Source organism: Kitasatospora sp. NPDC058965 (genome assembly GCF_042741245.1).
Lineage (GTDB): Bacteria > Actinomycetota > Actinomycetes > Streptomycetales > Streptomycetaceae > Kitasatospora.
The window spans coordinates 1-56918 of sequence record NZ_JBHYKG010000013.1; the positions used below are offsets into that span (position 1 = coordinate 1).

Here is a 56918-nt window from a genome sequence, read left to right on the forward strand (position 1 = left end):
GCCGGGTCACCGGGTGTCCGGTGACCCGGCCGACGTCCGTCTCCGGCCCCGCGGGCAGCTGCGGCACTCCCCTCCGGTGTCGGGGCTGCGCGGGGCGGGGCGGTTCAGGGGGTGGGCGGGAGGGCCTTGGCGAGGGTCTTGGCGTAGGTGACGGCGGCGGCGCCCGTGGTGGTCTGGGAGCTGTCGTAGGTGGCCGCCAGGAAGGAGCCGGTGCGGGTGGCGACCATGGTGGTGCCGCCCGTGAAGGAGGGGGAGGTGAGGGTGGCCTGGAGGGCCTCGTCGCCCAGGCCCGGGAGGGGCTTGACGGTGATGGTGGCCGTGTAGTGCTGGCCGTTCTGGGTGACGGTGAAGGTGTGGCAGCCGGTGAGCGCCTTGGTGAGCGCGGCCATGGCGGCCTTGGCGTCGTCGCCGCGGAAGGCGTCGAGCTCCTGGGCGATCATGTTCTGCGAGGCGTCCTGGTAGTCGTTCTGCGCGAACGCCGCGGGGCTGACGCCGGAGGCGGTGATCCAGGCGGAGGTGTTCAGCAGGTCGCAGGACTGCGGGGACGGGACGGCCGAGGGGGCCTCGGACGGGTTGTAGCCGTCGCCGGTGCTGCGGGCGCCGTCGGGGTCGAGCTTGAAGCCGGCCGGGAGCGCGGTGGCGGGCAGCAGCAGCGAGTTGAGCTTGGTGCCGGTGGGCAGGGCGGGCGCGGACGGCGCGGCCGAGGGGCTCGGCGCCGTGGTGGCGGCGGCGGAGCCCGGGGTGGAGACCGGAGCGGCGGCGGCCGGGGCGGCGGCGGTGCCGGACGAGCAGGCGGTGAGACCGAGGAGCGCGGTGGCACCGCAGGCGAGCAGGGCGGTCCGGCGGAGCGGCTGGGGCATGACGGTGCGTGCGCCTTTCGAAACGGGGAACGGGTGAGCGGCGCGATAATCAGACCATGGCGTGTGAACCGCGTCAACACGTGATCATGGCGTGAGGTGGGTTGTAAGATCGGACAGGGAGTCGTTGTCAGCGTGGAGGGGTCCGCACCAGTGCCGGAGCAGGAGAACAGGACGGAGGTCACGGCCGCCGGGATCGCCCGGCTGGCCGGGGTCGGCCGTGCGGCTGTGAGCAACTGGCGGCGGCGGCACGCCGACTTCCCCAAGCCGGTGGGCGGCACCGACACGAGTCCGGCCTTCGATCTGGCCGAGGTCGAGCAGTGGCTGCGCGGGCAGGGGAAGTTGGGCCAGGTGCCGCTGCGCGAGCGGGTCTGGCAGCAGGTGGAGGGGGACCGGGACGGCGCGGCCGCCGCGCTGCGGGCGGTCGGCACGGTGCTGCTGCGGGGTGGCGACGGGGGGCCCGACCGGCAGGAGTTGGCGGCCGGCGCGCGGGAGTTGGCGGCGGAGCTGGGGGTCCGGCAGGCGTTCGAGTTCCTGATGGGGCGTCACCTTGAGGCGGGATCACGCCAGTACACCCTCACGCCGGCTCCGCTCGCCGAGCTGATGGCCGAACTCGGCGGACCGGCCGAGCTGGTGCTGGACCCGGCCTGCGGGTTCGGCGCCCTGCTCGGCGCGGCCGGACCGGCCGCCGTGGCCGGCCAGGAGTTGGATCCGGACCTGGCGGCGCTGACCGCACTGCGGCTCGCGCTGCACGGCGACGGGCCGGTGGACATCCGGGCGGGCGACAGCCTGCGGGCCGACGCGCACCCGCAGCTGCGCGCGGATGTCGTGCTCTGCCACCCCCCGTTCAACGAACGCTCCTGGGGCAACGAGGAGTTGGCCTACGACACCCGGTGGGAGTACGGGCTGCCGCCGCGCACCGAGTCCGAACTGGCCTGGGTGCAGCACACGTTGGCGCACCTCAAGGAGAACGGCTGTGCGGTGCTGCTGATGCCGCCCGCCGCCGCCTCGCGCCGGTCCGGCCGGCGGATCCGGGCCGACCTGTTGCGCCGCGGCGCGCTGCGGGCGGTGGTCGCGCTGCCGGCCGGCAGCGCCCCGCCGTACGGGATCCCGCTCCACCTGTGGGTGCTGCGCCGGCCGGCCGCCACTGCCGCGCAGCCGCAGCCGCAGCGGCTGTTGGTGGTGGACGTCGCGGACCGCGAGCAGATCGGCTGGCAGGAGCTGCGCAGCACGGTGCTGGCGGACTGGCAGGCCTTCGACCGGGACGGCGAGTCCCCCGACCGGCCGGGCGTCAGCAGCACCGTCCCGCTGGTGGACCTGCTGGACGACGACGTGGACGTCACTCCGGCCCGCCACCTGCCGCCGCGCCCGGCCGCCGACGGGGCCGGCCTGGCCGAGGTCCGCGAGCAGCTGACCGGCGCGCTGCGCCGCACGGTGGAACTGGCCCCGCTGACCGGGGCGGCGGGCGGTCCGGCTCGCTGGCCGATGACCAGTGTGGGCGAACTGGCCCGGGCCGGTGCCCTGGTGATGCGCACCGGCGGGAGCGGCGCGGGCCCGGCGGGCGGTCCGCCGGTGCTGACCGAGCACGACCTGGTGGCCGGCACCGCCCCCTCCGGCGTGTTGCCCGAGGGCGAGGACGAGGAGCCGGTGCTGCTGCGGACCGGGGACGTGGTGCTCCCGGTGCTCGGCCGGGGCACCGTGACCAGGGTGGTCGACGCGGCCACGGCCGGCGCCGCGCTGGGCCGCAACGTGTACCTGCTGCGCCCGGACCCGGCCACGCTGGACCCGTGGTTCCTGGCCGGCTTCCTGCGCGGCAGCGCCAACAGCCGGCAGGCCAGCAGCTTCACCACCACCGCGACCCGGATCGACGTGCGCCGGCTGCAGGTGCCGCGACTGCCGCTGGCCGAGCAGCACCGGTACGGCGAGCGGTTCCGCGCCGTGGCCGCGTTCGAGGAGGCGTCACGGCTGGCGGCCCGGCTGGGCGAGCTGCTGGTGCAGGGGCTGTACGACGGGTTGACCGACGGGACGGTCGGACCGGGCTGAGGGCATGACCGCCGCGCCCGGTCCGGGATCGGCCGGGACCGGGTCGGGCCGATGGTCGGAAGAGCCGTCGGTAGGCTGAACCGCGCATTCCGTCGACAGGAGCAGGCCCATGGATCCGACCGCGCCGCCGCAGCGGTCCGGCGTCAGCATGTGGCGGGTGCTGCTGCGGATCGTGCTGACCCTGGTGCCGCTGCTGAGCCTGGGGATGCTGGCCTGGGTGGCGTTGCTGTGGCTCGCGGTCGAACGACGCCGACTGCGGGACTGGCTGCTGTTCGCCGCCGCCGGTGCGGCGGGCGTGGGCGGGATGGCGCTGGTCGGACCGGACGGCGGTACGCGCACCACGGAGGGGATGGTGCTGCTGCTCGGGACGGCGCTGGCCGTGCCGGCGTACTACCTGGCGGTCGAGGTGGGCCCGCGACCGGCGGCGACCCCGGCGCACCCGTACTCCGACCGGTACCCCCAGCCGTACCAGCACCAGCACCAGCACCAGCACCACCAGCAGCCACACCCGTATGCGTACGCCCCACCGCCGGTGCCCGGCTACCCGCCGCCCGCTCCGCAGCCCGCTCCGTTCCCGTCGACCCGGCCCCCGGCCCCGACCCGGCCCCCGACTCCGCCCGACCGGATCGGCCAGGTCCGGGCCGGCCTGGACGAGCTGACCGCCTACCTGGAGCAGGAGGACCGCCGGTGACCGGCCGACTGGTCGCCGGCCGCTACGAGTTGGCCACCCTGATCGGCCGCGGCGGGATGGGCCAGGTCTGGACGGCGCACGACCGGAACCTGGACCGCCAGGTGGCCGTCAAGCTGCTGCGCCCGGACCGGGCCGCCGAGGCGGCCGAGTTCCACGAGGTCCGCCGCCGGTTCGTCCGCGAGTGCCGGGTCACCGCCCAGGTCGACCACCCGGGCCTGGTGACCGTGCACGACGCCGGGAGCGACGGCGAGGACCTGTACCTGGTCATGCAGTACGTCCGGGGCGCCGACCTGGCCGACCACCTGGCCGAGCACGACCCCTACCCGTGGCCGTGGGCGGTCGCCGTGGCCGCCCAGCTCTGCCCGGTGCTGGCCGCCGTGCACGCGATGCCCGCGGTGCACCGGGACCTGAAGCCGCGCAACCTCATGGTCCGTCCGGACGGCACCCTGGTGGTGCTCGACCTCGGGGTGGCCGCCGTGCTGGACGCGGACACCACCCGGCTCACCCTGACCGGCTCGCCGATCGGCAGCCCCGCCTACATGGCGCCGGAGCAGGCGGTCGGCGGCGAGGTCGGGCCGGGCGCCGACCTGTACGCGCTCGGCGTGATCCTGCACGAACTGCTCAGCGGCAACGTGCCGTTCCCGGCCGCGACACCGCTGGGGATGCTGCACCGGCACGTGTACGAGCCCCCGGTGCCGCTGCGTCAGGTGCGCCCCGAGGTGCCCGAGCCGCTGGAGCAGTTGGTGCTGCGGCTGCTCGCCAAGGACCCCGGGGACCGCCCGGCCGACGCGGCCGAGGTGCACCGGGCGCTGGTGCCGCTGCTGCCCGCACCGGACGGGAAGCGAGCGGAGGGCCCGGGGGCGCCGATGGACCCGACCCGCCCGTTCCGCCGCCCGTACGCGCCGTGGCAGCTGGAGCGTCCCCGGCCGGCGGTCCGGCAGGGCACGGCGGACCGGGCCGAGGTGGCGGCGGCGGACCGGGCCGAGGTCGCCGCGGCGGTCCGGGAGGCCAAGGAGCTGCTGGACCAGGGGCGGATCACCCAGGCGGTGCCGGTGCTGGGCCGCGGGCTGGCCGTGGCCGCCGAGCTGCACGGCAGCGGTGCGCCCGTGGTGCACATGCTGCGCAAGCAGTACGCGGCGACCCTGCTGGAGGACCGTCAGTTCGGCGCCGCGCTGGCGCAGCTGCGGCTGCTGATCGAGCAGGCCGCCCCGGGGGACCCGCAGCTGCCGCGCTGGCGCGGCGAGGCGGGGCTCTGCCTGGAGGAGCTCGGCGAGCGGGCGCAGGCACTGGCCGAGTACCAGTACCTGCTGGCCCAGCTCGCCGACCGGGACCAGGGGTTCGCGCTGGAGGTCCGCGGCCGGGTGGCCGGGCTGCTGCACGCGACCGGCGACCCGGCGGGTGCCCGGGCGATGCGGCACCGGGTGCTGGCCGACACCGAGCGGCTCTACGGTCCGCACCACCCGGTGACCGCGCAGGCCCGGCAGGCCCTCTGACGAGGCCGGACCGCCGAGCCGCTACTCCGTCCGCAGCGCCGCCGCCGTCGGTGTCCGCGCCGTCCACAGCGCCGGCGGCAGCGCCGCCAGCGTGGCCAGCACCAGCGGGACCACCAGCAGCGGCAGCACCAGCGCGGGGTGGTAGACCGTCAGGTCGACCGACGGCATCCGGGTCCCGGCCGCCCGCCCCATCGCCGGCAGGATCGCGTGGTGCAGCGCGATGCCCAGCGGCGTGCCCAGGACCGCCGCGAGCGCCCCGATCCCGGTGACCGAGGTCAGCACCATCACCACCGTCTGCCGCGGCGACATCCCCAGCGCCTTGTGGACGCCCAGGTCGTGCACCCGTTCCCGGGTGTCCAGCAGCACCGTGTTCAGCACCCCGAGGGAGGCGACCGCGACCAGCAGGCCGGTCAGCATCGCGGCCAGCGCGTCCATCGACAGGACGGTCGGGTTGAACGGCGGGTGGATCGAGTTGGGGCCGAAGCCGTACGGCGCGAGGGCGGCGTCCAGCGACCGCATCGTCTGGTCCAGGTCGTGGCCGGGCTTGGCGTCGACCTCGTAGTCGAGGCTCATCGGGTCGACCGGCAGGCCCAGCCGGGCCAGTGAGGCGGTGGGGGTGCGGACCAGCATGCCGGACTCGGCCACGTCGAAGGACTCGCCGACGATCGTCACCGGTGCGGTGCGCCCGTTGCCGGTCAGCGTGAGGGTGTCGCCGATCCGGGTGCCGGTGGCCTGCAGGAAGGCGGACGGCACCACGGCCTCGCCCGGCCGCTCGAACCAGCGCCCCGCGACCATCTGGTAGGCCGCCCAGGAGGCGTCGCCGTCGTAGCCGACCACGGTGGTGGGCCCGGCCAGCGCCGCGACCGACACGGTGGTGCGGCTGATCGCCACGAACCGGCCGGTGTCCGGGTCGGCGGCGATCCGCGCCGCCACCTGCGGCAGGTCGGCGGCGGTCGGCAGGCGGCCGCCCGGCGTCGGCAGCACCTGGATCTGGGCCGGGCGCTCCCGCTCCATCCCGCTGGTGATGCCGTTCAGCGAGACCGCCAGGCCCACCCCGAAGGTGACCCCGACGGCGCCGAGCAGCACCGCCGCGACCATCACCGCCGAGCGGCCCGGCTTGGCGAACGGGGTGGCCAGGCCCAGGCTGACCGGTCGTGGCAGCGGCAGCCGGCCGAGCAGCCGGCGCACGGTCCGCCCGCGCCCGCTGCCGGGCGTGCGCGCGGTGCCGAGCGCCGCCACGGTGCTCAGCCGGCCGGCCCGCAGCGCCGGGACCAGCGCGCTGCCGGCCACCGCGACCAGCGCGCCGAGCCCGACCACCAGGTCCAGCCAGGGCGCCACCGGCTGCGGCCCGGCGTCGAAGGCCTCGCCGGCCTTGGCCAGCACCGGCAGCGCGGCCAGGTTGCCCAGCAGCAGGCCGAGCAGCACGCCGGTGCCGCCGGGGAGCAGTGCCTGGCCGACGTAGCCGCGCACCACCTGGGCGGGGGTGAAACCGACCGCCTTCAGGATGCCGATCCGCCGGGTGGCCGCCCCGATCGTGCCGCTGACCACGATGCCGATGATCAGCACCGACATCACCAGCCCGATCAGCGCGAACGCGACCACGAACGGGACGAAGGTGGCGGTGCTCTTGTCGGTGGCCAGTTCGATCTTGAGGTAGGAGGCGGCGCCGGTGATCGCGCCGGGCGGCACGGCGGCGGCCAGCTCGGTGCGGTCGGCGGTGAGTTCGGCGTCGGTGCCGGCCCGGGCGAACCGGTACAGCAGCTGCCGCCCGGTCGCGGTGCCGGCCGGGGCCAGGGCGGCGAGCTGCCCGGTCGTCACCCAGGCGTCCGCGCTCTGCCCGGCCGAGCGGGCCAGGCCCACCACGGTGAGCGCGGGCCGACCGGGCAGCTCCAAGGTGTCGCCGACCTGCAGCGGCGAGTCGTGGGCGCTGAGCACCACTTGCCCGGGGCCGGTCAGCCAGTGACCCGCCGTCAGGTCCAGCCGGTCCACCGCGCCGCCGGACTCGTCCCGGCCGACCAGCAGCAGGGGCGCCAGCGCGGCGCCGACCGGCAGCTGCTCCTGGTTGGTGCCGATCGCGGGCTGCAACTGGACGGTCGGGAACGGCCCGGCCGTGGCGGTGACCCCGGGCAGCCGCTCGGTGGCCGCGAGCTGGTCGTCCGTCACCTCGGCCGGGTCGAAGGCGACGGTCAGGTGGGCGCCGTGCTGGCGGGCGAAGCCCTGCTCGAACGGCGCGTGCGCGCCCACCAGCAGGCCGGCGCCGAGCAGGGCGGCGGTCACCGACATCATCGTGGTCAGCAGCATCACCAGGCCCTGGAGCCGGCGCCGGCCGACCCCCGCCCGGACCACCGGGCCGAGCGCCGTCATGCCGCGACCGCCACGTCGCGCAGCAGCCGCCCGTCGGCCAGCTCGACCAGCCGGCCCGCGCAGGACTCGGCCAGCGCGGTGTCGTGGGTGACCAGCAGGATCGTCTGGCCCGCCGCGTTCAGCTCGGTGAGCAGCCGGCGGACGTCGGCGGCCGAGGCGCTGTCCAGCGCACCGGTCGGCTCGTCGGCCAGCAGCAGGGGCGGACGGTTCATCAGCGCCCGTGCCACCGCGACCCGTTGCCGCTCGCCGCCGGACAGCCGTCCGGGGAAGGCGCTCCGGTGGCCGGCGACGCCGAGCCGGTCGAGCAGTTCGGCGGCCCTGGTCCGGGCGGCGCCCGCCGGCATGCCGGCGAGTTGGGCGGGCAGCAGCACGTTGTCCAGCACGGTCAGGTCGTCCAGCAGGTGGAAGAACTGGAACACCATGCCGATCCGCTCGCGGCGGTAGCGCGCCGCGCCGGCCTCGGTCAGCCGGTCCACCCGCTGCCCGGCCACGGTGACCGTGCCCTCGCTCGGCCGGTCCAGGCCGGCGATCAGGTTGAGCAGGGTGGACTTGCCGCTGCCGGAGCGGCCGAGCACGGCCACCGCCTCGCCCTCCGCGACCTGCAGGGTCAGCTCGGCCAGGGCCGGGCGGTCGGTGTCGTACGTCTTCGTCACATCGCGGATCTCGATGATCGGCGCGGTCATCCGGGGCCTCCGTGGAACCGGTTCGTGGAGCGGAACGGAACGGCCCTCACGCTAGGAAGCGGGCGGGGGCCGGTGACATACGGCTGGGCGGTGTCCGGGGGTGTACCCAGGTACACCCCCGGATCGGGGGGCCAGCGACCCTGCGGGCCGGCGGCCGCACCCGGCAGACTGCTGCCGGACGGACCGGCCGGCGAGCGGACCGGTGGGCGAACGGGAGGACCGGCAGTGCGCGGGAGCGGGGCGGTGGGCTGGATCGGCCGGGGCGTGGTGGCCGGCGCCAGGGGAGTGGTGCTCGGCGCGGTCGGCCTGGTCGCCGGGGTGCCGCTGTTCGCGGCGGCCATGGTGCTGAGCATGCTGGTGCACGACGGTACGTCCGGGAGCACCACGCACGGCCCTTACCACACCTGGGCGTTGGTGCTGGCGGCGGTGGTGGCCGGCACCGGTCTGGGGTGGCTGCGGCGGCTGACCGACGGGACCAGGTGGCTGCTCAACCGCTGGTGCGGGACGCAGATCCGCTCGCCGTACCGGCCGCTGCCCGTGGCGCACGGGACCGGGCAGCGGATGCGGCGGCTGGGGCTGCTGCTGGCCGATCCGGCGACCTGGCGGGACCTGCTGTGGACCGGGATCAACGCCTGCGGCGGGATCCTGCTGGTCCTGGGCCCGGTGCTCGTGGTGTTCTACGGGCTGGGCGTGCTGGCGGGGCTGCGCGGCGGTTCGCGGCCGGACGGGGTGCCGGGCCTGCCGCCGATGCCCGAGGTGGCGCCGATCGCGCCCGGTCCGGCACCCCGGTTCGGCCTCGCCGACCTGCTCTCGCACCCCCTGCGGCACGGTGCCCTGGCCGTCTGGGTGGCCGTTCCGCTGGCCCTGGTGCTGGTCGCGGTGGCGCTGCAGGCGGCCCCGCGGCTGCTGGCCGGCTACGGCCTGCTCGCCGCCGCGCTGCTCGGGCCCACCCGCGGGGCCCAACTCGCCCGGCGGGTCGAGCACCTGGCGATCACCCGGTCGGACACCATCGACTCGGGCGCGGCCGAACTGCGCCGGATCGAGCGGGACCTGCACGACGGGGCCCAGGCCAGGCTGGTGGCGATGGGCATGACGCTGAGCGCGGCGGAGCAGCTCTTCGAGTCCAGCCCGGAGGCGGCCCGGGCGCTGCTGGCGGAGGCCAAGCAGTCCTCGGCCCGGGCGCTGGCCGAACTGCGCGACCTGGTGCGCGGCATCCACCCGCCGGTGCTGGCCGACCGCGGCCTGTCCGACGCGGTGCACGCGCTGGCACTGGACCTGCCGCTGCGGGTGCACTTCAGCGGTGAACTGCCGGGCCGGGCGCCCGCACCGGTGGAGTCGGCCGGCTACTTCGCGGTGAGCGAGCTGCTGGCCAACGTCTCCAAGCACGCCGCGGCCCACCAGGTGTGGATCGAGGTCGGCCATACTGGGGGCGCGCTGAGGATCGTGGTCACCGACGACGGACGCGGCGGTGCCGATCCCGCCCGCGGTACCGGACTGCGGGGGTTGGAACGGCGGTTGGCCGCGTTCGACGGCGTGCTCGCCGTCAGCAGTCCGCTCGGCGGCCCGACCATCGCGACCCTGGAGATCCCGTGCGCGTTGTCATCGCCGAAGACCTCGTCCTGCTGAGGGACGGCCTGACCTGGCTGCTCCAGGCGCACGGCATGACGGTGGTGCGGGGCGTGGAGACGGGTGAGGAACTGCTGGCCGCGGCGGCCGAGGAGCGGCCGGACGTGCTGATCGTGGACGTGCGGCTGCCGCCCACCTTCACCGACGAGGGGTTGCGGGCCGCGCTGGCGGCCCGGCGGGCCGTCCCCGGACTGCCGGTGCTGGTGCTGTCCCAGTACGTGGAGCAGCTCTACGCACGGGAGTTGCTGGCGGGCGGCAGCGGCGGCATCGGCTACCTGCTGAAGGACCGGGTGCTGGACAGCGCCGAGTTCGTCGAGGCGGTGCGCCGGGTGGCGGGCGGCGGCACGGTGATGGACCCGGAGGTGATCGCCCGGCTGCTCACCCACAACGCGGGCAACGGCGCGGTGGCCTCGCTCAGTCCGCGTGAGCGCGAGGTGCTGTCGCTGATGGCGGAGGGCCGCTCCAACGCGGCGGTGGCGCAGCAGATGGTGATCACCGAGCGCGCGGTGGCCAAGCACACCGCCTCGATCTTCACCCGGCTCGGCCTGCAGCCCTCGGACGACGACAACCGCCGGGTGCTGGCGGTGCTCGCCTACCTCAACCGGTAGGGCCGGGCCGGCCGGCCCCGGCCGGTCAGCTGGGGCCGTCGGGCCGTCCGAAGAAGCCGGTCAGCAGCTCCGGCAGCAACTGGGCCGCGTATGCGGCGGTGGCCCGGAAGTGCTCGGTGTCGCCCTCGTAGAGCGCGGCGGTCGGGCGGTGGCCGCCCGGCTCGGCCGTGAAGGCGACCTCGAACACCGCCGAGCCGGTCCAACTGCGGTGCAGGTGGAGGCGGCGGTCCACCAGGTGGGCCAGCCACTTCTCCTCCATCGCGTGCGCGCGCACGCCGTGCCGCATCCGCTGCCACTGGCCCGGGGTGACCAGCAGGTCCGGCACCGGCAGCGGCAGTGGTCGCCGCAGCGGCTGCAGCGCCGCGCCGAAGTCCGCCGGGGTGAGGTCGTGCCCGAGCTCCTCGGTGGCCGCCCACTGCGGCAGCGGTTCCACGGCGCCCAGCCAGTCGGCGGGCAGGGCCGCGGCCCCGACGTGCGCGGCCACGATGCCGCCGACGATGGCGCAGGTGGTGTCCACGTCGCCGCCCGCCGAGGCGGTGGCCCACATCGCCTCCCGGTAGTCGGTCAGGTACCGGGCCGCGCACCACAGGGTGAACGGGACGGTGTCCACCGCGCTCACCTGCCGGCCGTTGCCCAACCGGTGCGCGGCGTACCCGGGATCGGGCTGGGCCAGCAGCCCGCGCGCCTCGGCGACGCCGTCCCGCACCCGGCCCGGCGGGGTCAGCTCCAGCACCGCGGTGAGCAGCTCGACCGGGGCGAGCCGGTCGGTCCGGGCCCGCACCGCCCAGGCGGCGGCCACGGCCACGGCGACCGCGCCGGCCACCGCCTCCGGGTGGGTGTGGGTGGTCTCGGCCGAGCGGGCGGCCTGCCAGGCGGCCTCGGCCGGGTCGACGGCGAACCAGGCGCCCAGCGGCGCCACCCGCATCGCCGCGCCGTTGCCGAAGGAGCCCTGGCCGTCGAACTGGTCCCGGGCCAACTGGCGCCAGCTGCCCTGCCGTTCGCGCAGCAGGCGGAGCATCCGGTTGGTCGCGGCGCCGTAGCCGCGGTCGAAGTCGTGGTGCCGGGCGAAGGAGTCGGCCAGCTCCCACTGGTCCACCGTGCCCCGGTCGCGCAGCACGGCGAAGACCGAGCAGGCCATCTCGGTGTCGTCGGTCCACGGCCAGACGGGCGGGGCCGGGCGCCGCTCGCGCAGCAGCGGGGCGTTGTCGGGGACGAAGAACTGGGCGCCGAAGGCGTCGCCGAGGGCGAGGCCGGTCAGGGCGTCGTGCGCGGCGCGGCGGTGGTCGGGGGTCGGGTTCTCGGGTGTGGTCGGGGTGGTCATATGCGCACCATCCTGCCGTCGGGTGCGCCCGCTGACCAGCCCGCTGATCGGCCGAGTGCCCGGTGCCGGTGTCCGGTGGGGAAATCCGGTTGCCCCGGGTGCTCGGCTCGGTGAGACTTGGCGGTCTTTGCCGGGCGAGGTTCGGGCGGGCGGGAGCGGCAGTGGTGATGCGCGGATGGGGCCCGGGCCGGGCGATGCGGTACCTGCCGCAAGCCGTGGCGGAGCCCGAACTCGGGTCGCCGGGGCGGTTCCTGTGGTGGATGGCCGGCCGGTTCGCGGTGCAGACGGTGTGGGGCGTAGGGCTGGGCGTGCTGACCCTGCTCGCCCAGGCGCTGGTGCCCGGGGCGATCGGCCTGGCCGTCGACCGCGGGATCGCCGGCCGGGACCAGGGGCAACTGCTGCTCTGGGGCGGCGCGGTGCTGGTGCTGGGCCTGGTGGTCAACACGGCGGCGATCCTGCGCGACCGGTGCAGCATGATCGCCAACTACGGGGCGGTCTTCCTCGGCACCGAGCTGATCACCCGCCAGTCGGCCCGGTTGGGCGCCGCGCTGACCCGGCGGGTGTCCACCGGTGAGGTGGTCGGCGTCGGGGTGGCCGACCTGCGGGCGGTCGGCCGCCTGCTGGAGGTGGTCACCCGGGCCTCGGGCGCGGCGGTCTCCTCGGCCGTGGTGGCGTTGATCATGCTGGTCACCGCGCCCTGGCTGGGCCTGCTGGTGCTGGCGGGGGTGCCGCTGATGGCCTGGGCGGTGGCGCTGCTGATCCGGCCGCTGCACCGGCGCCAGGAGGGGCTGCGGGCGCAGCAGGGCGGACTGACCGAGCTGGCGGTGGACATCGCCGGCGGGCTGCGGGTGCTGCGCGGGATCGGCGGCGAACCGCTCTTCCTGGCCCGCTACCGGCGCGACTCGCAGGCCGTGCGCGCGGCCGGGGTCCGGCTGGCCCGGATCGAGGCGCTGCTGGACGGCACCAAGGTGCTGCTGCCGGGGATCCTGGTCGCCCTGGTGGTCTGGCTCGGCGCGGCCGAGGTGCTGGACCACCGGCTGACCATGGGTCAGCTGATCGCCTTCTACGGGTACGCGGTCTTCCTCGCCCCGCAGCTGCAGCGGCTGACCGAGGCGGTGGACAAGCTGACCCGGGCCCGGGTGGCGGCGCGCCGGGTGGTGCGGCTGCTCGCGCTCGCGCCCGACCTGGCCGCGGGCGACGCGGTGGCCCCGGAGGGCGGCCTGCTGGCCGACCCCGATTCCGGGCTGCGGCTGCGCCCCGGCGGGCTGACCGCGGTGGCCTGCGCCGATCCGGTGGCGGCCGGGGCGCTGGCCGACCGACTGGGCCGGTACACCGACGGCGGTACGACGCTCGGCGGGGTGCCGCTGGCGGAGCTGCCGTTGGACGAGGTGCGGCGCCGGATCCTGGTGCTGCCGGGCGACGCCCGGCTGTTCAGCGGCCCGCTGCGCGGTGAACTGGACCCGCGCGGGCGCGGCGACGCGGCCCTGACCGCCGCGTTGACCGCCGCCGCCGCGCTGGACGTGGTGGAGGCGCTGCCGGGCGGGCTGGACGGCGAGATCGTCGACGGCGGCCGGGAGTTCTCCGGCGGCCAGCAGCAGCGCCTGCGGCTGGCCCGGGCGCTGCTGGCCGACCCCGAGGTACTGGTGCTGGTCGAGCCGACCAGCGCGGTGGACGCGCACACCGAGGCCCGGATCGCCGACCGGCTGCGCACCGCCCGGACCGGACGCACCACCCTGGTGCTGGCCACCAGCCCGGTGCTGCTGGCCCGGGCCGACCACGTGGTGCTGCTGGTGGACGGCAAGGCGGTGGCCGAGGGCAGCCACCGCGAGCTGCTCGCGGACCCGGGCTACCGGGCCGTGGTCACCCGAGGAGGGGACGACGCGTGAGTACCGTGGCGCTGCCGGTCGCCGGACCGGCCGAGGTGCGGGCCTACGCCCGCCGGTTGACGCTGCGCCACCCCGGCGAGCTGGCCGTGGCGCTGCTGCTGCACGCCTTGGCGGCGGTCTGCGGGCTGGCCGCGCCCCGGCTGCTCGGGGAACTGGTCGACCAGGCCGGGCACGGGGTGGACCACGCGCTGCGCACCGGGCTGCTGATCTGCGGCTCGATCGCGCTGCAGGCGGCGCTGCTGCAGTTCGCCGTGCTCGCCTCGGCCCGCCTGGGCGAGCAGGTGCTGGCCGAGCTGCGGGAGGAGTTCGTGGCCGGGGTGCTGGAGCTGCCGCCGGCCACCGTGGAGCGGGCCGGCACGGGGGACCTGGTGACCCGCTCCACCCGTGACGTCGACGCGCTCTCCGACGCCGTCCGCACCGCGGTGCCGGACACCCTGGTCGCCTGCTCGACCATCGTGCTGACGCTGGGCGCGGTGGTGCTGCTCGGCCCGCTGCTGGCGCTGCCCTGCCTGGTCGCGGTGCCGGTGCTCTGGTTCTCGGTGCGCTGGTACACCGCCCGGGCCCGGGCCGGCTACCTGGCCGCGAGCGCCGCCTACGCCCGGCTCACCGAGGGGCTGGCCGAGTCGGTGGCGGGCGCGCGGACCGTGGAGGCGATGCGGACCGGCGACCTGCGGGCCGCCCGGGCCCGGGCGGACATCGACCGCTCGTACGCCGCCGAGCGGTACACGCTCTGGCTGCGCACCGTCTTCCTGCCGATCTCGGACACCGCCTACGTGCTGCCGGTGGTGGCCACCCTGGTGATCGGCGGCCTCTACCACCTGCACGGGCTGGCCTCGCTGGGCGCCGTCACGGCGGCGGTGCTGTACGTGCAGCAACTGGTGGGCCCGGTGGACACGCTGGTCTTCCAGCTGGCCACCCTGCAGTCGGGCGGCGCCTCGCTGGCCCGGGTGCTCGGGGTGGCGCAGCAGGCGGTGCCGCCCGCCGCGGGCGGACCGGTGCAGCGCCGGCCGGCGGACGGCCTGCGGGTGGCGGGCGTCGAGTACGCCTACCGGGCCGGCCGCCCCGTGCTGCACGGGGTGGACCTGGTGGTCCGCCCGGGGGAGCGGCTGGCGGTCGTCGGTGCCTCCGGGGCCGGGAAGTCCACCCTGGGGCGGCTGCTGGCCGGGATCCACGCGCCGGACGCGGGCCGGATCACCCTGGACGGGATCCCGCTCGACGCGTTCGGGGCGGACCGGCTGCGCCGCGAGGTCGCCCTGGTGACCCAGGAGCACCACGTCTTCCACGGCACCCTGCGGGAGAACCTCGCACTGGCCCGCGCGGAGGCGGACGATCCGGCGATGGTGGCGGCGCTGCGCGCGGTGGACGCCTGGGACTGGGCCGAGGAGCTCGGCCTGGACGCGGTGCTGGGCGGCGGGGCCACCGAGCTCTCGCCGTCCCGGGCGCAGCAGCTGGCGCTGGCCCGGCTGGTGCTGGCCGACCCGGGCGTGCTCGTCCTGGACGAGGCCACCTCGCTGGTCGACCCCCGGGCCGCCCGCCACCTGGAGCGCTCGCTGGCCGCCGTACTGGCCGGCCGCACCGTGATCGCCATCGCCCACCGCCTGCACACCGCCCGCGACGCCGACCGGGTGGCGGTGATGGAGGCCGGCCGGATCGTCGAACTCGGCAGCCACGACGAGCTGTTGGCCGCGGGCGGCGTGTACGCGGACCTGTGGGCGGTGGGGGCGGCGGCGGAGCGCGGCTGACGGTGGGTCAGAGGCCGAACAGCGGCAGGCAGGGTGCCAGCCCGCCGACCGTCACCGGCAGCCGCTCCCGCGCCGCCCAGTCGGCCCGGGACAGCCGCAGCCGCCGGGTGGTCACCGGGGCGCCGTCCACCAGGTCGCGCTGCAGGCCGTCCTCCCGGTAGCCGAGCTTGCGGGAGACGGCCAGCGAGCCCGGGTTGTCCACCCGGGCCCCGCTGAGCGCCTCGGTGGCGCCCAGGCCGTCGAACGCGAGGTGCAGCACTGCCGCCCGCATCTCGGTGCCGATGCCCTTGCCCTGGTGCGCCAGGCCCAGCCAGGAGGTGCTCTGCACGGCCCGCAGCACGCCGAAGTCCTGGGCGTAGAGGGCCTGCTGGCCCACCACCTCGCCGTCCGCGAGCACCGCGAGGGTGAGCGACCAGTCGGCGGGGTGCCAGTTGCCGCGCCGCAGCCAGTGGTACTGCACCACGCTGCGGGCCCGCGCCGCCGGCTCGGTGGCCCACGGGCGCAGGAACGGCTGCCTGTCCGGCGGGTGGATCCCGGCCGCCGCCAGCCGGGCCAGCGCCGCGAGCTGCCCCTCGTCGGGCAGCCGCAGCTCCAGCCGGGGCGTGGTCAGGCGCAGGTCGAGCAGGGGCCAGAGATCGGTCAGCATCCGCCCATCCTGGGCGGCGGGCCGCGCGGTCACCAGTCGATTTCGCCCGCCCGCGCCGCGTTGACGCTCCGGCGCGGGGGGCCGTACGTTCCAGGGATGCGCGAGTCAACCCCGGTCGAGTTCCTGGTCGTCGGCGAGTGCGTCGTGGACGTCGTCCGCACCCCGGGCGAGCCCGACCGGCCGTACCCCGGCGGCAGCCCGGCCAACGTGGCCCTCGGGCTGGCGCGGCTGGGCCGGAGCACGGCGCTGCTGACGCAACTGGGGGCGGACGAGGGCGGCGCGCTGGTGCGGCGGCACCTGGAGGCGGCGGGCGTGCTGCTGCACACCGACGGGGCCGCGGAGCCGACGCCCAGGGCCGTGGTCACCCTGGACGGACACGGCCGTGCCGACTACGAGTTCGCGATCGGCTGGACCCTGCGGCCGACGCCGGTGCCGGCCGCGCGCCGGGTGCACGTGGGGTCGGTCGGGGCGGTGCTGGAGCCGGGCGCGGCGACCGTGCGCGCGCTGCTGCGCGAGCAGCGCGCGGCGGGGGCCCGGGTCTCCTTCGACCCCAACGTGCGCCCCGCGCTGTTCGGCGAGCGGGCGGCGGGGCTGGCGGCGGTCGAGGAGTGCGTGGCGCTCAGCCACCTGGTGAAGGCCAGCGACGAGGACCTGGAGTGGCTCTACCCGGGCGTGCCCGCCGCCGAGACGGCCGCCCGCTGGCTCGCGCTCGGGCCGCGGACCGTGGTGGTCACCCGCGGCGCGGCCGGCGCCTTCGCGCTCACCGACGGGGGCGGCTGCGCGGTGGACGCGGTGCCCGCCGAGGTGGTGGACACGGTCGGGGCGGGCGATTCCTTCATGTCCGCGCTGCTCACCGCCCTGCCCGAGCAGCCGCTGCCCGACGCTCTGCGCACCGCGGCCACCGCCGCCGCGCTGACCGTCGGCCGGGCCGGTGCCAATCCGCCCTCGGCCGCCGAACTCGCGGCCGCCCTGCGCTAGTCGGGTCCGCGGCGACGCGCCGGGAGGGTCCGGGGCGACGCGCCGCAGATCCGTCAGGAATGGAGAAGCCCCGCGGCGCCGCCGGGGCTAGCGTGGCGACCATGGACATCACCATTCACACCACGGTCCTGCCGCACGACGACCCGGACGCCTCGCTGGCCTTCTACCGCGACGTCCTCGGCTTCGAGGTGCGCAGCGACGTCGGCCAGGGCCGGATGCGGTGGATCACCGTCGGACCGGTCAACCAGCCCGGCACCTCGATCCTGCTGGCCCCGCCGGCCGCCGACCCCGGGATCACCGACGCGGAGCGCCGCACGATCCAGGAGATGATGGCCAAGGGCACCTACGGCTGGATCCTGCTGGCCACCAAGGACCTGAACGGGGTCTTCGACCAGGTGCAGGCCGCCGACGCCGAGGTGGTCCAGGAGCCGACCGAGCAGCCCTACGGCATCCGCGACTGCGCCTTCCGCGACCCGGCCGGCAACCTGGTCCGCTTCCAGGAACTCCGCTGACCCGCACCGAGGGGGGAACCGCGATGTGCCTCACCGCCTGGGCCGCCGCCCGGATCGAGTCGCAACACCTGGCCGACCTGGCCCGCCTGCGCCGGGTCCGGGACCGGATCGACCGCGAGTACGCCCAGCCGCTGAACGTCGAGGCGCTGGCCCGCGGCGCCCACCTGTCGGCCGGCCACCTGAGCCGCCAGTTCAAGATCGCCTACGGCGAGTCGCCCTACCAGTACCTGATGACCCGTCGGATCGAGCGCGCCACCGCCCTGCTGCGCCGCGGCGACCTCAGCGTCACCGACGTCTGCTTCGCGGTCGGCTGCTCCTCGCTGGGCACCTTCAGCACCCGCTTCACCGAGCTGATCGGCATGTCCCCCACCGCCTACCGCCGCGCCGCCCGCGAGGCGGCGGTCCGCACGGCCGGGGTGCCGCAGTGCCTGGTCAAGCAGGTCACCCGGCCGCTCCGCCACCAGGACACGGTGCCGGCCCAGGTGGCCTGACGGGCAGTCAACGATTCTGGGGCGGGCGCCCGTGCGCCCGCCCCAGAACCGTCCACGGTCACTGGTCGGCGCTGCCGGGCGGGACCACCCAGGCGGTGGGCCGGCCGGCCGGCGAGGCGATCACGTCGAAGCCGCTGTCGTAGTGGAGGACGGTCCGCCGGTGCCGCTCCGTGCCCGCGCCCTGGAGGTCCAGCGCCACGCCCTCGACGCCGGCTTCCACCGCGCCCTCTCGCTGCCCGACCTGCTGATCGCCGCAGGGAACACCTCGTCGTCCGTGCCGAGGCATCAGGCGGCGTGGCCGGCCGGGTGAGTCTGCCGCTCGCCATCGCCCACGCCGAGATCGCCCGGCGGCCGGAGCAGCCGACGTCGACCGTCACCCGTGAGGTGTGCGCAAGGGCGGGCCGACCTGCTGTCGCGCCGACCGCCGAGGACCCGGCCCGAGCGGGGTGCGCGGACCGGTCAGTTTTCGAGAAGCACGGCTTCCGGGGCCCAACTACCTTCTTCTACATGACCTTCATCGAGAACGTGACCCTGGACGTGGCGGACGAGAAGACCGCCGAGGAGTTCTACCGGGCGGCCTTCGGGCTGTCCGCGGAGCAGCTGCGGGTGCGGGCGGCGGCGGAGCCGACCGAGGGCTTCCGCGGCTACACCCTGTCGCTCACGGTGGCCCAGCCCGGCACCGTGGACAGCTTCGTGGCGTCGGCGGTGGCGGCCGGCGCGACCGTGATCAAGCCGGCGACCAAGTCGCTGTGGGGCTACGGCGCCACGCTGCAGGCCCCGGACGGGGCGATCTGGAAGCTGGCCACCTCGGCCAAGAAGGACACCGGCCCGGTGACCCGCGAGATCGAGTCGATGGTGCTGCTGCTCGGGGTCGAGGACATCGGCGCCAGCAAGAAGTTCTACGTCGCGCAGGGCCTGACGGTCGGCAAGAGCTTCGCGATGACCTACGTCGAGTTCGCCGCCGGCGACTCGCCGGTGAAGCTCGGCCTGTACCGGCGCAAGGCGCTGGCGAAGGACGCGGGTGTGCCCGCGGCCGGCAGCGGCTCGCACCGGATCACCATCGGCGGCGGCGCCGCGGCCTTCACCGACCCGGACGGCTTCGCCTGGCAGGCCGCGGCGTAGTGCGGGCGGGCGAAGGCGGTCCCCCTGTGTCGCGCCGGCACCTGCAGCACACAACCGCAGGTGCCGGCGGGCCGGGGATCGGTCGCCCTGCAGCCCCGCCTGTCCCTCGCAGCGCGCCAACCTCACTGGAAACAGCTCGATTTGGGGGCTGTGCGAAAAGCGGTGAAGGATTGGAGTTGACGCGGTGGAGCGGCGAGGAGGAGGGTGCGGGGTGGCCTCCGCCGCAGTGGTGGTGGCCCGGTCCGATTTGGGGGGACTTCTTTGTCCATCACGGGTACGAACGTCGTCGGCCGCGTGAAACGCGGCACCGCCCGGGGGCTGTCCGCGGCCACCGTGACGCTCACCCTCTCCGCCGCGGTGCTCGGCCTCGCGCCGGCCGCGCACGCCGCCTCGCCGGCCACGCCCACGGTCCCGACCGGGCTGCAGGTCGGCCCCGTCGAGCCGGCCCTGTTCGGCGCGCCGACGGAGGGCTGCGGCAGCACCCCCGCCTACAACTGGGGCTACCTGCCGGACGGCGCCACCACGCTGACCGCGAAGGCCGACAGCAGCGCGGCCACGATCGTCTTCCACGTCCAGGACACCCAGGACCTGACCACCGACGTGGTCACCGGCACCGGCACCGTCGGCGCGGACGGCACCGCCTCGGTCGCCCTCGACACCAGCAAGCTGCTGGACAACCACAGCTACGCCTGGCGCGCCGTCAGTCAGGACAGCCAGGGCCAGGCCTCGGCCGCGAGCCCGGACTGCCACTTCCGGATCGACCGGACCGCGCCGACCATCAGCGTCCAGGACCGCCCGTCGCAGTTCCCGCCGCACCTGGACGGCTGGGAGCTGACCGCCCAGTACTCCCACGTGGCGCAGGCCGACGGCTCCGTGCCCAGCGGCTGCCTGGAGTACCGCCTCAACGCCGACACCGCCTGGACCAGGCCGGCCTGCAGCAGCACGGCCGCCCTGGTCAGCACCGTGATCGCCTTCACCCAGCCGGGTACGAACACCGTGCACCTGCGGGCGCTGGACCAGGCCGGGAACTACACGGCGGAGACCCAGAAGACCTTCACCGTCTACCCGGGCCCGACCCAGCCGGGCGACCTGTGGGACCCCGCCGACCAGTGGCAGCTCAGCCGTGACCGCGGCGCCGCCGACCTGTTCGGCTACGACTCCGGCCGCCTGGCGCCCGCCGGGAACCTGACCTACGTGGACAACTCGGCGACGGCCAACGCCCGTCCGCTGCCGTCCACCGTCGCCCACTTCGACGGCACCGCCACGCTGGGCAACAACGGCAAGCCCGTGGTCGGCACCGGCGACTTCACCGTCACCGCCTGGGCCCGGGCCGCCGCGGGCGGCGGTGTCGCGGTCAGCACCTACAGCGGCGGCAGCACGCTCGGCGGGTTCATCCTCTGGGCCAGCCAGTGGGACAACAACTGGCACTTCGAGATGCGCAGCGGCAACCCGAACAACCCGTGGGACGACACCGTCGTGCTGCCGGGGGCGGCGGTCAAGTACGGCACCTGGCAGCAGCTGACCGCCACCTACAACGAGATGACCGGCTTCCTGCAGCTGTACGTCGACGGTTGGCCGGCCGCGTCCGGCTACCACGCGATCACCAGCGCCAACGGCGCGGGGAACCAGTTCCAGCTCGGCGGCTCCGGCGGCCAGGGCGCGTCCTGGAACTTCAAGGGCGACCTGAGCGACGTCGCCGTGCACGCCCGCACGGCCAACTACCCGGCCCGGTCGGGTGCGTACAGCACGGGCGCGGGCTACTCCTGCATCGACGCGGCCGGCGGCGGCAACGCCGACGGCACCCGGATCGACCTGTGGACCTGCAACGGCGGCGCCAACCAGACCTACACCCTGGACCGGCCCGACGGCACGATCCAGTCGATGGGCAAGTGCCTGGACGTGACCGGCAACGCCACCAACAACGGTGCCGCGCTGGAGCTGTGGACCTGCAACGGCGGCAAGAACCAGACCTGGGAGCCGCGCGCGGACGGGTCGCTGTTCAACCCGCAGTCCGGCCGGTGCGTCGACCTGCCGTACGGCAGCACCACCGCCGGGAACATGCTCCAGCTGTGGGACTGCAACGGCGGCACCAACCAGCAGTGGAACCTGCCGCGGGCCCCGTACGGCATGGTCCCGCTGCAGTAGTCGCACCCCGCTTCACACGCGCACGCCCCTGCCGGGTCCCGACCCGGTGGGGGCGTGCGCGTGTGCGTGCCGCGGTCAGCCGGCCCGGAGCGCGCCCTGCTTGAGCCCGGCGAGGAAGGCGGCGAAGGCCGGGGCGGGGAAGGCGAGCGACGGACCGCCCGGGTCCTTGGAGTCGCGGACGGGAGCGAGGCCCGCGAGGCCGCTGGCGATCTCTACGCACTGGCCGCCGTTGTCGCTGCGGGTGCTCTTGCGCCAGTGCGGGCTGGTCAGGTCGACGCTCATGCCGTCCACGGTCCCTTCGTCAGATGGAGCCGAACTGGCCCGTCCTTACCCCGGAGACGAAGGCCGCGAACGCGGAGGCGGTGAAGACGAGGGCCGGGCCCTCGGGGTCCTTGGAGTCGCGGACCGGGGTGACGCCGGGGAAGTCGGGGGCGACCTCGATGCACTGGCCGCCGTTGGTGCTGTGGCTTGACTTGAGCCAAGAAGCGCCGGACAGGTCCACGCGGTCGGTCATGGATGGAGTTCCTTTCGTGCCTTGCGGATCAGTTCCACGGAGGCCGTCTTGGAGAGCGCCTCCACCTGGAGCTGATGGTAGTCCCTCTCCCAGGCGCGGACCTTGGTCAATTCACGCTCCAGGAACCCCCTGGCCTGGGCTTCCGAATAGGCAACGACAGTCCGGTCCGAGCTGGTCAGCAGTGTGACAGCCACCGCGAACGGCGCATGTTCCCCAAGGCTGTAGGGGGCAATCTGAAGCGTGACGCTCGGCTTCGAGGCCAGGAACTCCAGGTGATCGAGCTGGCGCGCCATCACCTCGGCTCCACCAACCGGCCGCCGAATGCAGCTCTCGTCGAGCACGGCGTGCAGCAGCGGCGAGCGCTCCAGGAGCTGTTGGCGCGCCGCGTGGAACTCCAGCCGCTGTTCGGCCTGCTCGCGGGTGATGCTGCCCCGCTGCACCGCGGCAGTGACCAGCGCCCGCGCGTACTCGGGGGTCTGCAGCAGGCCCGGAACGATGCCGAGTTCGAAGAGCCGGATCTCCACGGCCTTGCGCTCCAGCGCCGCGAACTCCGGGAAACCCTGCAGCAAGGCGGTGTGGTTGATGGCCCACCACATCAGTTCCAGCGTCCCGCCGGTGTCGAGCCGCTCGTCGCTGCGGACCGCGAAGTCCAGTGTGGGATTGCGCGTCGCCCGTTCGACGCACGAGAGGAAGCTGTCGCTGTACCCGATCAACTCGCCCAGCTCCACCTGGGTGAGCTTCTTCGCCTCGCGGGACCTGCGGAGTTGGACGCCGAAAGCGGCGAGCGGGGATGACGAGGGGTCAAGTTTCGTTCGGCGCATGTTCGAACGCCCTTCGGTGCGTGAGTCCCACCGGGCCCAACTGCCCAGTCTGGACGCTTCCGATCGTAACCCGGAAGGACCATCCTGTGTAGCGGAACGACTACACAGAGGAGTCGCACGCATGTCCAGGCTCAACGCTGCCCTCAGGGCCTCACGCAGCCAAGCAACCGCCGCCGAGCAGAAACTGCGGGCCGCCCTGACCCGTGCCGGGGTGGTGCTTCCGTCGCTCTGCGTCGATGTCACCGGGCCGGTGACCGGCGTGACCCTGGTCGAACTCGGGCGGGCCTCGGCCGAGACCGCCGAGGCGCTCGCCGACCTGATCCTCGAAGGGGTGAACGCCCGCCATGGACGCGCGTGTTGAGTCCCAGGAGCAGCGGGCCGCCCGCCAGCTGCGGGCGCTGGCGGACCGGGCCGTGGACCGGATGGTCGATGCCCTGGTGGTGGCCCGGCTGCCGCCGCTGCCCTCGCTGGAGGCGGGTCGGGTCACCCTCTACCGCGGCGGCGTCCACATCGAGCTCGGCGGCTGCAACCCGCACACCCTGGAGGCGATCGCGGCGCACGTCGCCGACCACGCCCGCTGCCTGGGCCGGGTGGTGCGGACCCAGGGGGTGCCCGTTGGGCTGGCCGAACTGTCCGTTGTGCGCCACGAACTGAGGCGCCGTGACGAGACGTGACCGCCGCCCGAGCGCGCTGGTGATCCGGGTCTACCGGATCACCGTCGACGGCCGCCGCGAGGAGCTCGACCGCACCCGGGTCCGCTCGTGCGAGCCGTACCGCGGGCCGATCGGCGGCGAGTGGCCCGCCTGCCGCTGCCCGCGCCACCGACCCTCACTGCCAAGGACGTCGACCGCGTGACCACGATGACCATCAGGGTCTACCGGATCGCGGCCGGCACCGGCGAGCGGACCGAGCTGCTGCCGTGCACCGAGGTGCCGCCGATCTCCTCCTGGGAGATCCACACGGCGTTCGACTGGCCGCCCTGCCGCTGCCCGCGCTGCCGGGCGGCGGACGGGCGGCGGCTCAGCGCAGCGGCAGGTTGACGGCAGCGGTGGCGAACGGCCCGTCGGCGCTGCTCCGGGCGCTCTCGCAGGCGTCCGGGACCGGGGTCAGTGCGCGGACGAGCACGGCGACGCCCGGGCCGCTCGGGTACTCGAGGTACAGCTCCCCGACCATCTCGCCGTCGCGCTGGACGTCGGGGCAGTCCCCGGCGGCCCGGGGCGCCGCGTCCAGGGCGCCGACCAGGGTGTCCAGGGCGGCGCCGCGCAGTTCGGCGGAGTCGCGCAGCTTCCAGCCGTCGGGCTTGTTGGACAGGTCGTAGCGGCAGTAGGTGGCCACGGCCGGCCGGTCGGGGACCAGGGCGTCGCGCGCACTGCCCCGCCGGGTGGGTGTCACCTGCACCGAGAGCGGCAGGTTCGCCGGGCACGGACGGGCGGTGACGCTCGCCGGGTCCTTCGGGACGAGGTCGGTGTCGCGCAGCACGAAGGCCGTCGCCCCCGCGCCGACCACCAGGACGGCGATGAGGATCAGCAGGACACGGCGCGGTCTGCGGCGGGCGGTCCGCCGGGCGTGCTGGTGCACGGAGCTCTCCTGACGATTCGACAACTGGGCCGAGCACGGGCCAACTGGCCATGATGGAGAGCGCCGTTGGCGGTTCGAGTCTGGGCCGGGGCGCGGGAGGTGCACAAGGTCGGCCAGGTTGACGGATCCTCAGACCCAAGTGAACAGCTGGGCGAGGCGGTCGAGCGGCGGTGCCGGTGCGCTCAGCCCGCCGTGCCGCGCCGGAACTCGGTCGGCGCGGCGCCCACCCGCCGGGTGAACAGCCGGGTGAAGTAGGCCGGATCGTCGTACCCCACGGCCCTGGCCACCTCCTGCACCGGGCGGTCGGTGGTGGAGAGCAGGCGCTTGGCCCGCGACAACCGGGCGCGCAGCAGGTACTCCTTCGGCGTGGAGCCGGTGGCCCGCTGCACCTCGTCGCGCAGCGCCGCCTCGGTCAGGCCCAGCCGGCGGGCGTGGTCGCCGACGGTCAGCGACTCGACGGCGTGCTCGTCCAGGTAGCGGACCACCCGGGACAGGTCCGCGTCGACCCGGCCGACCAGCAGTTCGGCGAGCACCTGCTGGACCAGCGCGGCCGCCACCACGTCGCGGTGCGGGGCACCGGGCTCCACCGCCTCGCCGAGCCGGTCGAAGAGCCGGCCCAGGGACTGGACCGCCGGGCCGAGCGGGATCACCGGCGCGTCCCGGTCCAGTCCGCCCAGCAGCTCGTGCGCGCCCGCCGCCGGACCGTCGAACAGCACCCAGCGCTCGCTCCAGCCCTGCGGGTCCGGCTGGTAGGCGTGGTAGAGCCCGGGGAAGACCACGAACGCGGCCGGGGCCCGCACCGGCAGCCGGCGGCGCGGCCGGTCGCCCCACTCCAGCCAGCCGCCGCCCCGGGTGACCAGCATCAGGCCGTAGCAGTTCAGCACCCGGCCGTCGAAGCTCATCCGCCGCACCTGCTGCGCGCCCACGCCCAGGCAGACCAGGCCCAGCAGCCGGTGCTCCGGGGTGGGGGTGAGGTAGCGCGCGAAGCCGGTCACGGTGCCTCGGAAAGTCCAATCAACGGGCGGTGGAGCCAAAACTGTACAGCTCAGCGCGTCATCCGGACGGTGCAGAAAAGTCCATGTTCTGCTGGACGGGAGTTCAACCGCGCAGCGGCGGCGGGCCCGCACGATGAACCCGGCACCCCGGCCGCACGAAGCAGAGGAGCACCTGCCGATGTCCAGCCTGACCCACGACCGGGACGGCTTCGCCCTGGACGGGCAGCCGTTCCGGATCCTCTCCGGCGCGCTGCACTACTTCCGGGTGGTCCCCGAGTACTGGGAGCACCGGCTCGGCCTGCTGCGCGCGATGGGCCTCAACACGGTGGAGACCTACCTGCCGTGGAACCTGCACGAGCCGCGTCCGGGCGAGTTCGACTTCACCGGGCGGCTGGACCTGGTGGCCTTCGTCCGGGCCGCCGAGCGGGCCGGGCTCAAGGTGCTGCTGCGGCCGGGGCCGTACATCTGCGCGGAGTGGGAGTTCGGCGGACTGCCGGCCTGGCTGCTGAAGGACCGCAACCTGCGGCTGCGCTGCAGCGACCCCGGCTACCTGGCCGCCGTGGACCGCTGGTTGGACGCGGTGCTGCCGCTGGTCGCCCCGCTGCTGGCCGAGCGGGGCGGGCCGGTGCTGGCGCTCCAGGTGGAGAACGAGTACGGCTCCTACGGCACCGACACCGCCTACCTGCGCCACCTGGCCCAGGGGCTGCGCCGGCGCGGGGCCGACTGCCTGCTCTTCACCTCGGACGGCCCGACCCACCCGATGATGCAGGGCGGCACCCTGGCCGGGGTGCTGCCGACCGCCAACTTCGGCGACCGGGCCGAGGAGGGCTTCGAGGTGCTGCGCGGCTACTCGCCGGACGGTCCGCCGGTCTGCATGGAGTTCTGGAACGGCTGGTTCGACCACTGGGGCGTGCCGCACCACACCCGGGACGCGGCGGACGCGGCGCGGGTGCTGGAGGAGATGCTCGCCGCCGGTGCCTCGGTCAACCTCTACATGGCGCACGGCGGCACCAACTTCGGCCTGCTGAACGGCGCCAACCTGACGGACGGCCGGCTGCAGCCCACCGTCACCAGCTACGACTACGACGCGGCGATCGCCGAGGACGGCCGGCTCACCGAGAAGTACTGGGCGTTCCGCGAGGTGCTGGGCAAGCACGTCGAGCTGCCGCCGGCCCCGTCGACCGACCGCCCGCCGGTGCTCGCGCCGCGCCGGCTCGACCTGGGTGGGCCGCTGCCGCTGCTGGACCTGGTCGAGGACCTGGCCGAGCCGGTGCACGCGGCCGGCACGCCGAGCATGGAGGAACTGGACCAGGCCTACGGGTTCGTCCTCTACCGGACCTGGGTGACCGGGCCGCGCGACCGGGCCGAGCTGCTGGTGGACGGGCTCGGCGACCGGGCGCAGGTGTTCCTGGACGGGCGGCCGGTCGGGGTCCTGGACCGCACCGGGCTCTCCGGCGGCCCGGTCGAGCTGGCGGTGCCGGCCGGCGGCGCCCGGCTGGAGCTGCTGGTGGAGAACCTCGGGCGGGTCAACTACGGCCCCGAACTGGCCGACCGCAAGGGGATCAGCGGTGCGGTGCGGCTCGGGCAGCAGCTGCTGCACGGCTGGCAGGCGTACTCCCTGCCGCTGGACGACGTGGCCGAACTGCCCTTCACGGGCGGGCCGCTGCCCGGCGAGCTCGACGGGCGGCCGGTGTTCCGGCGGGCGACCTTCGAGGTGGCCGGGCCGGCCGACACCTTCGTGCTCACCGAGGGGCTGGGCAAGGGGCTCTGCTGGATCAACGGCTTCCTGCTCGGCCGGTTCTGGGAGGTCGGGCCGCAGCAGACGCTCTACCTCCCCGGCCCGCTGCTGCGCGCGGGCGGCAACGAACTCCTGCTGCTGCAGCTGCACGGACCGGAGCGGGACGCGGTCGAGCTGGTGGCCGGGCCGGTGCTGGACCGGGTCCGGGACTGACCGGCGCAGCGGGCCCGCGGACCCGCCGCGCGGCGTCGGTGGGCCCGCCTAGGCTTGACCGCCATGGAGACGAGCGCGGACCGGATCGAGTGGCTGACCGTGCCCAGCCCGCTGCCCAGCGGTCCGCTGGCGGTCGGGGTCACCGGGCTGGGGGTGGCGGCCGTCCACTTCGTGGCCGGGGACGTGCTCCCCGGCGCGCCGCGCTGCGCCGACCCGCACCGGGCGGCGACCGTGACGGAGGCGTTCGCCGCCTACTTCGCCGGGCGCAGCCGGAGCTGGTCGCTCCCGCTGGACTGGCGGCTGGCCGGCGGCGACGGGCACCGCGCGGTGCTGCAGACGCTGTACCGCACGGTGGCGTACGGGGAGACGGTCACCTACGGCCGGCTGGCCGAGCGCAGTGGTGCCTTCCCGGACCTGGCGGGGAGTCCGGGCCTGGCGGCCCGGGCGGTGGGCCAGATGATGGGCAACAACCCGCTGCCGGTGGTGGTGCCCTGCCACCGGGTGGTGGCGGCGGACGGGTTGGGCGGCTTCGGCGGCGGGCGGATCGGGCTGGACGTGAAGCGCTGGCTGCTCACCCTGGAGGGGTGGCTGGCGCCGACGCTGGACTGGGACGGGCCGGGCTGACCCGCCGTCGGCGGACCGTTCGATCCGGTGGTGGAATTTCGGCCATCCGTCGCCGAAACGTGGCGAAAACCCCGCCGAAAGTTCGATTCTGATACGAAAATCTCCGAACAGAAATCGAATGAGAACGCTAATTATACTTATGCTCCCAGCTATCCAATCACCCATCCGAGTGATTGCGCCGTGCGCGTGCCGAGCCCCACTCTGAAGGCAGTACTTCTTAATTCTTCGTGTGGGGGAGGGCCCTGTCATGACCACCGAGACGACCCTGGGTATTCCGGCGCCGAGTGCCGGCCCGGACAGCCTGTCCGATCAGCAGCAGAGCCTCGGCACCGCCGCGGCCCGGAATCTTGCGACCACCACCAAGTCCGCCCCGCAGATGCAGGGCATCAGCTCGCGCTGGCTGCTGCGCGTCCTGCCGTGGGTCCAAGTCTCCGGTGGCACCTACCGGGTCAACCGCCGGCTGAGCTACGCGGTCGGCCGCGGCCGGGTCTCCTTCGTCAAGACCGGGGCCGAGGTGAAGGTCTTCGGCCCCTCGCTCACCGAGGTCCCGTCGCTGCGCGGCTTCGAGGACGAGGCGCTGCTGGTCGAGCTCGCCTCCCGCTTCGTCCAGCGCGACTTCGCCGCCGGAGAGACGCTGATCGAGGCCGGCCGGCCGATCGGCGAGGTCTTCCTGATCGCGCACGGCAAGGTCAACAAGATCGGCACCAGCAAGTACGGCGAGTCCTCCGTGGTCGGTGTCCTGGCCGACGGCGACCACATCGGTGACGAGGCGCTGTTCGTCGAGGACGGCCTCTGGCCCTACACCGTCAAGGCCGCCACCGCCGGCACCGCGATGTCGCTGGCCTGGCCCGCCTTCCAGGAGCTGGTGGACCGCTCCCCGGAGCTGCAGGCGCAGTTGGCCCGGTTCATCGCGGACGCCCAGCAGCCGCAGTCCAGGCACGGCGAGGCCGAGATCGAGCTCGCCGCCGGCCACGAGGGCGAGTTCGACCTCCCCAGCACCTTCGTGGACTACGAGGTCGCCCCGCGCGAGTACGAGCTCAGCGTCGCGCAGACGGTGCTCCGGGTGCACAGCCGGGTCGCCGACCTCTACAACGAGCCGATGAACCAGATCGAGCAGCAGCTCAAGCTCACCGTCGAGGCGCTGAAGGAGCGCCAGGAGCACGAGCTGATCAACAACCCCGAGTTCGGCCTGCTGCAGAACGCCGAGTACGACCAGCGGATCCAGACCCACTCCGGCGCCCCCACCCCGGACGACATGGACGACCTGCTCAGCCGGCGCCGCGGCACCAAGTTCTTCCTGGCCCACCCGCGGGCGATCGCCGCCTTCAACCGCGAGTGCAGCGCCCGCGGCATCTACCCGACCCCGGTCGAGGTCGAGGGGCAGACGGTGCCCGGCTGGCGCGGGGTCCCGCTGCTCTCCTGCAACAAGATCCCGATCGTGGACGGCCACACCACCTCGATCCTCGCGATGCGTACCGGCGAGGACAAGCAGGGCGTGGTCGGTCTGCGTCAGGCGGGCATCCCGGACGAGATCGAGCCCAGCCTTTCGGTGCGATTCATGGGCATCAACGAGAAGGCCATCATTTCCTACCTGGTGAGCGCCTACTACTCGGCCGCCATTCTGGTGCCGGACGCCATCGGTGTGCTGGAAAACGTGGAAATCTCCCGCCCGCGGGGCTGACGACCCGGATAATCCGCTCCACCCGTCCGCAGCACGCACGCGGCCGGTAGTCCTGCCACGCCATTGGGCCGCCCCGGAAACCAGCACGTCCGGGGCGGCCGCCGGGGGAATCCGCGCTCACGACCCGAACTCGCGCACGACCCAAGACCTGGGGGGCTTCACCGTGGGTATCGAGACGCTCAGCCGAGGTAACCGAGACAACCAGCCCAATCCGCCCGACCCCTTCCCCGAGCTCGCCGCCGACAGCTTCGACGAGCTCGCCGCCGACCTGCTGACCCGCTCGCGCGCCGCCGTCGATCCGGTGCTGCGGGCCGCCGTCGACACCATGCCCGAGTCGATGGCCCGGATCGCCGCCTACCACTTCGGTTGGCGGGAGGCCGACGGTTCGCCGGCGGCCGCCGATTCCGGCAAGGCGATCCGGCCCGCCCTGGTGCTGGCCGCCGCCCGGGCCTGTGCCGCGGGGCCGACCGTCCCGGCCCCGCGGCCCGACGCACCCGCCGGACCGGCCGACACCGACCGGGCGGTGCTGGCCGCGGCCGCCGCCGTCGAGCTGGTGCACAACTTCACCCTGCTGCACGACGACGTGATCGACCGGGACGAGACCAGGCGGCACCGTCCCACCGCCTGGCGGGTGTTCGGCTCCACCGAGGCCATCCTGGCGGGCGACGCCCTGCACTCCCTGGCGCTGCGCACCCTCGCCGAGGACGGCCACCCGGCCGCCGCCGCCGCGATGCGCCACCTCGCCCAGTGCGTGGTCGAGCTGTGCGGCGGCCAGCAGGCGGACTGCGCCTTCGAGCAGCGCAGCACCGTCTCGCTGGCCGAGTGCCTGGCGATGGCCGAGGCCAAGACCGGTGCGTTGCTCGGCAGTGCCTGCGCGATCGGTGCGCTCTACGCCGGCGCGGGCGAGGAGGCGGCTGCGGCGATGGACGCCTTCGGCCGCCAGATCGGGCTGGCCTTCCAACTGATCGACGACCTGATCGGGATCTGGGGCGATCCGGCCGTCACCGGCAAGCCGGCCGGGGCCGACCTGCTGGTGCGCAAGAAGTCGCTGCCGGTGGTGGCCGCCCTGAGCTCCGGCACGCCCGCCGCGGCGGAGCTCGCCGAGATCTACGCGATCGACCGCCCGCTGACCCGGGCCGAGGTGCGCCGCGCGGCCGACGCCGTCGAGCGGGCCGGCGGCCGGGCCTGGGCGCAGGGCGCCTCCTGCGAGCGGATGGCCGCCGCGATCGAGCACCTGGCCTGCGCCGTGCCCGATCCCGCCGCGGCCGACGAGTTGCTCGCGCTGGCCGAGCTGGTCACCCGCCGCAACCGCTGAGCCCGCGGGCCCGCCCCCGCCACCCGACCGCCACCCGCCCGCCGCGGAGCCCTGCCGGGCCCGTCCACCGGCGCAGCCCGTGGCCGGCTCCGCGCTGCCCTCGGCCGACCGGCCCCCGGCCGAGTGCCTCCCCTGAACGCCACGTGCTCCCGGGGGTTTCCCCTGGCTCCCGGGAGCACGTGTGCTCCTGCCTGCCTCGCTCCCCACCGAGAAAGCTGCACCCATGAGTGTTGAGGACATCGGCATCCTCCTGATCACCCTGGTCCTGCTGGCCGTTGCCCTGAAGCTGTTGCAACGCTGGGTCCCGCACCCCATCCGGGAGACCCACAACGACGTGGCCGGCTTCATCTTCGCCGCCGTCGGCGTGCTGTACGCGGTGCTGCTCGGCTTCGTGGTGATCACCGTCTGGACCAACAACGACGCGGCCCGCAAGACCACCTTCGAGGAGGCCGACGCGCTGGCCGGCATCTACTGGATCTCCCGCGACCTGCCCGCCCCGCTCGGCCCCCAGCTGGAGCAGCAGACCCTGGCCTACGCCCGCACCGTGCAGGACACCGAGTGGCCGCTGATGGCCGACCACCACAGCAGCCCGGCGGCCACCCAACTGGTCTACCAGATGCGCGACTCGGTCTTCTCGATCAACCCGGCCAACAGCCAGCAGCAGGTGCTCTACGAGCACGCGGTCTCGCACCTGGAGAACCTGGCCTCGGAGCGCCGGGCCCGGCTCAACCAGGTGGACGACGAGGTGCCGGTGCTGCTGTGGGTGGCGCTGATCGTGGGCGGGGTGCTGACGGTCGGGTTCACCTTCCTGTTCGGGCTCTCCAACACGCTGGCGCACACCCTGATGGTGCTCTCGCTGGGCGCGCTGGTGGTGGTCTCGCTGCTGCTGATCAAGGAGATGGACTTCCCGTTCGCGGGGGCGACGGCGGTGAAACCGACCGCGTTCGACGTCTTCCTGCAACGACTACCGGCACCGCGCACCTGACGACGCGCCGGTGACGACGGGTCACTCCCCGGGCGGGAGTGACCCGTCGTCATGCCTCACGCCCCGCCGCTCACCGATCGGCGAGGAACTCGCGCAGGATCAGCCGCTCCTTCTCCGGGTCGATCCCCAGCGGCTGACCGCCCTGGGTGTAGGGCTCCGTGCGGGGGCCGCGCTGCTGGATCCAGGCCCAGGTGTCGGCCACCGTCTCCAGCAGCGGGCGGCAGTGCAGGCCGGCCGCGACGGCCTTGGTGCTGTTCGCCTGCCAGATCGCGATCGGCTTGCCGTCCTCGTACTCGGCGGCCCAGAGCGGGACTTCGCTCCAGGTCTCGACCTTGTGGGCGGTCAGCAGCCGGTCCGGCACCCAGACCAGCTCGGCGTCCGACCCGGTGACCTGCCGGCAGGCCTCCAGCAGCTCGCCGTAGCTGCTGGAGCCGGGCAGCGCGGTGGTGACGAAGCTGCCGCTCGCCCCCCGCTCGGCCAGGTCCAGGCCGAAGACCGCGAAGTCCGCGGCGTCGATCAGCTGGATCGGCAGGTCGGGGCGGCCCGGGGCCAGCACCTGCCCGCCGCGGGCGATCCGCTCCAGCCACCAGGGCAGCCGGCCGACGTTCTCGTGCGCGCCGATCAGCAGGCCGCAGTTGAGCAGCAGCGAGCGCTCCGGGCCGAACTCCGCCAGCACCGCGCGCTCGCAGCCGGCCTTCAGCGCGGTGCTGAACGGCAGGTCGGGCGGCGAGTCGGGGGAGCACTCGTGCAGCGGGGAGGCCTCGCTCACCGGCCCGGCGGGCCAGTCGGCGAAGGCGTGCACCGAGGAGACGAACAGGTAGCGGTCGGCGTGCTCCTTGAGCAGCGCGGCGGACCGGCGGACGGCGTACGGCTGCTGGCCGCTGGTGTCGACCACCAGGTCCCAGCGCTCGCCGCCGCCGACCAGCGCGGCGAGGTCCTGCTCCTGGTGGCGGTCGCCGCGCCGGACGTCGACCCCGGGCAGGTCGGTGCCGGAGCGGCCGCGGTTGAAGGTGGTGACCTGGTGGCCACGGGCGAGGGCTTCGGTCACGAAGGCGCGACCGAGGAAGACGGAGCCTCCGAGCATGAGGATTCGCATACGCGCAGCCTGCCCCCTGCCGGGCCGTCCCGTCCCCCGAGTTCGCCGCGGGCGCACCCTGTTCGCCACCCGCGAATACCCCTGGCCGACCCGGCCCAGCCGACGCAGTGCGGCGGTTCTCGCCGAATTCTCATCTCCCGGGCGCAACATCGGGGCCGGTTGAGCAGTCCTTGGAAGTGTTGGGCGGTCAGGGGCGTTCAGCGGCTGGGTGACGAGGACGGGGAGTGGGGCGACGTGGCGGAGCTCGGGGACGCGGTGGTCGTGGGCGGAGAGCTGCTCGGGCGCGGCGACGGGCTGGTGGACGGCTGGGCGGACGGGCCCGACGTGGGGCTCGCGCTCGGGCTCGCGCTGCTGCTCGGCGCGCTGCTGGCGCTGCTGCCGGAGCTGGCGGTCTCCGAAGGGGTCGGGCTGGCGCTGCCGCTCGGGTTCGCGCTGGCGCTCGGGGTCGGCGAGGACCCCGGGGAGGGCACGCCGCGCCGGTCCGGGCCGCCCTCCAGGGTGACCACGGCGTCGGAGGGGGGCAGCGCGATCTGCGCCGTCCAGTGGTCCGACGGGGCGCGCTGATCGTCCACCGTGACCGTCACGGTGAGCCGCTGACCCGGAGCCAGGGTGCCCGCGTCGCGGCTCAGCCGCAGCCAGTCCCCGGTCACCACGGCGTGCCAGTCCAGCGGGGCGTCGCCGGTGTTGGTCAGGGTGAGCACCGTCCGGCTGCCGTAGGCGCCGGCCGTGACATCCAGCCGGGCCCCGGTGGCTGCCGGGGCCGCGCTCGGGACCGGCACCGGAACCGCGGGGAGCAACGTTTCTGCAGGCCCCGCCCCCGGGGAGCTGTGCACCAGGGCCGCCACCAGTCCGTGCCCCACCCCGTACGCCGGCCCGAGCGGCCGCGCCGCACCGCCCCCGGTCCCGGCCCCCGGCAGCGGCGCCACCGGCACCGGTGCGGAGCCCGCGCCCCCCGGCGGGTCGCCCGGCAGCGAGTCCACCCGCACCGAGGAGACCGCGGCCGCCCCGGCGGTCGGCGTGCCGTCCTGGTGCGCCAGCCAGAGCGCGACCGGCGGGGCGGCGAGCACCGCGGCCAGCACCCCGGTGGCCAGGGCCCGCTGGCGCACCAGCACGGTGCGCTCGTGCAGGTCGCCGCCGGGCCGGTGCCGCTCCAGCAGGCCGGGCGCCCGGTGCCGGGGGAAGCCGCTGCGGTCGAACCGGGGCAGCACCCGGGTCGGCGCCGGGTCGGTCCCGGCCGATCCGCCCCCGGGCGGCCGCTCGGCGGCCGACCCGGACTCCGCGGTGTCGACCCGGGCCGCCGCCGGGGCCGGCACCAGCGCCGGCGGCGCTCCCAGCCCGGTCAGCTCGCCCCCGACCCGCTCCGCCGTCCCCCGGCAGGTCGGGCAGGCCACCACGTGGGTCAGCAGCTCGCGCCGCAGCGCCGGACCGAGCACCCACTCCCGCCAGTGCTCCGCCCCCGCACCCCCCAGCCGGGCCAGCTCAGGACAGCTGCCCACCCCCAGCACGGCCAGGGCCCGCCTGGTCCGCTCCACCTCCTCGGTGCCCGCCGCCAGCAGCCGCTGGGCCTGCTCCGCCCCGAGGCCGAGCACCGCGGCCACCTCCAGCGGGGTGAGCCGGTGCCGGGCGGCGAGCTCCAGCGCCTCGCGCTGTTCGGCGGTGGTGCCGGCCGCCTCGGGCCAGGCCAGCGCGGCCAGCTCCTTGCGGCGCTCGGGGAGGTCGGCCGGGCCGGCCCCCGGGGACGCCCCGGCCGGCTCGGACGGCGGCGCGGCGGGCGCGCCGGCGAGCCGGCGCTGGCAGGCGTACCGGGCCAGCGAGTACAGCCAGGCTCGGCGCAGCCCGGCGTCGGACAGCCGGTCCTGGTTGGCCAGGGCCAGCTCGCGCACCTCGCCGAGCGCCGCCACGGCCGCGTCGCGCTCGCAGAGCACCGAGAGGCAGTAGGTGTACAAGCCGTCGAGCAGCCGCCCGTAGGCGGTCGGCACGCAGGGCCCGGCAGCGGTACCAGACATGGGGGTCACGGTCCGAACATAGGGACTCGGCCCGCCCCGGCCGCGGTCCATCGGTCGCTTTGTCCTTCTTTCGGGTAACAGGATCGTCCTGCCCGTAACCAACGCCGGTGCCCGCGCCCGTCCCCACTGCCCACCCGCTGTCGGCGCCACCCGCTACGGTGGCCCCCATGGCAGCCCGCACCTCGAAGACCACCGCCAAGCCGCGCCCGGCCTACCGCTGCACCGAGTGCGGCAACCAGCTGCCCAAGTGGGTGGGCCGCTGCCCGGAGTGCAACGCCTGGGGCACCGTCGAGGAGTACGGCGCGGTGCCGATCCGCACCACCGCGGCCGGCCCGGTCAGCGCCCCGGCCCGCCCGATCGGCCAGGTCGACGGCCAGGTGGCCACCGCCCGCTCCACCGGCGTGCCGGAGCTGGACCGGGTGCTCGGCGGCGGACTGGTGCCCGGCGCCGTGGTGCTGCTGGCCGGCGAGCCCGGTGTCGGCAAGTCCACCCTGCTGCTGGACGTGGCCGCCAAGGCCGCCACCGCCCAGCACCGCACGCTCTACGTCACCGGCGAGGAGTCGGCCGGCCAGGTGCGGCTGCGCGCCGACCGGATCAACGCCCTCTCCGACCACCTCTACCTGGCCGCCGAGCAGGACCTGGGCGCGGTGCTCGGCCACATCGAGCAGGTCAACCCCGGCCTGCTGATCCTGGACTCGGTGCAGACCATCGCCTCCGCCGAGCTGGACGGCGCCCCCGGCGGCCCGGCCCAGGTGCGCGAGGTGGCGGGTGCGCTGATCCGGGCCTCCAAGGAGCGCGGCATGGCCACCCTGCTGGTCGGCCACGTCACCAAGGACGGCCAGATCGCCGGCCCCCGCCTGCTGGAGCACCTGGTGGATGTGGTGCTCAGCTTCGAGGGCGACCGGCACGCCCGGCTGCGGATCATCCGCGGGGTCAAGAACCGCTACGGCGCGACCGACGAGGTCGGCTGCTTCGAGCTGCACGACGAGGGGATCGAGGGCCTGGCCGACCCGTCCGGCCTCTTCCTGACCCGGCGTGACAAGCCGGTCCCCGGCACCTGCCTGACCGTCACCCTGGAGGGCAAGCGCCCGCTGGTGGCCGAGGTGCAGGCGCTGATGGTGGACTCGCAGATCCCCTCGCCGCGCCGCACCACCTCGGGCCTGGAGTCGCCGCGGATCGCGATGATCCTGGCCGTGGTCGAGCGGCACGGCGGGGTCAAGCTCGGCAAGCAGGACATCTACACCGCCACCGTCGGCGGGGTGAAGCTGACCGAGCCCTCGGCCGACCTGGCGGTGGCGCTCGCGGTGGCCAGCTCCTCCACCGACACGCCGCTGCCCAGCAACCTGGTGGCGATCGGCGAGGTCGGGCTGGCCGGCGAGGTGCGCCGGGTGACCGGCGTGCAGCGCCGGCTCGCCGAGGCGCACCGGCTCGGCTTCACCCACGCCCTGGTCCCGCCGGACCCGGGCAAGGTGCCGCCCGGCATGAAGGTGGTCGAGGTCGCCGACATCGGCGAGGCGCTGCGGGCCATCCCGGGCCGCCGCGGCCGGGCCGCCAAACCCCGTACGGAGCAACGCCCGCAGGACGGCCGGACGCCGCCGGCGCAGGTCCCGGTGGCCTACCCGGAGGAGCTGATGGGCGGCTGGGAACCGGTCGATTCGGACGAACTGGTGTGACCGAGGCACCGTCAGCGCGGCCGCACCGTAGACTTTGCCCTGTCCAGTACCACATCGGGCAGTAAGCAACGAGGGACCGGGGCCACAGCGGTGAGCGGTCCGGGCAGCCGGAGGAGTCACGTGGCAGCGAGCGACCGGGCGGAGAAGTCCCCCCGCGAGGAGGCCCTGCTGCGATCCTCGCTGCAGGCGATCGCCCCGGGGACGCCGCTGCGCGACGGCCTGGAGCGGGTGCTGCGGGCCAACACCGGCGGGCTGATCGTGCTCGGCCTGGACAAGACGGTCGAGTCGCTGTGCACCGGCGGCTTCGTGCTGGACGTGGAGTTCACCGCGACCCGGCTGCGCGAGCTGTGCAAGCTGGACGGCGCGGTGGTGCTGGACAAGGACATCACCAAGATCGTCCGAGCCGGGGTCCACCTGATGCCGGACGCGGACATCCCGACCGACGAGACCGGCACCCGGCACCGCACCGCGGAGCGGGTGAACAAGCAGACCGGCTTCCCGGTGGTCGCCGTCTCGCACTCGATGCGGCTGATCGCCATGTACGTCAACGGCTCCCGGCGGGTGCTGGAGGACTCCACCACGGTGCTCTCCCGGGCCAACCAGGCGCTGGCCACCCTGGAGCGCTACAAGCTGCGCCTCGACGAGGTGGCCGGCACCCTCTCCGCGCTGGAGATCGAGGACCTGGTCACCGTCCGGGACGTCACCGCGGTGGCCCAGCGGCTGGAGATGGTCCGGCTGATCGCGGCCGAGATCGCCGGCTACGTGCTGGAGCTCGGGATCGACGGCCGACTGCTCTCGCTGCAGCTGGACGAGCTGATCGCGGGCGTCGAGCCGGAGCGCGAGCTGGTGGCCCGGGACTACTTCCCCGAGCGGGCCGCCAAGCGCGGCCGCACGGTGGCCGAGGTGCTGGCCGACCTGGAGACGCTCACCCACGCCGAGCTGCTGGACCTGCAGACGGTCGCCAAGACGATCGGCTACTCGGGCTCGCCGGAGTCGCTGGACTCGGCCGTCTCGCCGCGCGGCTACCGGCTGCTGGCGAAGATCCCGCGGCTGCCCAACACCGTGATCGAGCGCCTGGTCGAGCACTTCGGCGGACTGCAGAAGCTGCTCGCGGCCAGCATCGACGACCTCCAGGCGGTGGAGGGCGTGGGCGAGACCCGGGCCCGCTCGGTCCGCGAGGGCCTGTCCCGGCTGGCCGAGTCCTCGATCCTGGAACGGTACGTCTGACCCGCTGACCGGACCGGCGGACCGTTTCGGCAGCGGACCGTTTCGGCAGCGGTCCGCGGGCCCGCGCCGCCCGGGATCAGGCGGCGGCGTCCAGCCGGGTCGAGGTGCGGGCCGGGACCGGTCCGCCGGTCGGGCCGGTCAGCTCGGCCTGGACCAGGTAGTTGCCGACCGGGGCCGGGGAGGTGTCGGTCACCGTCGCGCACTGCGGCTTGCTGCGGGTGCGGTCCCAGACGAAGGTCTCGGTCAGCGCGGTGGCCGGGGAGACCTGCACCCAGCGGCCCTGCTTGTCGGAGACGCAGTCGGCCGAGGACCAGATCCGCTCGCCGCTGGCCGAGTTGACCGTGATCGCGGAGGCGGCCTGGCTCAGGTCGACCCGGCACTGGTTGGCCGAGGCGTTGCGGATCTTCAGCTCGAAGGTCGGCTTGTCCTTGGGCTGGTAGGCGTTCTGGGTGCCGGCCAGCTCCAGGGTCAGCTGGGAGGCCGTGCACACCGGCAGCGCCATCACCTCGCCGGTGTTGATCGGCGGGGTGCCGCCGCCCGCGCCCGCGCCCGAGCCGCCGCCGCTGCCGGCGGTACTGCCGCTGCCGCCGGCCGCACCGGTCGGGTCGCCGGCCGTGGCCGGGGCGCTCGGGGTGCCCGCGCCCTGCCCGGAGCCGGCGGTGGCAGCCCCGGTGGAGCCGCCGGCACCGGCGCCGCCGGTGCCGCCCGGGCGGCTGGAGATGGCCGGGCCGGTCGGGGTGGCGCCCGGGGTGATCGAGCCGGCCGCGCTGGGCGCGGCGGTCGGCAGCGGCTTCGCCGCCGCCTGCTTGTCGCCGCTGCCCTGACCGGTCGTCAACCAGAGCACCAGGGCCGCCAGCACGACGAGCGCGGCGAGCACGACCACCCGCCGCCGCCAGTAGATGGAGGCGGGCAGCGGTCCGACGGGCTGACGCAGTGAAGGCACGACCAAACTCTACGAGAGCCGGAGCACCGCTTGTCGCACCAACACCTCTGTCGGCTGTCGATCTTTCTGATGATCCGGAATTTCCGCTGTTCGGGGGAGGTGGGCGACTGTGCGAGGATCGACGGACCATGGCGACTTCGACGCTCCCCACCCCGGCCCCGCTGCTCCATTCGATCGTGCTCGACTGGTACCGGGAGCACGCCCGGGACCTGCCCTGGCGCACCGAGCAGGCCTCGCCCTGGGCGGTGATGGTCAGCGAGTTCATGCTCCAGCAGACCCCGGTGAAGCGGGTGCTGCCGGTCTGGGCCGAGTGGCTGGAGCGCTGGCCGACCCCGGCCGCGCTGGCCGCCGAGCCGCCCGGCGAGGCGGTCCGGCGGTGGGGCAGGCTCGGCTACCCGCGCCGGGCGCTGCGGCTGCACGCCGCGGCGGGCGCGATCGTGGCGCGGCACGGCGGCGAGGTGCCCGAGGACCACGCGGAGCTGCTGGCGCTGCCCGGGGTCGGCGAGTACACCGCGGCCGCGGTGGCCTCCTTCGCCTTCAAGCAGCGGCACGCGGTGCTGGACACCAACGTCCGCCGGGTCTTCGCCCGCGCGGTGACCGGGGTCGAGTACCCGGCCAACGCCACCACCGCGGCCGAGCGGCGGGTGGCGGTGGAGCTGCTGCCCGAGGCGCCGGCCGTGGCCGCCGAGTGGGCGGTGGGCGTGATGGAGCTGGGCGCGCTGGTCTGCACCGCCCGCTCGCCCGAGTGCGCCGGGTGCCCGCTGCTGCGCCAGTGCGCCTGGCAGCGGGCCGGGCGCCCGCCGTACCAGGGGCCGCCGCGGCGCGGCCAGAGCTACGAGGGCACCGACCGGCAGGTGCGCGGCAAGCTGCTCGCGGTGCTGCGGGCCCAGCACGGGCCGGTGCCGCGCGGGCAGCTGGACGTGGTCTGGCCGGACGGGATCCAGCGGGCCCGGGCGCTGGACGGGCTGGTCGCGGACGGGCTGGTGGAGCCGCTGGCGGAGGGCTTCTACCGGCTGCCGCAGTAGACGTGCCGGACGTGCGGAACGGCAGGGCCCCGAGGGGGCCTGCCGTTCCGTCGTTCCGGGAGGTGGTGACGCGGGGTCAGTGCGCCGGGGCCTCCATGGCCGCGCCCTCGCCGGCCGGCTGGCCGGCGCCGCGCAGCGGCAGGCCGCGCAGGAAGAGCGAGGCGGCGATGGCGAGCACGCTGATCACCGCGGCCCACAGGAAGACCGAGTGGATGCCGTTGGAGACGGCGTGGTGGATCACGTCCTGGACCTGCGCCGGCAGGCCCTTCAGCTTGGCCGGGGTCAGCTCGGAGTTGTCGCTCGACCCGGCCGGCAGGTGCGCCGCCTTGACGGTGTCGGTCAGCCGGTTCGCGTAGATCGTGCCGAACAGCGCCACACCGAAGGAGCCGCCGATGGTGCGGAACAGGGTGGCGGTGGAGCTGGCCACGCCCATGTCCTTGAGCTCCACGCTGTTCTGCGCGACCAGCATGGTGATCTGCATCAGGAAGCCCATGCCGGCGCCGAGCACCGCCATGTAGATCGCGGAGGTGAGCCGGGTGGTGTCGGTGCCCAGGGTGGAGAGCAGCAGCGCGCCGCCGCCCATCACGCAGGTGCCGATGATCGGGAAGATCTTGTACTTGCCGGTCTTGGTGACGTACTGGCCGACCACCAGCGAGACCACCAGCATGCCGAACATCATCGGCATCAGCAGCAGGCCGGAGTTGGTGGCCGAGGCGCCCTGGACGAGCTGCTGGTACTGCGGCAGGAAGGTGACGCCGCCGAACATCTGGAAGCCGACGATGAAGCCGACGATCGAGACCACGGTGAAGTCGCGGTTCTTGAACAGGCCCAGCGGCAGCATCGGCTCCGCGACCCGGGCCTCCACGTAGCAGAAGCCGATCAGCGAGGCGACGGCCAGCACGCCCAGACCGATGATGTGCTTCGAGGTCCAGCCGTAGTCGTGGCCGCCCCAGGTGGTCAGCAGCACCAGCGAGGTGATGCCGGTGGTGAGCAGCGCGGCGCCGACGTAGTCGATCTTCGCCTTGGCGGTGACCTTCGGCAGGTGCAGCGTCACGACGACCACGGCCAGCGCGATCGCGCCGAGCGGGATGTTGATGTAGAAGATCCAGTGCCAGCTGAAGTGGTCGGTGATGAAGCCGCCGAGCAGCGGGCCGCCGATGGTGGCCAGCGCCATCACGGCCGCGAACAGGCCCTGGTACTTGCCGCGCTCGCGCGGCGAGACCAGCGCACCCATGATCGACATCACGCCGACCATCAGACCGCCGGCGCCCAGGCCCTGCAGCGCGCGGAAGCCGATCATCTCGTTCATGTTCTGCGACAGGCCGGCCAGCGCCGAGCCGATCAGGAAGATCACGATCGAGGTGATGAAGGTGCCCTTGCGACCGTAGAGGTCGCCGAGCTTGCCCCAGATCGGGGTGGCGGCGGCGGTGGCCAGGGTGTACGAGGTGACCACCCAGGACAGGTGGTCCGCCCCGTGCAGGTCACCGACGATGGTCGGCATCGCGGTGCCGACGATCAGGTTGTCGAGCATCGCCAGCAGCATGGTGATGACCAGACCGATCATCACCAGCCTGACCTCGCGGGCCGAGCGCTGCGGGCGCTCGTCCTGTGCCGCTGCGGCGGGCGGGTTGTCCGCCGTCGCCTCGACCTGCTGTTGTGCCATGGTGCGTCTCCCGGAAGCGCCCGTGGGCCCGCGCGCTGGCGGACCCGGATTCTTGCTTACTTGCCGACCGGCTAGTTATCTGTCCGAGGGCACGGTAAGGTCTGCGTAAGCTGGGCGTCAAGCCGATATCGGCAGCGCCCGTCCACCGGATGCGAGCTAGGCAGGCCACGAAGCCCATGAGTACGACGCAGAGCCCCCGCACTGACACCCGTGCGCGGATCATCGCGGTGGCGCTCGAGCTGTTCTCCGAACAGGGGTACGAGAAGACCTCGCTCCGGGAGATCGCCGACCGGCTAGGGGTCACCAAGGCCGCGCTGTACTACCACTTCAAGACGAAGGACGACATCGTCCACGGCATCGTCGAGACGATGGCGGCGCCGATCGACGAGACCATCGCCTGGGGCGAGCGGCAGCAGTGGTCCCCCGGGGTGCGGGACGAGCTGATCCGCCGGTTCGCGGCCGGCATGGCCGAGCGGGCCCCGCTGCTGCGGTTCTTCCACGAGAACCAGCCGGCGCTGCGCGAGTCCTCGGCCGGGCTGGAGTTCAAGGAGCGGATGATCAGCCTGATCCGGCTGGTCCAGGGACCGAGCGCGTCCTTCGAGGACCGGCTGCGCGCCACCATGGCGCTGTTCAGCGTGAACTCCGCGTTCTTCCTGCTCAAGAACGACCTGGAGGGCGAGGGCCGCTCGCACCTGGCCGACCCGGCCAACGAGGCCAAGGTGCAGTCGCTGCACGAGGCGATGGAGGCGGCGCTGACGGTGGCCACCGAGATCGGCGGACTGATCAAGGGCTGACCCATTCCCGTGGCCCGGCCCCGGGCGGACCATCGGGGGATGACCCAGGAACCGAACGTCTCCCCGGCGCCCTACCAGGGCGCCGACGACCGCCGTTTCACCCTCTGGCGCGGCAGCGACCGCATCCTCTCCGGCCCGCGCCCCGCCACCCTGCACGAACGCCTGGCCGAGCTCGGGGCCGACGCCCGCGCCTGCGTCGACCCCGCCGAGCGCCCCGACAGCTACGGCGACGGCGTGGTGGCCACCCTGGAGCGCCGGGTGGCCGACCTGCTCGGCCACGAGGCCGCCGTCTTCTTCCCCACCGGGACCATGGCCCAGCAGGTGGCGCTGCGCTGCTGGGCCGACCGGCGCGGCAGCGCGGTGGTGGCCGGCCACCCGCTGACCCACCTGGAGACCCACGAGCGGCGCGCCTTCAACCGGCTGACCGGCCTGCAGACGGTCTGGCCCACCACCGCGGCCCGCCACCCCACCGCCGCCGAACTGCGCGCCCTGGACGAGCCCTACGGCGTGCTGCTGGTCGAACTGCCGCTGCGCGCGGCCGGGTTCGTGCTGCCGGACTGGTCCGGGCTGGTCGAGCTGGTGGCGGCGGCCCGGACCGCCGGCGCGACCGTGCACCTGGACGGCGCCCGGCTGTGGGAGGCGGCCGCGTACTACGGCCGCCCGCCGGCCGAGCTGGGCCGGCTCGGCGACTCGGTCTACGTCTCCTTCTACAAGGCGCTGGGCGCGATCAGCGGGGCGGCGCTGGCCGGACCGGCCGAGCTGGTGGCCGAGGCCCGGGCCTGGCGGCACCGGTACGGCGGCCAGCTGAACCAGCAGTGGCCGGCCGCGCTCTCCGCGCTGGGCGCGCTCGGTCGTGAACTGCCCAGGCTGCCCGGATATCTGCACCAGGCGCAGGTGCTGGCCGATGCGCTCCGGCGGGCGGTCGCCGCTGTTCCGGGGGCCCGGATCCACCCTGATCCACCGCAGACCCACCAGTTCCAACTGTGGCTGCCGTATCCACGCGAACTGCTCGCGGCAGCCACCCTGCAGCACGCCGAGCGCAGCGGCGACGCGCTCTTCGGGACCTGGTGGGAGAGCGGAATTCCTGGCTTGAGCATGACGGAAGTTTCGGCGCTGGCCCCCTCGCTGAGCTGGACCGGTGATCAGGTCGAGCGGGCGGTGGCCGACTTCCTGGGCCGCTTCGGCGGGGCGGAAAGCGCAATTCCCGCAAACGCCGTCGAGCCCACCGTGCACTAGGGCGCTTTTGCACTAGGACACTTCGTCATCGATGCGGGACCGTTGCAGCGTCACGCACTCATTCGAATTGAAAACTGGGGATCCTGGTAGTGGCACGTGATGGGCCGAAGTCAGGTCTTTCATAGACCCGTCGGGCAGGCTCGTCGTGTAGCCACGACAGAAGGCGGTTCGACATGGCGACCGAGAGCATGGGCTGGGAGGACTGGCCCCTCCAGGTGTCCGAGCCGGCCGGTCGAGACCTGCGGGCCGCGCTGGCCCGCGGCACCGGACCGGCCGGACGGGCCGGTGCGCTGATCGCCGCTGCCGAGGCGGCCGCCGTGCTCGGCGGCCGCTCGCTGCGGGCGCTGCCGGCCGAGGCCGAGGTGACCCGCGCCGTGCTCCCGGTGACGCTGCCCCAACTGCTGGTGCCCGGCCTGTCGCTGGCCGCGGTGGAGCCGCTGGTCGGCTACTTCCCGCACCTGGTGCGCGGCTTCGCGGCCGAGACGGTGGACCAGGAGGGGCTGGCCGCTGCCGTGCTGGGCACCGCGCCCGGGCCCGAACCGGCCGAACCGGTGCCGGCCCGCGGCGGCTGCAGCGCGGTGCAGGCACTGCCGGCGCTGCTGCGCACGCTGCCCGGGCGCGGCGCGCCCAAGTCGGTGCTGGACGGGGCCAACGCGCTGCTGGCGGCCGGCGACGAACTGCACCGCCGGATGGCGGAGACCCGCTCGGCCGCCGATCCCGGCGCCCGGGCGCTGGCCGAGGCCTACGGCACCCTGTACGCCGGGGCGGCCAGCCTGCACCTGTGGGCCGGGCACGCGGACGCCCGGGCGGCGCACCCGCTCTGGGCGCAGGCCGGCTGGCTGCAGGCGGCGCTGACCGAGCTGGCGGTGCGGCTCTCCGGTCAGCTGGGCGAGCCCACCCCGTACGCGCCGGACGCGTTGGACGGGCGCCGGTACGGCGCGCTGCTGGTGCTGGCCGCGCGCACCCACGCCCCGCTGACCCCGTTCGGGCGGGTGGCGGAGGGCCGGCCGGCCGCCGAGCGGCCGAACGGGTGACAGCCCCGGCGACCGGGGGTCGCCGAGGCTGTCGGGGTGCGCGGTGGACCTTACGGGTCAGGCGAGTTGATGCGGCATCAGGCTGCGCACCTCGCCGCTGAGGATCGCCTCGTAGGTCCGGACCAGCAACCGGCCGGGCTCCACGCCGAGTTCGTCGACCAGGATGCGCCGCCCGTCCCGGTACAGCGACATCGCCTCGGCCTGCCGCTCGGAGCGGTAGAGCGCGGTCATCAGCAGCGCGCGGAACCGCTCGCGCATCGGGTGCCGGGTCACCAGCCGGGTCAGCTCGGGGATCAACTGCCGGTGCCGGCCCAGGATCAGCTCAGCCTCCACCCAGCCCTCCAGGGCCTCCAGCCGGGCCTCCTCCAGTGCCGGACGCTCGGCCTCGACCAGCAGGTCCGTGGTGTCGGCCAGCGCCTCGCCCCGCCACAGCGCCAGCGCGGCGGCCAACCGCTCCGCGGCCAGCGGGTACTGCTGGGAGCGCAGGGCGCCGAGCCCGGCCCGGCTGTGCTCGGCGAAGAGCCGGTGGTCGCAGACCGCCTCCGGCCCGGCCACCAGCCGGTAGCCGGCCCGGCTGCGCAGCAGCTGGCTGCCGGGGGCCAGCCGGCGCCGGATCCGCGAGGCGTAGGTGTGGATCTGCGCCGCCGCGGTGGCCGGCGGGCGGTCGTCCCAGAGCAGCCGGCCGAGGCAGTCGTCCGAGACCGCCCGCCCGTCGGCCACCACCAGTGCGGCGAAGGTGGTGCGCTGCTTGGTGCCGCCCAGCGCGTCCTCCTGCCCGCCGGTCCCGATCTGGACCGGCCCGAGGATCCGGTACTCCATGGTCTCGCCCGCCCTCCTGACGAACCGGGCCCGCCATGGGCCCAGGCAACACCCAGAAGGTTAGGAAGCGGTCGCATCGACCGGTTATCGCCTCGTTATCGGTCACTGACCAGCCCACTTGCCCGAAGGGGCAACCGTGCAGGCAGCAGTGGGGTGCATGTCGGCTCCGGCAAAGTGAATATGACGAATCATCAGACGTCACCAGGAGTCAAGAGAACATCTTCACGGGGTAGCGACGCTTCACAGGATTCCCCGCTACGCTGCCCCCCTACGGGCCACGACCTAACGTAGTCTGAGCCAGGTCGCGCCGCCGCTCCGCGCCACACAGCAGCTGAGGTCTATCGCGCCGATCTTCTCGGGGGGGATTGTGAACGGCGGGCTCGAATTCGGGGTGCTGGGCCCCTTGTCGGTGGCCACCGGGGGTCGGCGGATCACCGTGGGCGGCGCCCGGCAGCGCACCATCCTGGCCCTGCTGCTGTTGGCCGCCGGGCGGATCGTCTCGGTGGACACCATGGTCGAGGCGGTCTGGCAGGGCGAGCCGCCGGCCACCGCGCGGACCCAGGTGGCGATCTGCATCGCGGCGCTGCGCAAGACCTTCAAGGCCGAGGGCTTCGGCGAGGAGCTGATCAGCACCGCCCACCCCGGCTACCAGCTGGACCCGGCCGGCCACCAGGTGGACCTGCTGCTGGCCACCGAACTGGTCCGGCAGGCCGAACAGCTGGCCGAGCAGGGCGGCACCGCCGCGGCCGCCGAGCGGTACGAGCAGGCGCTGCGGCTGTGGCGCGGTCCGGTGCTGGCCGGGGTGACCGGGCGCCGGGTCGAGGAGGAGGCCGAGCGCCTGGAGGAGTGGCGCCTGGTCCTGCACGACGAGGCCATCGCGCTGCAACTGGCGCTCGGCAACCACCAGGAGCTGATCGGCCGGCTGACCGCGCTGGTGCGCGAGCACCCGCTGCGCGAGCGGACCCGCCACTCGCTGATGCTCGCCCAGTACCGGGCCGGCCGGCGGGCGGAGGCGCTGGAGACCTTCCGGGACGGCAGACAGGTGCTGATCGACGAGCTCGGCATCGATCCGGGCCCGGCCCTGCACGACCTGCACGAGGCGGTCCTGCGCGACGACGCGGCGCTCACCCTGGAGGTGGCCCAGGTCGCCGAGGAACTGCCCGAGCCCACCCCGGCGGCCCCGGTGGAGCTGCGGGTCACCCCCTCCGACCTGCCGCCCAACGTCCCCGCCTTCACCGGCCGCAGCGAGGAGATCGCCCGGCTGGACACCCTGCTGACCGACCGCCGCGACGACGAGGCGCCCGCCATCGGCTTCGTCACCGGCGTGGCCGGGGTCGGCAAGACCGGACTCGCGGTGCACTGGGCGCACCGGGCGGCCCGGCACTTCCCCGACGGCCGGCTCTTCGTCGACCTGTGCGGACACGACGAGGCCAACGAGCCGGTCGCCGCGGCGGAGGTGCTCAGCCGCTTCCTGCGCTCGCTCGGCGTGCCGGCCGAGCAGATCCCGCCCGGTCTGGAGGAGCGCGTCTCGCTCTACCGCAGCATGCTGGTGGACCGCCGGCTGCTGGTGGTGCTGGACAACGTGCGCTCGGTGGCCCAGATCCGCCCGCTGCTGCCGGCCAACGGGCGCTGCTGCGTGGTGGTCACCAGCCGGGACCCGATGGAGCAGCTGATGCTCCGGTACGGCGCGGTCCGGGTCCAGTTGGCGGTGCTGCCGCCGGCCCAGGCGGTGGAGCTGCTGGCCCGGATCGTGCCGGCCGAGCGGATCGCCGCCGACCCGGAGCAGTCGACCCGGCTGGCCGAGCTCTGCGACCACCTGCCGCTGGCGCTGCGGATCGCGGGCGCCCGGCTGGCCTCCAAGCCGCACTGGACGGTGCGCCACCTGGTCGGCCGGCTGGCCGACGAGCGCCGCCGGCTGGACGAGCTCAGCCAGGGCGAGTCCCAGGTGCGGGCCGGCTTCGCGCTGAGCTACCGCTACCTCTCCTTCGACGAGGCCCGGCTCTACCGGCGGCTGGCGCTGCTGCCGGTGCCGGACTTCGCGGTCTGGGTCGGGGCCGCGCTGCTGGACTGCGACCAGTTCGAGGCCGAGCGCCTGATCGAGCACCTGGTCGACGTGCAGTTGCTGGAGGCGGTGGGGTCGGACGCCACCGGGCAGTTGCGGTACCGGCTGCAGAACCTGCTGCGGCTCTTCGCCCGCGAGCGGGCGGTGGCCGAGGAGGCCGAGGAGGAGCTCGCGGCCGCCCGGGACCGCGCCTTCCGCGCCTGGCTGACCATCGCCGACCAGGCGCACGACCGGGAGATGGGCGGACCGTACTCGGTGCTGCACGGCGACAGCCCGCGGTACCCGGTCGACCCCGACCTGGTGGACGACCTGCTGGGCTCGCCGCTGGACTGGTTCGAGGCGGAGCGGCTGAGCCTGGTCGCGGTGGTGGACCAGGCGGCCGGGCTGGGCGAGCACGAGCTGGCCTGGGACCTGGCGGGCACCGCGATCATGCTGTTCGACGTGCGCAACTACGCCGAGGACTGGGAGCTCTGCTGCCAGCGGGCGCTGAAGGCCTGCGAGGACGCGGGCAACGCGCGGGGGACGTCCCACATGCTCACGGTGCTCGGTGCCAACCGGATCCGGGTCGGCTCGATCGAGGAGGGCATGCGCTTCCTGGAGTCCGCGCTGGAGATCGGCGAGCGCACGGACGACCTGCACTGCAAGGCGCTGAGCACCAACCACCTGGCCCGGGCGGACCGGCTGCAGGGCCGGCTGTCGCTGGCGGCGACCCGGTTGCGCGAGGCCACCGAGCTGTACCACCGGATCGGGGACCGGGTCGGTGAGGCCCACACCCTCGGTCAGCTCGCGCTGGTGGCGATGGCCACCGGCGAGAAGGACGAGGCGGTCCGGCTGGCGACCGAGGCGGTCCAGGTGGTCGAGGTCACCGGGGAGACCCGCACCACCGCCCAGGCCATCTACTGGCTGGGGCGGGCGCACGCCGCCCGGGGCCAGCACCGGGAGGCCGCGCGGGCCTACGAGCGGGTGGTCCGGATCGTCCGGGCCAAGGGCGACCTGCTCGGCACCGCCCACGTCCTGCTGAGCCAGGGCGAGTTGGCGATCGCCCAGGGTGAGCCCGGCCGGGCCCGGGCGAACCTGGTCGAGGCGCTGGACCTCGCGCAGCGCCTGGGCGCCAGCCACGCCTGCGGCTGGGTCCTGCTGCTGCTGGGCGGGCTGGAACGCGGCACCGGGGACCCGGTCGCCGCGCGGCACCGCTACGAACAGGCCTGCGAGGTGCTGGCCCGGGCCGACTCGCTGGTGCTGCTGAAGCAGGCCGAGCAGGCGCTGGCCGAGCTGAACGGGGCAGCGGCCGAGCCGGCCCCGCAGCACACCGCATAAAGGCCCTTTAACCGCGCCGTCGAGGTGTTCTCCGAGCCCTTTAACGACCCCCGGAGATTCTGATATCACCGCAGGTCAGGGCGGTAATGGAAACGATAAGGAAGCGAAGTCGACGCTTCCTAATGTTTTTCCCGTCAGCACGGCACACGGACTCGAAAGAGGTCGGACAATGCAGCGCACGGGTAGCTCGGTCAAGCAGAAGCTCGCTCTGGTCCTCGCCGCCGGCACCGCGGTGGTGGCCGCCGGCGTCGGACTGTGCGTCCCGGTCGGCCACGTCGCGACCGCGGTCGCCGACGGCACGCCCGCCCCCTCGGCGACCGCCACCCCCAACGGCGACCCGACCGAGTGGTCCTGACCCCCGGGCTTGACGCCCCGCCGTCCATCGTCAACGCTGAGATGACCATCCGTCACATCGGCTGACCAGGTCCGCCAGCAGCGCAGGACACGGCATCAGGGGGCACGTGTGAACGACCGGTTCGCGGAGATCGAACTCGCGGAGGCCGTTGCGGCGATCCGCCGGCAGCTGGCCACCGCCGCCGAGCAGGCGGCGGACGAGCGGCTGCAGTTCGAAGTCGGTCCGGTGGAGCTGGAGTTCTCGGTGGAGGTGCGCCGCGACGCCACGGCGGGCGGCAAGGTCAGAGCCTGGGTCCTGTCGGCCGAGGCCGGCGCCAGTGCCGGTCGGACCGCGACCCACCGGGTGTCCCTCACCCTCACCCCGCGTGACGTCGGATCGGGCGGATCCGTCCTGATCGGCCATCAGGACCTCGGCGCGCGCGAGGACTTCCATTGAGCCTGACGGCTCAGCACATCGCCGCGGTCCGCGCGGCGAGTCAGGGCAGCGGTGTGCTGCTCTCCCCCCGGCTCGTCCTCACCGCCGCCCACCTGCTGGCCCCGAACACGGCCGCGCCGGCCCTGGTGGAAGCGGTGGTCCCCGGCGGCAACGGCTGGGTGCGGTGCATCCCGGTCTGGCAGTCCGCGGCCCACGACGTCGCCCTGCTGGCCGCCGCGAGCGATCTGGTGCGACCCGAACTCCTGGAACCGACGGGTGAGTTGCGTTGGGGGCGGGTGGACGGACTGGAGCCGGTGCCGCTCTGCCACGCGATCGGCTACCCGGCCGCGGGCCGCGAGGACGGCGGTGCGCTGCGCAGCCACCAGCTGATCGCCACGCTCGCCCCGGCGGCGGGGCTGGGCGGCCGGGCGGTGCGCTGGGTGCTGAGTACCGAGCACACCCCGCCGGGGCCGGTCCCCGCGGCGGAGTCCCCGTGGTCGGGCATGTCCGGGGCGCCGGTGGTCTTCCACAACCTGCTGCTCGGCCTGGCCACCGCCGACCTGGCGCCCGGCGTCTGGCGGCACTCCCAGCTCGGCATGGTCCCGCTGGCCCCGCTGCTGGACGACCCCGCGTTCGCCGCCCAGCTGGACCGCCGGCTGCGCCGACCGGTGCGCCGCAGCGGCATCTCCGCCCGGGACCGGCGGGACGCGGAGTTCGAGGAGGAGTACGGGCGCACCATCGACAAGGAGCACGGCCGGCTGCGGATCTTCGGCCTGCCGCAGGCCAAGCCCTGGGACCTGGGCACGGCATACCTGAGCCTGCAGATGCTGCACCTGTCCGCCGCCCCCGCGGGGCTCTCGGACACCGCCGAGCGCGCCCTGCACCCCGCTCCGCGCGGCCGGGTGGAGGCGATGCTCAAGGACCGCCGCCGGGTGCTGCTGCGCGGCCCGGCCGGCTCCGGCAAGACCACCCTGCTGCAGTGGCTGGCGGTCAACGCGGTCCGCGGCGGCCTGACCGGCGAACTGGCCGGGCTCAACCGCCGGGTGCCGTTCCTGCTGCGGCTGCGCACCATGTTCCAGCGCGACAACCTGGACCCGCACCCGGCGGAGTTCCTGGGCCTGGACCGCAGCCCGATCGCGGACAGCCAGCCGCCGGGCTGGGCCGAGCGGGTCTTCACGGCCGGCCGGGCGATCCTGCTGGTGGACGGGCTGGACGAGATCCCGCAGGCCCGCCGGGAGGCGGCCGGCGAGTGGCTGACCGAGCTGCTGGACCGGCACCCGGACTGCTTCAGCCTGGTCACTGTGCGGCCCTCCGGCGTGCCGGCCCAGTGGCTGCGCGGGCTGCGGTTCGAGGAACTGCTGCTCTGCCCGATGGACGAGTGGGACCGCAACCTCTTCGTGGAGCGCTGGCACAAGGCTGCCCTGGAGGCCGAGCAGGCCGCCGCGGACCGGCCCAGCCAGGCCGAACTGGACGCCCTGGAGCGCCGGTTCCGGGACACCCGGCAGGCGCTGACCCAGGCCCTGAAGCAGTCGCCGGAGCTGGCCGAGCTGACCGACAGCCCGCTGCTGTGCGCGATGGTCTGCGCGCTGCACCGGGAGTGGGAGGGCGGCCTGCCGGAGCGCCGGATGGAGGTCTACGACGCGGCGCTGGAGATGCTGCTGCTCCGCCGCGACCAGGCCCGGCAGATCACCGCGCTGCCCGAGGGCCGCCGGCTGAGCAAGGAGGAGCAGCTGGCCCCGCTGCAGCGGGTGGCCTCCTGGCTGGTGCGCAACGGCCAGCACGAGGGCAGCCACCAGGACGCGCTGCGGCTGGTCGGCCAGGTGCTGCCCAGCCTGCCGGCCGCCCGGGCCGGGCTGGACGCCGAGCAGCTGATCCGCCACCTGGTGGAGCGCACCGGGCTGCTCGCCGAACCCGGCGTGGACACCTTCGAGTTCGTCCACCGCACCTTCCAGGACTACCTGGCCGCCCGGGAGTTCATGGAGGAGCGGTCGTTCGGCATGCTGGCCGCGCAGGCCGTCGACGAGCAGTGGGCGGACGTGATCCGGATGGCGGTGGGCCACTGCTCGCAGCACGACCGGGCCGTCCTGCTGCGCGGCCTGCTGGAACGGGCCGAGCGGTGCACCGATCCGCGCGAGGCGCGCTGGGTCCGGCTGGTGGCCGGCACCTGCCTGCCGTACGCGACGGTGCTCAGCGACACGGTCCGCGAGGAGGTGCTGGCCCAGCTCGCCCCGGTGCTGCGGCTCTACCCGACCGAGGCCGAGCCCGGCTACGAGCAGCGCGAGTGGCAGGCGCTGTACGGGATCGGCGAGGAACTGCTGCCGCTGCTCACGGCCGACACCGACCTGCCGCTCTGGCTGGTCTGCCGGCTGCTGGAGCGGATCGGCGGGCCGGCGGCGCTGGAGCGGCTGGCCGCGGTCAACAACCGGATCCTGGCCGAGCAGGGCGAGCCCGACTCGCTGGTCTACCGCGAGCGGCTGGCCCAGGCGATCGTGGACACCGGGAGCAAGGCCCAGGCGGTCCCGGCGATGCAGGAGCTGGTGGCGCTGCACGAGCAGGTGATGGGCCCCGGCCACCCGGACACCTTCCTGCCCCGGTTGCGGCTGGCCGAGGCCTACCTGGAGTCCTGGCGGCTGCACGACGCGCTGCCGCTGCTCGAAGAGCTGCTCGATGACGCCGGCGGACAGGCCGCCGCCGACCTGCTGCTGCAGATCCGCACCCGGCTGGGCGAGTGCTACCTGCAGCTCGGCGCGCTGGACAATGCGGAGGCGGTGCTGCAGCAGCTCTGCGAGGACGCCGGGCGGCTGCACGGCCAGAGCAGCGAGCTGGCCCTGTCGGCCCGCGGCAGCCTGGCCGCGGTCTTCCGCGACAAGGGGCAACTGGGCGCTGCCAACACCGACTTCGAGTGGCTGCTGACCGATGCCGAGCTGGCCCTGGGGGAGGACCACCCGCAGACCCTGGTGATCCGGATGGGTGCGGCCCTCACCTACGCCGAGGCCGGCGACCACAACCACGCGATCGTCGCGCTGGAGCAGATCCGGGCGGACTCGGCCCGGGCCCTGGGCGAGGAGTTCCCCTTCACGCTCACCGCCGGGCTGCGGCTGGGCGCCACCTACGCGGCGGCCGGCGACCCGCGGGCGGTGCCGAGCCTGCAGGAGGTGGGCAGCGCCTGCACCCGGGTGCTGGGCGAGGACCACCCGACCACCCTGACCGCCCACCGCCACCTGGCGATCGGCTACCTGGGCCGGCGGGACTACGAGCTCGCCGCCGACCTGCTGACGGTCACCCTGGACCGGGCGCACCGCACCCTGGGGGAGCGGCACCCGGAGCCGCTCTCGCTGCGGCACGAGCTGGGGGTGGCCCAACTGCTGGCGGGCCACCCGGGCCGGGCGGTCGAACTGCTGGACGCGGTGCTCTTCGACCGCTGGGAGCTGCTCGGCATCTACCACCCCGACACCCTGCGCACCCGCCACCAGCTGGCGCACGCCTACCGCCTGGCCGGGAACCCGCTGCGGGCGACCCAGATGGCCGCCCGCACGCTGGCGCTCTGCGACACCTACCTCAGCCCCGGGCACCCGCTCACCATCGCGGTGCAGGAGAGCGCACTGGGCTGACGGGGGATCACTCCCCGCGGAGCACACCGCCGTTGACGGCCAGGAAGTCAGCCAGCGGGCGCGGCCCGCGGCCGGTCAGCCCGGCGACGTCCGGGCTGACCCCGGCGGCCGACCCGGCCGCGTAGTAGCCGTAGAGCTCGACCAGCCCCTCGGCCCGCCACGGGTCCCAGCCGGCCCCGAGCATGTACGCCAGCGCCGCCTGCGGCTCGGCGGCGACGTAGGCCACCTCGTGCCCGGCCGCCGCGCCGAGCTGCTCGGCGATCTCCCCGTGGGTCAGCCCGGCCGGGCCGGTCAGGGTGTAGAGCGCGCCCTCGTGCCCGGCGCCGGTCAGCACCTCGACGGCGCAGGCCGCCACGTCGTCCGCGTCCACGTAGGAGACCGCCGCCCCGCCGCCCGGCACCGACAGCTGCCCGGCCCGCACCGAGCCCGCCATCAGCAGGAAGTTCTGGTAGAAGCCGTTGGGCGCCAGCACCGTCCAGGGCAGGCCGCTGGCCCGCAGGTGCGCCCAGGCCTGCGCGTGGGCGGTCAGGAAGCGCACGCCCTCGTGCGGCCCGTCCACCCCGGAGGCGGCCTGCAGCACGATCCGGGGGTGGCTGCCGGCCCGCACCGCGGCGTCGATCACGTTCCGCTCGTGCTGCGCCATCTGCGGGTCCACCCCGGCCAGCAGGTAGACCACCGTCGCCCCGGCCAGGGCCGCGTCCAGCGAGGCCGGGTCGGTGAAGTCGGCCGCCACCGGGGTGACGCCCGCGTCCCACTCGGCGGGTACCGCGCCGGGGTTGCGCACCGGCGTGCGCACCTGCTCGCCCCGCTCGCGCAGCCCGCGCACGATCCTCGATCCGACGGTGCCGGTGGCGCCGGTGACCACGATCACGATGTCTTCTCTCCCGTCCCACAGCTTCCCGGGGGCCACAGATGTGACAACCCGTCAGACCGACCATCGCAGTGGCGGTCCGCCCGGGTCAAGGGCCGGCTCCGGCCACCGGGAACGACTCCGGCCCCCTCGGTGCGGGACCGAGGGGGCCGGAGTGCGGGACTGCCGGGTGGGCGGAGCTGTTACTTGGTCAGATCCGGACCGGTGGCCGCCACGGCGGCCGGGGTGTCGGCGACGGCCGACTTCTCCTCGCCGCGGAAGGTGAACTTGGCTTCCTTGCCCTCGCCCTCCACGCCGACGACCACGATGTGGCCGGCCCGCAGCTCGCCGAAGAGGATCTTCTCGGAGAGGTGGTCCTCGATGTCGCGCTGGATGGTGCGGCGCAGCGGACGGGCACCCAGGATCGGGTCGTAGCCGCGCTTGGCCAGCAGCTTCTTGGCCTCGACGCTGAGCTCCAGGCCCATGTCGCGGTCCTTGAGCCGGGCGTCCACCTTGTCGATCATGAGGTCGACGATCTGGATGATGTCTTCCTCGGACAGCTGGTGGAAGACCACGATGTCGTCGACGCGGTTGAGGAACTCGGGGCGGAAGTGCTGCTTGAGCTCCTCGCCGACCTTGGCCTTCATCCGCTCGTAGCCGGACTGGGTGTCGCCCGTGGCCGCGAAGCCCAGGTTGAAGCCCTTGGAGATGTCCCGGGTGCCGAGGTTGGTGGTCATGATGATGACCGTGTTCTTGAAGTCCACGACCCGGCCCTGGGAGTCGGTCAGGCGACCGTCCTCCAGGATCTGCAGCAGCGAGTTGAAGATGTCCGGGTGGGCCTTCTCGACCTCGTCGAACAGGACGACCGAGAACGGCTTGCGGCGCACCTTCTCGGTGAGCTGGCCGCCCTCCTCGTAGCCCACGTAGCCGGGCGGGGAGCCGAACAGCCGGGAGACGGTGTGCTTCTCGCTGAACTCCGACATGTCGAGGGAGATCAGCGCGTCCTCGTCGCCGAACAGGAACTCGGCCAGCGTCTTGGAGAGCTCGGTCTTACCGACGCCCGAGGGGCCGGCGAAGATGAACGAGCCACCGGGGCGCTTCGGGTCCTTGAGGCCCGCACGGGTGCGCCGGATCGCCTGGGAGAGCGCCTTGATGGCGTCCTTCTGGCCGATGACGCGCTTGTGCAGCTCGTCCTCCATGCGCAGCAGGCGGGAGGACTCCTCCTCGGTCAGCTTGAAGACCGGGATGCCGGTGGCGGTGGCCAGGACCTCGGCGATGAGCTCCTCGTCCACCTCCGCGACGACGTCCATGTCGCCGGCCTTCCACTCCTTCTCGCGCTTGGACTTCGCGTTCAGGAGCTGCTTCTCGTCGTCGCGCAGCGAGGCGGCCTTCTCGAAGTCCTGCGCGTCGATCGCGCTCTCCTTCTCGCGGCGGACCTCGGCGATCTTCTCGTCGAACTCGCGCAGGTCCGGCGGCGCGGTCATCCGGCGGATGCGCATCCGGGAACCGGCCTCGTCGATCAGGTCGATCGCCTTGTCCGGCAGGAAGCGGTCCGAGATGTACCGGTCGGCCAGGGTGGCGGCGGCGACCAGGGCGGCGTCGGTGATGGACACCCGGTGGTGCGCCTCGTACCGGTCGCGCAGGCCCTTGAGGATCTCGATGGTGTGCGGGAGCGAGGGCTCGGCCACCTGGATCGGCTGGAAGCGGCGCTCCAGCGCGGCGTCCTTCTCCAGGTGCTTGCGGTACTCGTCCAGCGTGGTGGCACCGATGGTCTGCAGCTCGCCGCGGGCCAGCATCGGCTTGAGGATGCTGGCGGCGTCGATCGCGCCCTCGGCGGCGCCCGCGCCGACCAGGGTGTGCAGCTCGTCGATGAACAGGATGATGTCGCCGCGGGTGCGGATCTCCTTGAGGACCTTCTTCAGGCGCTCCTCGAAGTCACCGCGGTAGCGCGAGCCGGCCACCAGGGCGCCCAGGTCCAGCGTGTAGAGCTGCTTGTCCTTGAGCGTCTCCGGGACCTCGCCCTTGACGATCGCCTGGGCCAGGCCCTCGACGACGGCGGTCTTGCCGACGCCGGGCTCGCCGATCAGCACCGGGTTGTTCTTGGTGCGGCGGGACAGCACCTGCATGACCCGCTCGATCTCCTTCTCGCGCCCGATCACCGGGTCGAGCTTGGCCTCGCGGGCGGCCTGGGTGAGGTTGCGGCCGAACTGGTCGAGCACCAGCGAGGTCGACGGGGTGCCCTCGGCGGGCCCGCCGGCCGTGGCCGACTCCTTGCCGCCGCCGGAGTAGCCGGACAGCAGCTGGATGACCTGCTGGCGCACCCGGTTCAGGTCGGCGCCCAGCTTCACCAGGACCTGGGCGGCGACGCCCTCGCCCTCGCGGATCAGGCCGAGCAGGATGTGCTCGGTGCCGATGTAGTTGTGGCCGAGCTGCAAGGCCTCGCGCAGCGAGAGCTCCAGCACCTTCTTGGCCCGGGGAGTGAAGGGGATGTGACCGGACGGGGCCTGCTGGCCCTGGCCGATGATCTCCTCGACCTGCTGGCGGACCGCCTCAAGAGAGATCCCGAGGCTCTCCAGGGCCTTAGCGGCGACACCCTCGCCCTCGTGGATCAGGCCCAGGAGGATGTGCTCGGTGCCGATGTAGTTGTGATTGAGCATCCGGGCTTCTTCCTGAGCCAGGACGACAACCCGCCGCGCGCGGTCGGTGAACCTCTCGAACATCGTTAATCGCTCCTCAGAGCGGTCGGGCAGTTCGGGGACTGTCCCCGCCCTGTCCTTCCGCATGCTAGTCCCGCTCAGCGGCGCGGCCCTCGTGGTTCCCCGCAGGATGCGGGGAAATCAAGCTGCGCGACCAGCCGACACCCTTCCCAACCTGGTGCTGGGAGACGGTGTTCCCGCCAGTGCGGCCGATGCACCACTTGCCGCTACGCCAATGGCGAACACGCTCCGGGCCCAGACGCTCCGGCGACCCCGAGGGCCCCCGGATGACCGTCCCACCTGCATTCATACCGGAAATTCCGACTGTTCTCGTGCAGTTTCCCCGGTGGCGTTGTTCGCCCGGCGAGAAGTCACCCGGAGTCGGGACCGGGTGACGGGGGTTCAGGGGTAGGGCCGAACGGGGG

At 74.3% G+C, this 56918-nt stretch carries 48 protein-coding genes and 1 pseudogene; 31 read left to right on the forward strand and 18 right to left on the reverse strand.

The window, feature by feature from the left end; genetic code table 11:
* Window positions 1–104 precede the first annotated feature (104 nt).
* Complete coding sequence (locus ACFW1A_RS04070; protein ID WP_380403737.1) at window positions 105–860, reverse strand: hypothetical protein; 756 nt, start codon at window positions 858–860, stop codon at window positions 105–107.
* Window positions 861–1010: 150 nt separating this feature from the next.
* Between ACFW1A_RS04070 and ACFW1A_RS04075 the strand changes: the two genes are divergently transcribed.
* The 3 genes from ACFW1A_RS04075 (at window position 1011) to ACFW1A_RS04085 (ending at window position 5084) form a co-directional block, all read left to right on the forward strand.
* Window positions 1011–2900, forward strand: a complete 1890-nt coding sequence (locus ACFW1A_RS04075; protein ID WP_380403743.1) for an N-6 DNA methylase — start codon at window positions 1011–1013, stop codon at window positions 2898–2900.
* A gap of 109 nt (window positions 2901–3009) precedes the next feature.
* Window positions 3010–3591 carry a hypothetical protein gene (locus tag ACFW1A_RS04080; protein WP_380403746.1) on the forward strand — a complete coding sequence of 194 codons (582 nt, stop codon included), beginning with the start codon at window positions 3010–3012 and terminating at the stop codon, window positions 3589–3591.
* Window positions 3588–5084, forward strand: a complete 1497-nt coding sequence (locus ACFW1A_RS04085; protein ID WP_380403749.1) for a protein kinase — start codon at window positions 3588–3590, stop codon at window positions 5082–5084. Before ACFW1A_RS04080 ends, ACFW1A_RS04085 begins: the two co-directional genes overlap by 4 nt.
* A 21-nt stretch (window positions 5085–5105) precedes the next feature.
* On the opposite strand, the gene ACFW1A_RS04090 is transcribed toward ACFW1A_RS04085, so the two are convergent.
* Window positions 5106–7448, reverse strand: a complete 2343-nt coding sequence (locus ACFW1A_RS04090; protein ID WP_380403751.1) for an FtsX-like permease family protein — start codon at window positions 7446–7448, stop codon at window positions 5106–5108.
* Window positions 7445–8131: an ABC transporter ATP-binding protein gene (locus ACFW1A_RS04095; protein ID WP_380403756.1), complete on the reverse strand. Its 687-nt coding sequence runs from the start codon at window positions 8129–8131 to the stop codon at window positions 7445–7447. Before ACFW1A_RS04095 ends, ACFW1A_RS04090 begins: the two co-directional genes overlap by 4 nt.
* Before the next feature lie 225 nt (window positions 8132–8356).
* Between ACFW1A_RS04095 and ACFW1A_RS04100 the strand changes: the two genes are divergently transcribed.
* Complete coding sequence (locus tag ACFW1A_RS04100) at window positions 8357–9757, forward strand: histidine kinase (protein ID WP_380403761.1); 1401 nt, start codon at window positions 8357–8359, stop codon at window positions 9755–9757.
* The gene (locus ACFW1A_RS04105; protein WP_380403764.1) at window positions 9721–10365 is read left to right on the forward strand and encodes a response regulator; all 645 of its coding nucleotides are present in this window, start codon (window positions 9721–9723) and stop codon (window positions 10363–10365) included. Before ACFW1A_RS04100 ends, ACFW1A_RS04105 begins: the two co-directional genes overlap by 37 nt.
* A gap of 412 nt (window positions 10366–10777) precedes the next feature.
* Here the strand turns inward: ACFW1A_RS04105 and ACFW1A_RS04110 are convergent.
* Window positions 10778–11686: pseudogene (locus tag ACFW1A_RS04110) on the reverse strand (ADP-ribosylglycohydrolase family protein); the annotation flags it as partial.
* 167 nt (window positions 11687–11853) lie between these two features.
* Here ACFW1A_RS04110 and ACFW1A_RS04115 point away from each other — a divergent pair.
* Both ACFW1A_RS04115 and ACFW1A_RS04120 read left to right on the forward strand, forming a co-directional pair.
* On the forward strand, window positions 11854–13572 hold the full coding sequence (locus tag ACFW1A_RS04115; protein ID WP_380403768.1) for an ABC transporter transmembrane domain-containing protein: 1719 nt from the start codon (window positions 11854–11856) through the stop codon (window positions 13570–13572).
* Window positions 13569–15314, forward strand: a complete 1746-nt coding sequence (locus tag ACFW1A_RS04120; RefSeq protein WP_380403771.1) for an ABC transporter ATP-binding protein — start codon at window positions 13569–13571, stop codon at window positions 15312–15314. The genes ACFW1A_RS04115 and ACFW1A_RS04120 overlap by 4 nt, the downstream gene beginning before the upstream one ends.
* Window positions 15315–15321: 7 nt before the next feature.
* On the opposite strand, the gene ACFW1A_RS04125 is transcribed toward ACFW1A_RS04120, so the two are convergent.
* Complete coding sequence (locus ACFW1A_RS04125) at window positions 15322–15960, reverse strand: GNAT family N-acetyltransferase (protein ID WP_380403775.1); 639 nt, start codon at window positions 15958–15960, stop codon at window positions 15322–15324.
* A gap of 96 nt (window positions 15961–16056) precedes the next feature.
* Here ACFW1A_RS04125 and ACFW1A_RS04130 point away from each other — a divergent pair, with 96 nt between their 5' ends.
* The 3 genes from ACFW1A_RS04130 (at window position 16057) to ACFW1A_RS04140 (ending at window position 17941) form a co-directional block, all read left to right on the forward strand.
* Window positions 16057–16938: a carbohydrate kinase gene (locus tag ACFW1A_RS04130; protein ID WP_380403778.1), complete on the forward strand. Its 882-nt coding sequence runs from the start codon at window positions 16057–16059 to the stop codon at window positions 16936–16938.
* Between the two features lie 101 nt (window positions 16939–17039).
* A complete protein-coding gene (locus tag ACFW1A_RS04135; RefSeq protein WP_380403781.1) occupies window positions 17040–17450 on the forward strand; it encodes a VOC family protein in 411 nt (136 codons plus the stop codon).
* A gap of 23 nt (window positions 17451–17473) precedes the next feature.
* The gene (locus ACFW1A_RS04140; protein ID WP_380403784.1) at window positions 17474–17941 is read left to right on the forward strand and encodes a helix-turn-helix transcriptional regulator; all 468 of its coding nucleotides are present in this window, start codon (window positions 17474–17476) and stop codon (window positions 17939–17941) included.
* 58 nt (window positions 17942–17999) lie between these two features.
* Here the strand turns inward: ACFW1A_RS04140 and ACFW1A_RS04145 are convergent, their stop codons facing one another.
* Window positions 18000–18161, reverse strand: a complete 162-nt coding sequence (locus tag ACFW1A_RS04145) for a hypothetical protein (protein ID WP_380403787.1) — start codon at window positions 18159–18161, stop codon at window positions 18000–18002.
* Window positions 18162–18448: 287 nt separating this feature from the next.
* On the opposite strand from ACFW1A_RS04145, the gene ACFW1A_RS04150 reads away from it, so the two are divergent.
* Together ACFW1A_RS04150 and ACFW1A_RS04155 are read left to right on the forward strand one after the other, a co-directional pair.
* On the forward strand, window positions 18449–19063 hold the full coding sequence (locus ACFW1A_RS04150) for a glyoxalase (RefSeq protein WP_380403790.1): 615 nt from the start codon (window positions 18449–18451) through the stop codon (window positions 19061–19063).
* Between the two features lie 294 nt (window positions 19064–19357).
* Complete coding sequence (locus ACFW1A_RS04155) at window positions 19358–21208, forward strand: ricin-type beta-trefoil lectin domain protein (RefSeq protein ID WP_380403793.1); 1851 nt, start codon at window positions 19358–19360, stop codon at window positions 21206–21208.
* 75 nt (window positions 21209–21283) lie between these two features.
* Here the strand turns inward: ACFW1A_RS04155 and ACFW1A_RS04160 are convergent, their stop codons facing one another.
* The 3 genes from ACFW1A_RS04160 to ACFW1A_RS04170 are packed head-to-tail and all read right to left on the reverse strand — an operon-like array spanning window position 21284 to window position 22543.
* Window positions 21284–21490 (reverse strand): DUF397 domain-containing protein, encoded by a 207-nt coding sequence (locus ACFW1A_RS04160; RefSeq protein ID WP_380403796.1) that lies wholly within the window; start codon window positions 21488–21490, stop codon window positions 21284–21286.
* Between the two features lie 19 nt (window positions 21491–21509).
* Entirely contained in the window at window positions 21510–21722 is a 213-nt protein-coding gene (locus ACFW1A_RS04165; RefSeq protein WP_380403799.1) for a DUF397 domain-containing protein, read from the reverse strand.
* Window positions 21719–22543, reverse strand: coding sequence for a Scr1 family TA system antitoxin-like transcriptional regulator (locus ACFW1A_RS04170; RefSeq protein ID WP_380403802.1), 825 nt, complete (start codon window positions 22541–22543; stop codon window positions 21719–21721). The genes ACFW1A_RS04165 and ACFW1A_RS04170 overlap by 4 nt, the downstream gene beginning before the upstream one ends.
* A gap of 121 nt (window positions 22544–22664) precedes the next feature.
* On the opposite strand from ACFW1A_RS04170, the gene ACFW1A_RS04175 reads away from it, so the two are divergent.
* The 4 genes from ACFW1A_RS04175 to ACFW1A_RS04190 are packed head-to-tail and all read left to right on the forward strand — an operon-like array spanning window position 22665 to window position 23583.
* Window positions 22665–22904 (forward strand): hypothetical protein, encoded by a 240-nt coding sequence (locus tag ACFW1A_RS04175; RefSeq protein ID WP_380403805.1) that lies wholly within the window; start codon window positions 22665–22667, stop codon window positions 22902–22904.
* Complete coding sequence (locus ACFW1A_RS04180) at window positions 22888–23217, forward strand: hypothetical protein (protein WP_380403808.1); 330 nt, start codon at window positions 22888–22890, stop codon at window positions 23215–23217. Before ACFW1A_RS04175 ends, ACFW1A_RS04180 begins: the two co-directional genes overlap by 17 nt.
* Window positions 23204–23398, forward strand: a complete 195-nt coding sequence (locus ACFW1A_RS04185; RefSeq protein ID WP_380403811.1) for a hypothetical protein — start codon at window positions 23204–23206, stop codon at window positions 23396–23398. The genes ACFW1A_RS04180 and ACFW1A_RS04185 overlap by 14 nt, the downstream gene beginning before the upstream one ends.
* A complete protein-coding gene (locus tag ACFW1A_RS04190) occupies window positions 23395–23583 on the forward strand; it encodes a hypothetical protein (RefSeq protein ID WP_380403814.1) in 189 nt (62 codons plus the stop codon). Before ACFW1A_RS04185 ends, ACFW1A_RS04190 begins: the two co-directional genes overlap by 4 nt.
* On the opposite strand, the gene ACFW1A_RS04195 is transcribed toward ACFW1A_RS04190, so the two are convergent.
* Window positions 23564–24121 carry a hypothetical protein gene (locus ACFW1A_RS04195; RefSeq protein ID WP_380403817.1) on the reverse strand — a complete coding sequence of 186 codons (558 nt, stop codon included), beginning with the start codon at window positions 24119–24121 and terminating at the stop codon, window positions 23564–23566. The two genes, ACFW1A_RS04190 and ACFW1A_RS04195, sit on opposite strands and share 20 nt — an antisense overlap.
* A 182-nt stretch (window positions 24122–24303) precedes the next feature.
* Complete coding sequence (locus tag ACFW1A_RS04200) at window positions 24304–25116, reverse strand: helix-turn-helix domain-containing protein (protein WP_380403820.1); 813 nt, start codon at window positions 25114–25116, stop codon at window positions 24304–24306.
* A gap of 178 nt (window positions 25117–25294) precedes the next feature.
* Between ACFW1A_RS04200 and ACFW1A_RS04205 the strand changes: the two genes are divergently transcribed.
* The 5 genes from ACFW1A_RS04205 to ACFW1A_RS04225 all read left to right on the forward strand — a co-directional run bounded on the left by ACFW1A_RS04205 (window position 25295) and on the right by ACFW1A_RS04225 (window position 31672).
* On the forward strand, window positions 25295–27067 hold the full coding sequence (locus ACFW1A_RS04205; RefSeq protein WP_380403823.1) for a beta-galactosidase family protein: 1773 nt from the start codon (window positions 25295–25297) through the stop codon (window positions 27065–27067).
* A 63-nt stretch (window positions 27068–27130) separates the two neighbouring features.
* Window positions 27131–27691, forward strand: coding sequence for a methylated-DNA--[protein]-cysteine S-methyltransferase (locus ACFW1A_RS04210; protein WP_380403826.1), 561 nt, complete (start codon window positions 27131–27133; stop codon window positions 27689–27691).
* Between the two features lie 247 nt (window positions 27692–27938).
* Entirely contained in the window at window positions 27939–29372 is a 1434-nt protein-coding gene (locus ACFW1A_RS04215) for a family 2B encapsulin nanocompartment shell protein (RefSeq protein WP_380403829.1), read from the forward strand.
* A gap of 163 nt (window positions 29373–29535) precedes the next feature.
* On the forward strand, window positions 29536–30687 hold the full coding sequence (locus ACFW1A_RS04220; protein WP_380403832.1) for a family 2 encapsulin nanocompartment cargo protein polyprenyl transferase: 1152 nt from the start codon (window positions 29536–29538) through the stop codon (window positions 30685–30687).
* Window positions 30688–30910: 223 nt separating this feature from the next.
* Entirely contained in the window at window positions 30911–31672 is a 762-nt protein-coding gene (locus tag ACFW1A_RS04225) for a hypothetical protein (protein ID WP_380403835.1), read from the forward strand.
* 70 nt (window positions 31673–31742) lie between these two features.
* Here ACFW1A_RS04225 and ACFW1A_RS04230 read toward each other — a convergent pair whose 3' ends face one another.
* The gene (locus tag ACFW1A_RS04230; protein ID WP_380403838.1) at window positions 31743–32768 is read right to left on the reverse strand and encodes an NAD-dependent epimerase; all 1026 of its coding nucleotides are present in this window, start codon (window positions 32766–32768) and stop codon (window positions 31743–31745) included.
* Between the two features lie 197 nt (window positions 32769–32965).
* Window positions 32966–34774: a hypothetical protein gene (locus tag ACFW1A_RS04235; protein WP_380403841.1), complete on the reverse strand. Its 1809-nt coding sequence runs from the start codon at window positions 34772–34774 to the stop codon at window positions 32966–32968.
* A gap of 167 nt (window positions 34775–34941) precedes the next feature.
* Between ACFW1A_RS04235 and radA the strand changes: the two genes are divergently transcribed.
* Window positions 34942–36447 carry a DNA repair protein RadA gene (radA, locus tag ACFW1A_RS04240; protein WP_380403844.1) on the forward strand — a complete coding sequence of 502 codons (1506 nt, stop codon included), beginning with the start codon at window positions 34942–34944 and terminating at the stop codon, window positions 36445–36447.
* A gap of 120 nt (window positions 36448–36567) precedes the next feature.
* On the forward strand, window positions 36568–37674 hold the full coding sequence (gene disA / locus ACFW1A_RS04245) for a DNA integrity scanning diadenylate cyclase DisA (protein ID WP_380403847.1): 1107 nt from the start codon (window positions 36568–36570) through the stop codon (window positions 37672–37674).
* A gap of 76 nt (window positions 37675–37750) precedes the next feature.
* On the opposite strand, the gene ACFW1A_RS04250 is transcribed toward disA, so the two are convergent.
* Window positions 37751–38617 carry a hypothetical protein gene (locus tag ACFW1A_RS04250; protein WP_380403849.1) on the reverse strand — a complete coding sequence of 289 codons (867 nt, stop codon included), beginning with the start codon at window positions 38615–38617 and terminating at the stop codon, window positions 37751–37753.
* 128 nt (window positions 38618–38745) lie between these two features.
* Here ACFW1A_RS04250 and ACFW1A_RS04255 point away from each other — a divergent pair, with 128 nt between their 5' ends.
* Window positions 38746–39642, forward strand: a complete 897-nt coding sequence (locus ACFW1A_RS04255) for an A/G-specific adenine glycosylase (protein ID WP_380403852.1) — start codon at window positions 38746–38748, stop codon at window positions 39640–39642.
* Between the two features lie 76 nt (window positions 39643–39718).
* Here ACFW1A_RS04255 and ACFW1A_RS04260 read toward each other — a convergent pair whose 3' ends face one another.
* Window positions 39719–41305: an MDR family MFS transporter gene (locus ACFW1A_RS04260; RefSeq protein WP_380403855.1), complete on the reverse strand. Its 1587-nt coding sequence runs from the start codon at window positions 41303–41305 to the stop codon at window positions 39719–39721.
* A gap of 176 nt (window positions 41306–41481) precedes the next feature.
* Between ACFW1A_RS04260 and ACFW1A_RS04265 the strand changes: the two genes are divergently transcribed.
* From ACFW1A_RS04265 to ACFW1A_RS04275, 3 genes are all read left to right on the forward strand, one after another.
* A complete protein-coding gene (locus ACFW1A_RS04265) occupies window positions 41482–42099 on the forward strand; it encodes a TetR/AcrR family transcriptional regulator (RefSeq protein ID WP_380403857.1) in 618 nt (205 codons plus the stop codon).
* Window positions 42100–42138: 39 nt separating this feature from the next.
* Window positions 42139–43335, forward strand: coding sequence for a threonine aldolase family protein (locus ACFW1A_RS04270; RefSeq protein ID WP_380403860.1), 1197 nt, complete (start codon window positions 42139–42141; stop codon window positions 43333–43335).
* 173 nt (window positions 43336–43508) lie between these two features.
* Window positions 43509–44369, forward strand: a complete 861-nt coding sequence (locus tag ACFW1A_RS04275; RefSeq protein ID WP_380403863.1) for a hypothetical protein — start codon at window positions 43509–43511, stop codon at window positions 44367–44369.
* Between the two features lie 57 nt (window positions 44370–44426).
* On the opposite strand, the gene ACFW1A_RS04280 is transcribed toward ACFW1A_RS04275, so the two are convergent.
* Window positions 44427–45188, reverse strand: coding sequence for a BTAD domain-containing putative transcriptional regulator (locus ACFW1A_RS04280; RefSeq protein ID WP_380403866.1), 762 nt, complete (start codon window positions 45186–45188; stop codon window positions 44427–44429).
* A gap of 409 nt (window positions 45189–45597) precedes the next feature.
* On the opposite strand from ACFW1A_RS04280, the gene ACFW1A_RS04285 reads away from it, so the two are divergent.
* The 4 genes from ACFW1A_RS04285 (at window position 45598) to ACFW1A_RS04300 (ending at window position 52947) form a co-directional block, all read left to right on the forward strand.
* Entirely contained in the window at window positions 45598–48567 is a 2970-nt protein-coding gene (locus ACFW1A_RS04285) for a BTAD domain-containing putative transcriptional regulator (protein WP_380403900.1), read from the forward strand.
* 169 nt (window positions 48568–48736) lie between these two features.
* Window positions 48737–48922 carry a hypothetical protein gene (locus ACFW1A_RS04290; RefSeq protein WP_380403869.1) on the forward strand — a complete coding sequence of 62 codons (186 nt, stop codon included), beginning with the start codon at window positions 48737–48739 and terminating at the stop codon, window positions 48920–48922.
* A gap of 108 nt (window positions 48923–49030) precedes the next feature.
* On the forward strand, window positions 49031–49357 hold the full coding sequence (locus tag ACFW1A_RS04295) for a trypco2 family protein (protein WP_380403872.1): 327 nt from the start codon (window positions 49031–49033) through the stop codon (window positions 49355–49357).
* Complete coding sequence (locus ACFW1A_RS04300) at window positions 49354–52947, forward strand: NACHT domain-containing protein (protein ID WP_380403874.1); 3594 nt, start codon at window positions 49354–49356, stop codon at window positions 52945–52947. Before ACFW1A_RS04295 ends, ACFW1A_RS04300 begins: the two co-directional genes overlap by 4 nt.
* Before the next feature lie 7 nt (window positions 52948–52954).
* Here the strand turns inward: ACFW1A_RS04300 and ACFW1A_RS04305 are convergent, their stop codons facing one another.
* Together ACFW1A_RS04305 and ACFW1A_RS04310 are read right to left on the reverse strand one after the other, a co-directional pair.
* Window positions 52955–53818, reverse strand: coding sequence for an NAD(P)H-binding protein (locus tag ACFW1A_RS04305; RefSeq protein ID WP_380403877.1), 864 nt, complete (start codon window positions 53816–53818; stop codon window positions 52955–52957).
* Window positions 53819–54000: 182 nt separating this feature from the next.
* A complete protein-coding gene (locus ACFW1A_RS04310; RefSeq protein WP_380403880.1) occupies window positions 54001–56517 on the reverse strand; it encodes an ATP-dependent Clp protease ATP-binding subunit in 2517 nt (838 codons plus the stop codon).
* Window positions 56518–56918: the final 401 nt, after the last annotated feature.

Bases quoted from the DNA above. Each gene is read 5' to 3' on its own strand.
- ACFW1A_RS04175 (WP_380403805.1), top strand. From the start codon at position 22,665: ATGTCCAGGCTCAACGCTGCCCTCAGGGCCTCACGCAGCCAAGCAACC.
- ACFW1A_RS04165 (WP_380403799.1), bottom strand. From the start codon at position 21,722: ATGACCGACCGCGTGGACCTGTCCGGCGCTTCTTGGCTCAAGTCAAGC.
- ACFW1A_RS04090 (WP_380403751.1), bottom strand. From the start codon at position 7,448: ATGACGGCGCTCGGCCCGGTGGTCCGGGCGGGGGTCGGCCGGCGCCGG.
- ACFW1A_RS04180 (WP_380403808.1), top strand. From the start codon at position 22,888: ATGGACGCGCGTGTTGAGTCCCAGGAGCAGCGGGCCGCCCGCCAGCTG.
- ACFW1A_RS04115 (WP_380403768.1), top strand. From the start codon at position 11,854: ATGCGCGGATGGGGCCCGGGCCGGGCGATGCGGTACCTGCCGCAAGCC.
- ACFW1A_RS04170 (WP_380403802.1), bottom strand. From the start codon at position 22,543: ATGCGCCGAACGAAACTTGACCCCTCGTCATCCCCGCTCGCCGCTTTC.
- ACFW1A_RS04125 (WP_380403775.1), bottom strand. From the start codon at position 15,960: ATGCTGACCGATCTCTGGCCCCTGCTCGACCTGCGCCTGACCACGCCC.
- ACFW1A_RS04070 (WP_380403737.1), bottom strand. From the start codon at position 860: ATGCCCCAGCCGCTCCGCCGGACCGCCCTGCTCGCCTGCGGTGCCACC.
- ACFW1A_RS04310 (WP_380403880.1), bottom strand. From the start codon at position 56,517: ATGTTCGAGAGGTTCACCGACCGCGCGCGGCGGGTTGTCGTCCTGGCT.
- ACFW1A_RS04095 (WP_380403756.1), bottom strand. From the start codon at position 8,131: ATGACCGCGCCGATCATCGAGATCCGCGATGTGACGAAGACGTACGAC.
- ACFW1A_RS04280 (WP_380403866.1), bottom strand. From the start codon at position 45,188: ATGGAGTACCGGATCCTCGGGCCGGTCCAGATCGGGACCGGCGGGCAG.
- ACFW1A_RS04235 (WP_380403841.1), bottom strand. From the start codon at position 34,774: ATGTCTGGTACCGCTGCCGGGCCCTGCGTGCCGACCGCCTACGGGCGG.
- ACFW1A_RS04210 (WP_380403826.1), top strand. From the start codon at position 27,131: ATGGAGACGAGCGCGGACCGGATCGAGTGGCTGACCGTGCCCAGCCCG.
- ACFW1A_RS04225 (WP_380403835.1), top strand. From the start codon at position 30,911: ATGAGTGTTGAGGACATCGGCATCCTCCTGATCACCCTGGTCCTGCTG.
- ACFW1A_RS04140 (WP_380403784.1), top strand. From the start codon at position 17,474: ATGTGCCTCACCGCCTGGGCCGCCGCCCGGATCGAGTCGCAACACCTG.
- ACFW1A_RS04080 (WP_380403746.1), top strand. From the start codon at position 3,010: ATGGATCCGACCGCGCCGCCGCAGCGGTCCGGCGTCAGCATGTGGCGG.
- ACFW1A_RS04275 (WP_380403863.1), top strand. From the start codon at position 43,509: ATGGCGACCGAGAGCATGGGCTGGGAGGACTGGCCCCTCCAGGTGTCC.
- radA (WP_380403844.1), top strand. From the start codon at position 34,942: ATGGCAGCCCGCACCTCGAAGACCACCGCCAAGCCGCGCCCGGCCTAC.
- ACFW1A_RS04270 (WP_380403860.1), top strand. From the start codon at position 42,139: ATGACCCAGGAACCGAACGTCTCCCCGGCGCCCTACCAGGGCGCCGAC.
- ACFW1A_RS04150 (WP_380403790.1), top strand. From the start codon at position 18,449: ATGACCTTCATCGAGAACGTGACCCTGGACGTGGCGGACGAGAAGACC.
- ACFW1A_RS04135 (WP_380403781.1), top strand. From the start codon at position 17,040: ATGGACATCACCATTCACACCACGGTCCTGCCGCACGACGACCCGGAC.
- ACFW1A_RS04290 (WP_380403869.1), top strand. From the start codon at position 48,737: ATGCAGCGCACGGGTAGCTCGGTCAAGCAGAAGCTCGCTCTGGTCCTC.
- ACFW1A_RS04130 (WP_380403778.1), top strand. From the start codon at position 16,057: ATGCGCGAGTCAACCCCGGTCGAGTTCCTGGTCGTCGGCGAGTGCGTC.
- ACFW1A_RS04265 (WP_380403857.1), top strand. From the start codon at position 41,482: ATGAGTACGACGCAGAGCCCCCGCACTGACACCCGTGCGCGGATCATC.
- ACFW1A_RS04255 (WP_380403852.1), top strand. From the start codon at position 38,746: ATGGCGACTTCGACGCTCCCCACCCCGGCCCCGCTGCTCCATTCGATC.
- ACFW1A_RS04205 (WP_380403823.1), top strand. From the start codon at position 25,295: ATGTCCAGCCTGACCCACGACCGGGACGGCTTCGCCCTGGACGGGCAG.
- ACFW1A_RS04215 (WP_380403829.1), top strand. From the start codon at position 27,939: ATGACCACCGAGACGACCCTGGGTATTCCGGCGCCGAGTGCCGGCCCG.
- ACFW1A_RS04260 (WP_380403855.1), bottom strand. From the start codon at position 41,305: ATGGCACAACAGCAGGTCGAGGCGACGGCGGACAACCCGCCCGCCGCA.
- ACFW1A_RS04160 (WP_380403796.1), bottom strand. From the start codon at position 21,490: ATGAGCGTCGACCTGACCAGCCCGCACTGGCGCAAGAGCACCCGCAGC.
- ACFW1A_RS04230 (WP_380403838.1), bottom strand. From the start codon at position 32,768: ATGCGAATCCTCATGCTCGGAGGCTCCGTCTTCCTCGGTCGCGCCTTC.